The organism is Bradyrhizobium sp. UFLA05-112, assembly GCF_053572325.1.
Genome location: NZ_JBANBK010000069.1, coordinates 1 through 46,751, shown reverse-complemented (window position 1 = coordinate 46,751; position 46,751 = coordinate 1). Strand labels below are relative to the sequence as shown.

Sequence of the window (46,751 nt, the reverse complement as noted above, 5' to 3'; positions counted from 1 at the left end):
CGATGCATCCGCGACGGGTTTCATCGATAGCTCGGACAAATTTGTGACGCACAGTGGCGCCGCGAACTCCGCTACCCTCCCCCTTGCGGGCTATCGCGTTTGCGGATCGCGTTGGTTCGGCATGCCGCTGCCACAATCTCGTCATGCCCGGGCTTGTCCCGGGCATCCACGTACTTCGTGCTGCGGGAAAGGTCGTGGATGGCCGGGACAAGCCCGGCCATGACGATTTGGAAACTTCAGCGCGTAAGCGCCGACGTCATATGCGATAGCCCTGCCCTTGTGGGGGAGGGAGGGGAGGGGGTAGCCCAGGAAGGGGTGTATCCGTCGTGAGAGGACGGCACGTGCAGCGAGCGCTGGAGCCGAGTGTGGCCCCCCTCCTAGAGTAGAGGGAACGCAGCGCGCGATCTCTCCCAGCCGTCATTGCGAGGAGCGCAGCGACGAGGCAATCCAGACCGTCTCCGCGGAAAGAGTCTGGATTGCTTCGCTACGCTCGCAATGACGAAAATTGGGGAACGCTTTCGAGCGCGACGTCCAACGTCTTCGTGGCCGCCGTCCCTCAGTCTTTCAAATCATACCGATACGACTTCGACACGATCTGCCAGCCGCCGGCGAGCTTCATCGCCACGAGATAGTCGGTGAAGTAGCGAGGCGGCAGTTGGCATTTGACCTTGATGAAGGCGGTCTTGTCGTCCGAGCGGTCGATGGTGACGATGAAATCCTCGCGCGGCTTGCCTTCCGACTTTGCAGAGGCCCGCTTGCGTATCCAGGCGAGCCAGTCCGGCACCGTCAGGATCTTGAGCTCGCCCTTTTCCACCCAGCGCAGGTCGGCGGAGGGGTGGAACACCGCGCCGAGCTTGTCGGCGTCGCCTTCGTAGAGCGCGTCGAAATAGCCTTGTACCACGGCCTCGACACTCGAGCGGTCATACCCCATGCTTCTCTCCTTCCCTGGCACGTTGGCGCGACGGGAGAACGTAGGGCGGGCTTCGCGAATCCGCCAGCGATTTGGTCGCGAAAAGCTGATCGGCAGGGGCTGGCCGACCCGCTACAGTGTCACGCCGTATTCTGCGCTGGAGAAGGATCGTGACAAGCACGACAAGCCGTCGCCGCCTCGCCGGAAGATGTTACTGCGGCGCCGTGCAGTACGACGTCGCGGATGAATTCGTCTATGCGCTGAATTGTCATTGCTCGAACTGCCGCCGCACCACCGGCTCCGCCTTCAAGCCGTTCGCCGGGATCGAGCGGCACAAGTTCCGCGTGGTCACGGGCGAGGACGCGCGGCTGATCTATGGCGACGAGGCGGCAACTCACGACGCGCATTGCGCCCGCTGCGGCTCGCTGCTCTATTCCGTGGTGCGCGAGGGCCAATGGGTCCACGTCACCATGGGAACCCTGATCGACGATCCCTCGATCCGCCCGACCGCGCATATGTTCGTCGGCTCCAAGGCGCCCTGGTACGAGATCACGGACAATCTGCCGCAGCACCGCGGGCATGTCGGAGCGGGCTGAGCGACTCGCAAACGCTCCCGATCCTGCGAACCGCTACCCTTCTGGCGAGACTAACAAAAAGGTCTTTCCCCGCGAGCTGACGCACGGCCCGTCGTGATCTCCATCACAAGCTGTGACGTCCGTCACAAGCGCGCGGCGCGGATGTTGCTAGATAGGTCGGGAGGGTGTCGAATTCTCCCTTGAGCTGGAAGTTCGGTGATGCGCAGCCTGTTCAGATTTTGTCCGCTTCTCCTCGCGCTCGCGCTGCTGCTCGGCGCCGGGCCGGCCTTTGCCGCCAAGCGCGTCGCGCTGGTGCTCTCCAATTCCGCCTATCAGAATGCGCCGCAACTCGCGAACCCCGACAATGACGGGGCCGTCATCGCGAAGACGCTGAAGGAGGCCGGCTTCGATGTGGTCGACGCCCGCCACGACCTGCCGGCGCTGGAGACGCGCCGCGCGCTGCGCGAATTCGCCGATTCCGCGCGCGATGCCGATATCGCTGTCGTCTATTATGCCGGCCACGGCATCGAGGTCGACGGCGCGAACTATCTGATCCCCGTCGACGCCAAGCTCGAGCGCGATACCGACGTCTATGACGAAGCGCTGTCGCTCGATCGCGTCCTGGTCGCGATCGAGCCTGCCAAGCAGCTTCGTCTGGTGATCCTCGACGCCTGCCGCGACAATCCCTTCGGCAAGTCCATGAAACGCACGATCGCCTCGCGCGGCATCGGGCGCGGCCTCGCCCAGGTCGAGCCGACCAGCCCCAACACGCTGATTGCCTATTCGGCCAAGGCCGGCTCCACGGCGCAGGACGGCGACGGCGGCAACAGCCCGTTCACGATGGCGTTGTCGAAGCATCTGACGACGCCGGGGCTCGACGTCCGCCGCGCCTTCGGCTTCGTGCGCGACGACGTCTTGAAGACCACCAACAACAAGCAGGAGCCATTCGTCTATGGCTCGCTCGGCGGCGACGACGTACCGCTGGTGCCGGCCAAGGTCGCGGTGGTGGCGCCGGCCCAGCCCGCCGTCAATGCGCAGGCCGAGGTGCGGCGCGATTACGAGCTCGCGCTCCAGGTCGGCAACAAGGCGGCGTGGGATGCGTTCCTTGTCCAGCATCCGGACGGCTTCTATTCGAGCCTGGCAAAACTCCAGCTCGACAAGATCGCGGCCGAAGAGGTGCACGCGGCGGCAACCGCAAAGGCGAAGCAGGCGGAAGCCGAGCGCGATCGTCTTGCCGCGGCGGGCGCGCAGAAGGATGCCCAGGCCAGGGCCGAGGCCGATGCGAAAGCCGCCGAGCAGGCGCAGCTCACCGCCCAGAAGGTCAAGGAGCAGGCACAGCAGCAGGCGGCCGCCGCCGAGCAGCAGCGCGTCAATCTGGCGGCCGCGACGCCCGCTGTCTCGACCGCAAAGGCCAACAATACGCCCGGCACCAACGTTGCCGCGCTGACGCCGAGCGCACCAGCCGATCTGACCCGCTCGGTGCAGACCGAACTCGGCCGCGTCGGCTGCTTCTCAGGGCAAGCCGACGGCAACTGGAACACGGCGTCGCAGCGCTCGCTGTCGCAGTTCAACCGCTATGCCGGCACCAAGCTCGACGTGAAGGTCGCAAGCACCGATGCGCTCGACGCGGTCAAGGCCAAGCCGTCACGGGTCTGCCCGCTGGTCTGCGATCGCGGCTACAAGTCGGATGGCGACAAGTGCACCAAGATCGTCTGCGGCGACGGCTATGTGCTGAACGACGACAATGAATGCGAGAAGAAGCGCGCCAAGCAGCCCGCGAGCACTGCCAAGCGCGACGACGGCCAGCAGCAGGATCGCCCGGCAAAACCGCGTCCGCAGGCCGGCGCCGCCGCGACGGCAGCCGGAGGCCGCGCTTCCGGAGGCAGCGGTCAGATCTATTGCAACGACCTCATCTGCCGCCCGGTCAAGCGCGGCTGTCATCTCGGATATCGCGGCGGCGGCGGCTATGGCGCCGACCCCAACCCCGAGATCTGCGACTAGCGAAAGCTTGTTGCCGCAGCCTACGTCGCGATCGCGCTTGCCGCGATGTTTACCGTCAGCGCGAGCAGCGCGGTGTTGTAGATGAACGAGACGATGCCGTGCGCAGTCGCGGTGCGGCGGATGGTCTTGTCGGTGATGCCGACGTCGGAGACCTGCGCAGTCATGCCGATCACGAAGGAAAAATAGACGAAGTCCCAGTAGTCGGCGTGGTCATCCTTGTCGCCGCTCGGAAATTGCAGGCCGCCCGGCTTGGTGTGGCGGTAATAGTCATGGGCGTAGTGCAGCGCGAAGGTCGTGTGCACCGCCGCCCACGAAAGTCCGATCGTGGCAATCGCGAGCGAAAGCTCGCCGACGCCGCGATGGGTGCCGAGCTCGGCGACGATGGCAGCGATGCTCGCGAATGCGCCGACCGCCGTTACCAGCAGGATGACGAAACGACCGTCGTCCTGCATGACGGCGGCCCGGCGGATGTGGCTGTGGTCCTGGTTCAGCATCATGCTGTAGACCAGCATGAGATAGACCGTGATCAGCGCGTCCCAGCCAAGCAACAGCCGCGTCACCGGCCGGAACGAGCCCGGCAGCAGCAGAGCAACCAGAATGCCCGCGGTTAGCGCGATGAAGGTCCTCGGCCGCGCATAAACCACGCGCACCGGCCGCGACATCTTCCGGAAGCGGACGAGGACGGGATCTTCTTTGCCGCCGTCCGTCATCGTTCGATCAGTTCTTCCGCTCGGCCACGAACCGCGCGGCAGCCTGCAGCACCGCGGCGCGATCACCGAAGATCGAGACGGCGGCGTCTGCGCGCGCGAGCAGGTCACGCACGCGCTGCTTGGCGCCTTCGATGCCGAGCTGGGTGACGAAGGTGGTCTTGCCGAGCGCCGCGTCCTGGCCGGACGGCTTGCCGAGCGCTGCCGCATCGCCCTCGACGTCGAGCAAATCGTCGGCGATCTGGAACGCTTCGCCGAGCGCGCGGCCGTAATCGTCGAGCGCTTGATACTCCTTGTGTGAGGCCTGGCCGAGGATCGCGCCGGCGATGCAGCCATAGCGCAGCAGCGCGCCGGTCTTCATCTGCTGGATCCGCGCGACGTCGACCGGTTCGCGATCGCCGAAGCGTCCTTCACCGGCGAGATCGAGCATCTGCCCGCCGACCATGCCGCCGATGCCGGCGCAGCGCGCCAGCGCGCGCGTCAACAAGAGCCGGACATTGGCGTCGCGATGGATCTCGTCGCGGGTCACGACGTCGAAGGCGAGCGTCAAGAGGCCGTCGCCGGCGAGGATCGCGGTGGCGTCGTCGGTCTGCTTGTGCAGCGTCGGGCGACCGCGGCGCAGGTCGGAATTGTCCATCGACGGCAGATCGTCATGGATCAGCGAATAGCAGTGGATGCATTCGAGCGCGGCACCCACGAGCAGTGCAGCCTCGCGCGGCACGCCGAACACCGCGGCGCTCTCGACCACCAGGAACGGCCGCAAGCGCTTGCCCCCGCCGAGGCTCGAATAGCGCATGGCGTCCATCAGCCGCTTGGGGCGCGCGATCTCGTCTGGCAGGATGCCGTCCGACAACAGCTTGGCCAGCAGGGCCTCGGTATCGTCAGCGGTCTTGTCCAGGCGGTTGGCGAAATCGGACGGGGTCGTGCCGGTCATCAAGAAAGGCTCCAGAACTAAAATTCGGCCGGACAATCCTTTATGCAGGCGCTTCCGTCAATCACTTGGAACGCCTTAAAACTGCTGGAAAAGGCCCGAATTATCACAGGCTTAATCGCTGGGGCCGTTCATCACTTTCATTTTGGCGCAGGACAAGGTCGATTTTTCGCATCGTCAAAACCCTGGCTCTGGTGCTGACCGCCGTGGCGCTCCTGCCCTACGTAATCGCGCCCTTCTACCGCACCGGCCACCCGGTTTCGACATTGATGGCCTGGCGCAGTCTGCGTGGCGCACCGATGCAGCGGCAATGGATCGATCTTTCGGCGATGTCGCCCTATTTGCCGCGCGCGGTGGTCGCCGCCGAAGATGCCCATTTCTGCAAGCATCACGGCATCGACTGGGGCGCGCTGCGCGAGGCGATCGACGACGCGCAGGAGGACGGAACTCCGTTCCGCGGCGCCTCCACCATCACCCAGCAGGTGGCCAAGAACCTGTTCCTCTGGCAGGGACGGGACCCCGTCCGGAAAGTGCTGGAGTTTCCGTTGGCGCTGTGGATCGATTTCGTGCTGCCCAAGCCGCGGATTCTGGAGATTTACCTCAATATCGCCGAGCTCGGGCCGCAGGGGCAGTTCGGCGTCGAAGCAGGCAGCACCTATGCCTTCGGCAAGTCCGCCGCCAGCCTCTCGCCCCGCGAGGCAGGACTTCTGGCCTCGATTCTGCCGAACCCGGTCAAGCGCAGTGCCCGCACCCCGGGACCGGGGGTGCGGCGACTGGCGGTGACCTATATGGCGCGGGCGCAGGCCGTTTCGACATGTTGGCGGGAAAATCGCGGATTTTGAGCCCATTTCGGGCGCTTTTTCCGGCCCAAAACCCTAGCTTTACGAACAGCCTTCCTCTATAAGCCCGGCCTTGATCGGCATTCAGCTCGCCCCGTTTGCGGGTGCTGAGCCGTCCGGAAGGCTGGACGATGCCCCGAACACCAATCCCTAGAGGATATTGATAATGGCCGTTCCGAGAAGAAAAACCTCGCCGTCGCGCCGTGGCATGCGCCGCTCGGCTGACGCGCTGAAGAAGCCGACCTATGTCGAGGACAAGGATTCCGGCGAACTCCGCCGTCCGCACCATCTCGACCTCAAGACCGGCATGTACAAGGGCCGGCAGGTCCTGAAGAAGAAAGAGTCCTGAGGCCGGCGTATCGACAGGCGGGGGCGTTTCGCCTGCCTGGATTCGGCCAATCAGTGAGTTAAGACGGTGACGGCGGCGGAGCAAACGCTTCGCCGCCGCATTGTCCTGCCCGGATGTCACGATCAGGAAGGCGCACACGCGATGGTCGGTTTCCCGCTGCTTCTCATTCCGCTCGCGGTCTACAACATCATCGTTTTCCTGATGCCCACCGTGTCCTTCACGGATGTGCTGTTCAAGGTGCCGATGATCACGGGCGAGCTGTGGCCGGTCACGCTAGGCGATCTCCTGCTCGCGCTCGGAATTGTGCTGCTGCTCCTCGAGGTCGTGAAGGGTGCGCGGCCCGGCGCAAAGTTCCTGATGGACCATCTGCTGTCGCTGATCGTGTTCGGCGCGGCCGTGGCCGAATTCGTGATGTGGCCCAAATTCGGCAACTCCATCTATTTCCTGCTGGTGCTGCTCGCGATGGCCGATTTCATCGGCGGCGTCGCCCAGCGCACGCGTCGTCGCGCCTATGTCACCGAGGCCGCACCGGCACCGCGCAAGGCGCGCCGTCAGGTCGAGGAGCAGGCGGATGAACCGGTCGTCGAGCCGCGCATGACGCCTGCGCCACAGCCCGCGCCGGTCGCGCCTCCTGCACCTACACCATCCGCGCAGTCCGTCGCCGAATCCGTGCTGATGGATCACCCCGCGCCAAAAACTCCGCAAGCCGCGCCTTCGCCGGAAATCGCTTCGCCGCATCTCCAGCCGAGCAACGGCACGCCGGCCTCGCCCGATACGCCGCAGCGCTGACTGAGATTGGGTCCTCTGTAACCGCTTGGTCGGTACGCGCCTCTCCCGCTTGCGGGGAGGGCTGGGGTGGGGGTGTTTCCGCAATGAACATTCCCGATGGGGCGAGAGCCCCCACCCGGCGCTTCGCGCCGACCTCCCCCGCAAGCAGGAGAGGTGCAGCGAGTCCGGGGCTTCGATCGAGAAACTAACCGACGCTTCTCACGCCACCTGGCGCGTCCTGGCGCTTACGGTGCCCAGGGGGTGCTTAAGTCCATAGGCCATGTTCGCGTCGGCAGGGCTCGCCCGGCGCAGCCGGCTTGTCTGCGGCACGTGCTCGGCATTGGCAATGAGCTGGGTGACGAAGCTCGGGTCCGGGCGCGGCAGCACCACCACCTTGTGGGCCCATTCAAGCGTCGGGGTGAGCGGGACCAGGGCGGTCCCAGTGCCGCCTTCCGCTTCCCCTGCTCGATCCGTACTCACCATCGCAAACACCGTTGATCCGGCTCAAATCCGGCGAGACTGTCGCGTTTCGGGACGCGGGTCGCCGTGCGTGTGAGGTACTCGCAAGGTCTATGCCGGCCAGGCCGTTCCGGTTCCGGAGCAGCTTCGAAACGTGGTTTCCAAATTGTTTATGAACTTTGCCTAGGGTCAAAGCCGAATCTCGCACTATCCTCAGGTTGCGAGACCGTCTCCGCTGTCCCGAAACGAGGCACCCTTGACCGCTGCCCTGCCGCAAGCCTCCGACATCCTGGCCTCCCTCGGCGAGGCCGTCTTCATCTGGGATATCGCGAGCGATGCAATTCAGTGGGGCGAGCAGGTCGGTTCCGTCTTCCCCGGCATCCCGGCCGAGCGGCTGGCGACCGGCGCGGAATTCGCCCGCCTGATCGAGCCGTCGCAATCGCTGCGCATGGCCGCGCTGGCCCAGTTGCCGGCCGTGCACGGCTCCGACGGCACGCCATACCGGGCCGAATATGGCGTGCGCATGAGCGCCTCCGATCCCGTGGTCTGGATCGAGGAGACCGGCCGTTGGTTCGCAGGTCCCGATGGCCGGCCGGTCCGTGCGATCGGCGCCGTCCGCATCAACAATGAGCGCCACGCCCGCGACGAGGAGCTTGCAAAGCTCGCCCGGCTCGATCCCCTGACCGGCGAGCTCAACCGCACCCATCTGATCGCGGCGCTCGCGGAGGCGATCGAAGAGTCTACGCGTTTCCGCTCGGCATCGGCCTTCATGCTGGTCGGCATTGATCATCTCGCCCGTGTCAACGACGCCTTCGGCTTCGACGTTGCGGACGCCGTGATCCTCGACGTGGCAAAACGCATTCGCGCGCGGCTTCGCGGCGGCGATGTGCTCGGGCGCTTCTCGGGCAACAAGTTCGGCCTGATCCTGAAGAACTGCACCGTGGACGACATGAACGTCGCCGCCGAACGCTTCCTCGCCGGTATCCGCGACGAAGTGGTGCCGACCAAATCGGGCCCGGTCTCGGTCACCGCCTCGATCGGTGCGGTCAGCGTTCCCCGCTATGCCCGCAATACCGATGAAGCGATCAACCGCGCGCACGAGACGCTCGACGCCGCAAAACGCCGCCGCGCCGGCTCGCTCGGCACCTGGCGTCCGAATGCGGAGCGCGACGCGCAGCGCCGCGTCAACATCCGCGTCACCGACGAGATCGTCACCGCGCTGAACGATCGCCGCATCGTGCTCGCCTATGAGCCGGTGGTCTCGGCCGCGACGCGCGACGGCGCATTCTACGAATGTCTGGTGCGGATGGAGCAGGGCGACGGGCGGACGCTGCTCGCGCCCGACATCGTGCCGGTGGCCGAGCGGCTCGGCCTCATCCGCCTTGTCGACCACCGGGTGCTCGAGCTCGTCGTCGCCGAGCTTGCCGCTTGCCCCGAGGTCAGGCTCAGCCTCAATATCTCGCCGGATACCACCATGGATCCCGACTGGTGGGCGTCGATCGAATCGCTGATGCAGGCCCATCCGGGCGTTGCCGAGCGGCTGATCGTCGAAATCACTGAGACGGTGGCGATCCAGGACATCGACGACGTTCGCGCCTTCGTCGGCCGTCTCAAGCATTTCGGCAGCCGCATCGCCATCGATGATTTCGGCGCCGGCTACACCTCGTTCCGGAATCTGCGCAAGCTCGGCGTCGACATCGTCAAGATCGACGGCGCTTTCGTGCAGAACATGACCCGTTCCGCGGACGACCGCGCCTTCGTGCAGACCCTGATCGACCTCGCCCGCCGCCTCGACATCAAGACGGTCGCAGAATGGGTGCAGGACGAGGACGCAGCAAACATGCTGCGCGACTGGGGCTGCGACTACATCCAGGGCCGCCTGATCGGCCTCGCCTCAGCCGAACGGCGGTGGGGCACGCCGCAAGACAGCGTGGTGCCCGCGGCGGGGTAGGAATCGTAGGGTGGGCAAAGCGAAGCGTGCCCCCACCACTTCTGTCGCAATGGTGGAGGGATGGTGGGCACGGCGCAAGCGCGCCTTTGCCCACCCTACGATTTTTGGTGCGGGTTAGCGAAGCAGTCCAGACGGACGCCTCACGCCACTTGCCGTATCGCACTCAGCCTTTCGATCACGCGCCCGACTTCCGCGGCCGGGCATGGCTTGCCGAAATAAAATCCCTGCACGGCGGTGCAGCCGCATTCGCGGACGAAGTCGAGCTGGTCGGAGGTCTCGACGCCTTCCGCCGTGGTCTCGACGCCGAGCACCGAGCCGAGGCTGGCGATGGTGCGGACGATGGCGACGCTTTCCGGACATTCGCCGAGCGTGCCGACGAAGGAGCGGTCGATCTTGATGCGGTCGAATGGAAACTTGCGCAAATAGCTGAGCGAGGAATAGCCGACGCCGAAATCATCGAGGCTGACGCGCACGCCGAGCGAACGGAGCTGATGCAGGATCTCGATCGTGGCCTCGCTGTCGTCGAGCAGCGCCGTCTCGGTGACCTCGAGCTCGAGCCGGTGCGGCGCAAGGCCGGCCTCGGCGAGTGCGCTCGTGATCATGGCGACGAGACCGCGCGCGCGGAATTGCACCGGTGACAGGTTCACCGCGATGCTCATGTCCGGCCAGCTTGCCGCCGTCGCGCACGCCGTGCGCAAGACCCATTCGCCGATGGGAACGATCAGCCCGGTCTCCTCCGCGATCGGAATGAACTCCGCCGGCGAGACCATGCCGCGCGAAGGATGTCTCCAGCGCAGCAGCGCCTCGAAGCCGGTCAATTCGGACGTGTCGAGGCGAACCTGCGGCTGGAACGTCAGATGAAATTCGTGCCCCTCGAGCGCACCGCGCAAGTCCGCCTCCAGCGCGTGCCGCGCGCGGGCCTCTTCCTCCATCGCGGGCTCGAAGATCTGACAGGCGCCGCGCCCCTTGGCCTTCGCGCCATAGAGTGCGAGGTCGGCGCATTTCATCAGCTCGTCCGCGTCGAGCCCGTGATCGGGCGCGACTGCGATGCCGATGCTGACGCCGACATGGATAGACTGGTTTTCGAGGGGCGGGGGGCGGCCGATGATCTCGATCAGGCGGCGCGCCAGCTTTTCGGCCGCTTCCGGCTGCGGCCCGCGCTGGATCAGCGCGAATTCGTCACCGCCGAGTCGCGCCACGGTGGCGTGCTCGCCCGCCTGCTCCTTCAGCTGCGCCGCGACCCAGCGCAGCAGCCGGTCGCCGGCGGCGTGTCCCAGCCGATCGTTGACGGTCTTGAAATTGTCGAGGTCGAGGCACAGCACGGCCATCGCGCCGCCGGCGGTCGCCACCTCGCTCAGGCCCTCGCCCATCTTCTCGCGGAACAGCACGCGGTTGGGCAAGTCGGTCAGCGAATCGTGCCGCGCCATATGCGCGACGCGGGCCTGCGTCTTGTGGCGCTCGGTGACGTCCTCGTAGGTAACAACCCAGCCGCCACGCGACATCCGGGAGTGGTTGAGCTTGATGATGCGACCGTCGCTCAAATGGCGGTGCAGCGTATGGGCGCCCTCGCGCAGCCGCTCGATATAGTCGGCATAGAGTGCGGCTGCCGTCGTGTTCGGATTGATGCCGAGCGCGCAGCTATGCTCCATGATCTCGCGCATGGAGACGCCGGGCTTCACGATCTCGGGCGACAGGCCGAACATCTCGATGTAACGGGTATTGCAGACGATGACCCGCAGATGGCTGTCGAGCATGCACAGCCCCTGACTCATGTTGTTCAGCGCCGCGTCGAACCGGCGGTACTGCTCGCTGAGCTCCTCGACCGCGCGTTCGCGCTCGGTGATGTCCTCGTAGGTTGCGACGAAGCCGCCCTCGGGTAGCGCGCAGTAGCGCACCGAGACGACGGTGTCGTTGGCCATGCTCCGCCGCATCGACGAGTCGTCGCGGCTCGCGATGCGTGCGCGGGCGGCTTCCAGGATCTGCTGCGGACTGTACTCGGATGCGAAGGCACCATTCGCCATCGACCGCTCGATCAGTTCGGCGAGATGCGTGCCCGGCCTGGTCTCCTCGAGCGACAGCCGGTAGATCTCGCGGTAGCGGTTGTTGCAGACCTTGAGCCGCATGTCGCCGTCGTAGAAGGCGAGCCCGTGCGCCATGTTCTCAAGAGCCGCGTCGAGCATGAAATTCTGCTGCTTCAACGCCTCCTCGTACCGCAGCCGCTCGGTGACGTCTTCGTGCACCGTCACCCAGCCGCCGTCGGGCAGGAAGCGCGATATCGCCTGCACCATTCGACCGTCGTAGCGCATCACGAGCACGGCATCCGAGTTCTTGGCGCGCACATCGTTCATCCGCCTGTCGTGGAATTTCTCCGCGGACATGCCGGGCAGATTGCCGCGCGAGGCCCAGTGCGCGATCACGGCGCTGTGCGACACGCCGGGCTTCACGATGTCGGGGTCGAGGTTGTAGAGGCGAAGAAACTGCTCGTTGCAGACGACCACGCTGCCTTGCGCGTCGTACATGATGAGACCGTGCGACATGTTGGTGAGCGCATGCTGGCTGCGCTCGGTCTGCATGCGCAGCTCTGCCTCGAGCCGGTCGAGGCGGGTGACGTCGTCGCAGATCGTCATCCAGCCGCCCTCGGGGAGCGGCTTCAGATCGAGCGCCAGGACAAGGCCACTGGAGAGCCGCTGCTCCGTCCGGAAGCGCTTGCCGTTCGCGATCTGCGCGACGCGCTCCCGATAGAGCTTGTCGATCTCGCTCGTTGGAAAGTTGCCGCGCGAAGCACTGTGAGCCAGCACCTCGCGATAGCTCGTCCCGGGGCGCACTACCTCGGGCGACATGTCGAAGAGGTCGACATAGCGGCGGTTGAACAGCACGATCCGGTTGTCGGAATCGTAGACGCAGACACCCTGCTCCATGCGATCGAGCGCAAGCTGGCTGAGCGCGAGCAAGGCTTCAGGCCCATGCTGGACGCTCGCGCGCGGCTCTGTCTTGCTGGGCGTCGTCATCGGCAAGGGCGCTTCGTCAGTCGCGGGACAATGAACGGGCGTAATCGGCGAGGCGGAGCTTAAGCGGCCATCCGGGAAGATTGTCTTAAACGCTTTAGTTTACGGACCGTGACCGCGGATGCGGATTCTGCAACTGATCGTTGGGAAAATGACTGTGTCCGGCGAGAAGATGTATCCGCGATCTGGGATGTGAGTGGGATGAGCGGCGCGATTGCCTGCACTCTTGATGACGAGATCGAGGCACGCGCGTGCCCTACTCTCGGTGTCATCGTCCGACTTGATCGGGCGATCCAGTACTCCGAGACGTTCGTTATGAAACGATAAGCCGCGGCGTACTGGATTCCCCGCCTTCGCGGGGAATGACGGCGGTGGAAAGGGAGGCGTGGCTCGCGCACTGGCCGGGAGTATGGCTTTCGCCAGGACGACCTCGGGGCGGTGTCAGTGCAGCGGTGGACAGCGTGCTCGTTGCGCCCGGGACACGCGCGACAGAGGAGCCTACTCCTCCTTTTTCGACATCCGCTCGAGGCGCTCCTGCATGTCCTTCATCTGCTGACGCAGCTCGTCGATGTTGTCGCTCTTCGGCGCCTCGCCGTTGGCTTCGGGCTCAGGCTCCGGCGTGGCGGAGCGCTGTGGGGTCGCGAACGGCTTGAACATCGAGAAGGTCTGCTGGAACAGCTCCATGTTGCGGCGGACCTGCTCCTCCAGCGGCGCAAAGGGTGTGCCGGACAGGGTGTTGGCGAGTTGCTTGCGGAATTTCTCCTGCTCCTGGGTCAGCGTCGCGAGCGACTGCTCCAGATATTTCGGCACCACCATCTGCATGCTGTCGCCGTAGAAGCGGATCAGCTGGCGCAGGAAGGTGGTGGGCAGGAGGTTCTGGCCGGCCTTGTTCTCCTGCTCGAAGATGATCTGGGCGAGTACCGAGCGGGTGATGTCGTCGCCGGTCTTGGCGTCATAAACCAAGAAATCCTCGCCTTCCTTCACCATGGCCGCGAGGTCTTCCAGCGTCACATAGGTGCTCGTTCCGGTGTTATAGAGCCGGCGGTTAGCGTATTTTTTGATTGTGGTGGGTTGGTCTGATTTCGCCATGGGCTCTCACTTGCAAACGCTGAGAACGGGAACCCGGCGGGCTATGCCGCAGGGCGGGAAGAGTACGCAACGCAACAAAATAAGCATTTTCAAAGGGCTCACGCTACCGTTTTGTGCGCCACGGTTAATTGCAGAGCAAAAACTTGCTTGCGAAATCGACAGATGCGCTATTCTGAGTGCGCTGCGGTATGAATCTGCCCCTCGGCCGATTGACATGCCGCAACGACATTAACAGGATGCTGGGTGAGACTGGCGAGCCTTTTCTGATCGCCTGCCTGCCCCCATTTCAAAGAACCTCAAGCCCCAGGAGATGCCCATGTCAGACGATGTCGTCATCGTCAGCGCCGCCCGCACCGCGGTCGGAAGCTTCAACGGAGCCTTCGCGACCCTTCCCGCCCACGACCTCGGCGCCATTGCCATCAAGGCAGCGCTGGAGCGCGGTGGCATCGAGCCCGGCAGGGTCTCCGAGGTCATCATGGGCCAGATTCTGACCGCTGGACAGGGCCAGAACCCGGCCCGCCAGGCCTCGATCGCGGCCGGCATCCCCGTGGATAGCCCGGCCTGGGGCGTCAACCAACTCTGCGGTTCGGGTCTGCGCTCGGTCGCGCTCGGCTATCAGGCGCTGGTCAACGGCGATTCCGACATCGTGGTCGCCGGTGGGCAGGAGTCCATGAGCATGGCCCAGCACGCCCAGCACCTGCGCGGTGGCGTCAAGATGGGTGCCCTCGAATTCGTTGACACCATGATCAAGGACGGCCTGTGGGATGCCTTCAACGGCTACCACATGGGCAACACCGCCGAGAACGTGGCCAAGCAATTTCAGATCACCCGCGCCCAGCAGGACGAGTTCGCGGTCGCTTCGCAGAACAAGGCGGAGGCTGCGCAGAAGGCCGGCAAGTTCAAGGACGAAATCGTTCCGGTCACCATCAAGACCCGCAAGGGCGACGTGGTGGTCGATACCGACGAATATCCGCGCCATGGCGCAACCCTCGATGCGATGGGCAAGCTGCGGCCGGCCTTCGAGAAGGACGGCACGGTGACGGCCGGCAACGCATCCGGCATCAATGACGGCGCCGCTGCCGTCGTGCTGATGACCGCGAAGCAGGCGGCCAAGGAAGGCAAGAAGCCGATCGCCCGGATCGTCTCCTGGGCGCATGCCGGCGTCGATCCGAAGATCATGGGCACCGGCCCGATCCCGGCCTCGCGTTTGGCGCTGAAGAAGGCCGGCTGGAACGTCGGCGATCTCGATCTGATCGAGGCCAACGAAGCCTTCGCGGCGCAGGCCTGCGCCGTCAACAAGGACCTCGGCTGGGATACCTCGAAGGTCAACGTCAACGGCGGCGCGATCGCGATCGGTCACCCGATCGGTGCCTCCGGCGCACGCGTGCTGGTGACGCTGCTGCACGAGATGCAGAAGCGCGATTCGAAGAAGGGCCTCGCCACGCTGTGCATCGGCGGCGGCATGGGCATCGCGATGTGCATTGCTCGCGATTAAAATGTAACGCGTGCGTTGCACGCGACTAAAAAGGCGGCGGTTGCAACTCAAATATTCTTCGCAACCGCGTAAGCCTCGACTAAAGACATGCGCCCGGCTCACCGCCGGGCGTTTTGTTCTTGATGTCCGTCAATCCACCCGCATAATCCGTCAGTAAAAACGATCACTCAAATCTCTAGAAGCGCCCAAGGAAACGTCGAGGGAAGGAATACAATATGGCACGTGTTGCATTGGTCACGGGTGGTACGCGCGGCATCGGTGCTGCGATCAGCAAGGCGCTGAAGGCGGCCGGCTACAAGGTCGCGGCGAGCTATGCCGGCAATGACGCGGCGGCGGAGAAGTTCAAGGCCGAGACCGGGATCAACGTCTACAAATGGGACGTCAGTTCCTTCGACGGCTGCGCCGAGGGCGTGAAGAAGGTCGAAGCCGAGGTCGGCCCGGTCGACGTGCTCGTCAACAATGCCGGCATCACCAAGGACGGCGCGTTCCACAAGATGAGCGTCGAGCAATGGAACGCCGTGATCGGCACCAATCTCGGCTCGCTGTTCAACATGTCGCGCCAGGTGATCGAGGGCATGCGCGCGCGCAAGTTCGGCCGCATCATCAACATCTCCTCGATCAACGGCCAGAAGGGCCAGTTCGGCCAGGTGAACTATTCCGCCGCAAAGGCCGGCGAGATCGGCTTCACCAAGGCGCTCGCGCTGGAGAACGCCAAGGGCGGCGTCACCGTGAATGCGATCTGCCCGGGCTACATCAACACCGAGATGGTGCAGGCGGTGCCGAAGGACGTGCTGGAGAAGGCAATCCTGCCGCTGATCCCGATCGGCCGTCTTGGCGAGCCCGAGGAGATCGCCCGCGCGGTGGTGTTCCTCGCAGCCGATGAGGCCGGCGCCATCACCGGCTCGACACTGTCGGTCAATGGCGGCCAGTACATGGTGTGATGCGTAAGCATCACGCCCCATCATATCGGTGACATCGTGATGCCCGGGCTTGTCCCGGGCATCCACCCATGCACTGTCATTCCGGGTCTGGCGCTGTCGCGCCATCCCGGAATGACGAGGTATCCTCTCTGATGACTCCCCGCTCCGCGACGCTGATCGGATTGACCGCAATCCTGATGTGGTCCCTGCTCGCGGTGATGACGGTCGCGACCGGCAAGATCCCCGCGTTCCAGCTCGCAGCGATGACGTTCGCGATCGCCGGTGTCGTCGGTCTCCTGACCTGGATCGGCCGCAGTGGAGTGGCAGCGAGCCTACGCCAGCCGCCCGTCGTGTGGGCCGTCGGCGTTGGCGGCCTGTTCGGCTATCACGCGCTCTATTTTCTCGCGCTGCGATTCGCGCCGCCGGCCGAAGCGGGTCTGCTCAATTATCTCTGGCCGCTGCTGATCGTGCTGTTCTCGTCGTTCCTGCCGGGCGAGCGTCTCGCCGTGCATCACGTCGTCGGTGCCGTGCTCGGCCTCGTCGGCACCGTGCTGCTGTTCGCCGGTAACTCGTCTGGCTTTGCGCAAGGCCAGTTGCCGGGGCTGATCGCCGCCTTCATCGCGGCGTTCGTCTGGGCCAGCTATTCGGTGCTCTCGCGCCGACTGAAAGCCGTGCCGACCGATGCGGTCGCCGGCTTCTGCCTTGCCACTGCGCTGCTTGCCGCACTGATGCATGCTGCGCTCGAAACCACGCTGTGGCCCGAGACCACACTGCAATGGCTCTCGGTGTTTGCGCTCGGAATCGGTCCAGTCGGCGCCGCGTTCTACGCCTGGGACATCGGCATGAAGCGCGGCGACATCCGCGTGCTCGGCGCCGCGTCCTACGCGACGCCGCTGCTCTCGACCGCGTTCCTCATCGCGGCCGGCTTTGCGAAGGCCAGCGCCAGCATCGCCATCGCCGCGGTCCTGATCGCCGGTGGCGGCCTGATCGCGGCGAAGGACCTGCTGTTGTGGAAGCCGATCAGGCCGCGCTAGGCCGCCAGCCCTGCGGCCGGTACATCGCTTCCGGAATCTGTCCGAGCTCGGAGCGCTGCAATCGCTCAGACGTCAGGCCATAAAACTGCTGGAAGCTCATGATCAGCGGCCGCCATTTGTCGGGATCGATGCGGTTATTCTCGCCCTCCATCATGATGGAAGGATACGCATGCACGCGCGTGATGCGCACCTCGATGGCGGTCAAATGGCCGCGAAAGATCTCGTCGTCCTGCGCCATGTCGTGGACGTGCGCGAGCTTCGCCTCCATCTGCACCGGACATTCCGCGGCGCGCGGTGCGCCGACTGTCTCCGCCGCCAACGCGGTCAATCCGCTGACACCGAACTTGTCGCGCACGCAGCGGTAGCCGCGCCAGGCCTTGGCCGGCGGCACCGGATCGGAGCCGGTGGTCCGCGCCAGACGATCGACGGCGCCGACGAGATCGGCGGACGGCAGATTGAGCACGCACTCCCCGGTGCGAAGCATGTTGGTGGTGGTCTGCGATTCCCGCGCGAGCCCGAGCATGCAGCGCCAGCCCACCCACCAGGCCGAGGACATCGGCGCGAGATTGTAGGACCCGTCCGGATTGGTCGTGCCGATCAGGACGACCGGCGTTCCGAAATAGAGAATGGCCGGCTCGATGTGAATGTGCGAAGTGTCGAAAGTGCCGTGCATCGGTCGCTCCTGTTGTGAGGAGCGGCGTGATAGGGCGCGCGACCGGCAGTTCCCACCCGATTCCCGATCGCCTCTATGGCTCCCAGCCCTTCGGCGCGAGCTCGAACTTTGCGAACTCGAACGCGGGCGCCACTGTGCAGCCGACCAGAGTCCATTCGCCCGATGTCTCGGCCATCTGCCAGGCCTGCGCCGGCACGATCGCCTGCGGCCGCTCGCCGCCCAAGAGGTCCGTGCCGAGACGCACCTCGTGCTGCGTGCAGCCTTCATGTGCGATGCGCAGCGTCAACGGGCTTCCGGCATAGTAGTGCCAGGTCTCGACCGCATCGATTCGATGCCAGTGCGAGCGCTCGCCGCGTGCGAGCAGGAAATAGATCAGGGTTGAGCGCGACCGCCCGTTGGTGTCAGTGCTCTGATCGCGAAACGTCTCGCGGTAGTGTCCGCCTTCGGGATGGGGTCGCAGTTCAAGGCGCGCGATGATCTCGGCAGCGGTCGACATTACTCCCCCGTCAGGACTTGTTCTTGCGTTCGCGCAACTCGCCGAACACGATGGCGCCATCAGCGCCCTTCATGTGTAGCTTGGCTGCAACCGCGGGGTCATCGGCGCGCAGGAACACATTTGCTCGCTTCTCATCACCAAGCAGTGAGGGGATGGTGGGCTTGTTCTCGGCGCGGAGTTTTGCAACTTCCGCCGCGCGGGCCTGGAGTGCCGGATTGTCGGGCTCGATAGTGAGTGCGAACTTGACGTTGGAGGCGGTGTATTCGTGGCCGCAATAGAGCTTGAAGTCGTCGGGCAGCGCCCGCAGCTTCAGGAGCGAATCCCACATCATCGGGTAGTTGCCCTCGAACACGCGCCCGCAGCCGATCGAGAACAGCGTGTCGGCGGCGAACACCGTCTTCTCCGCGTCGAACACGTAGGAAATATGGTCGAGTGTATGACCGGGCGTTTCCAGCACGCGCGCAAGCAGGCTGCCGACCTTGATGACGTCGGCATTGACGACACGCAAATCGACATTGGCGATTTTCGTCGTCTTGTCATGCGGCGCGACGACGCGGCAATTATATTTCTGCTTCAGCTCAGCGACGCCGCCGACATGGTCGCCATGGTGATGGGTGATCAGGATGTCGGTGAGCGTCCAACCCTCGCGCTCCAGCGCCTTCAGGATCGGCCCGGCTTCCGGCGCGTCGATCGAGGCGGTTGCCTTGGTTTCCGTATCGTGGATCAGATAACCGAAATTGTCGTTTAAACAGGTGAAAGTACGAATTTCGGCGGCCATGATATCTCCATCGCGCTCAGCCCCGGCAAACAGATATGGCGTTAACGTTGCGCAGGCAATGCAATATTCCGCGCGCCCAGGCCGCCGGGCACATGTTACATTGCGCTCATGAGCATCGATGTCATTGATCTGCGTGACTTCTATTCGCGCCGCCTCGGGATCGTGGCGCGGCAATTGATCAATCGCGCGATCAGGGAACGCTGGCCGAAGGCGGAGGGGCAGCGAGTCCTCGGTATCGGCTATCCCACCCCCTATCTCGGCCTGTTCCGCGAGGACGCCGAGCGCTGCATCGCCTTCATGCCGGCGGCCCAGGGCGTCTTGAAATGGCCGACGGGGCGGCCCGCGCTGGCCTCTCTGGTCGATGAGTTCTCGCTGCCGTTGCAGGATGCCGCGGTCGACCGCATCCTGCTCGTCCATGCGCTCGAGATCTGCGACGACCCGGCGGCGCTGCTGCGCGAGGTGTGGCGGGTGCTGGCGCCATCGGGCCGCGTCATTGCGATTATCCCGAACCGGCGCGGGGTGTGGACGCGCACCGAGAACACGCCGTTCGGCCATGGTCGGCCGTATTCGCGCGCACAGATCACCGACCTGTTGCGCCAGACCTGGTTCACCCCGACCGCCTGGGGCGAGGCGTTGTTCATGCCGCCCTATGCCGGCGGCTGGCTGTTGAAGTCGGCGCTGATGTGGGAGCGCGCGGGCGCCTCGCTGTCGTTGCCGTTCGCCGGCGTGCACATCGTGGAAGCGACCAAGCAGGTCTATCGCGTGATCCCGGCGAAGCGGGAACGCGCGCGGCTGATCCCCTCGCTCAAGCCCGTGCTGGTGCCGTCCTCGACGACGGTGACGCGGAGCTGACGGCAGAACGCCCCGGCGAGCCGGGGCGTTCTTCATGTCGGATAAATCGAAGCGGGCTTTTGCGGCTTTATTCGCCGGGAGCGAGATCGTCGCTCGAGGCGGCCGGTGCTGCCTCGCGTTCGGGGCGCGGGCCATGCGGCCGGCGGCGCCGCCGCGGATAGCGCTCACCGCCACCGCCGCCGCCTTCGAAGCCGCCGCCCTGGCCGCCATTGACCTGCGGTTGTGCGCCGGTGATGAAGGAGGGCAGGCGATCGACGCTGCCGGCATCCGCAATCACCGGCTGCGGCTGGTTCTGCGGTTGCGGCTGGGGCTGATATTGCGGCTGCGGACGGTGGTCGCGCTCGCGATGCTCGCGCGGCTGCTGCTGGTCGCGCTGATAAGGCTGGCCCTCGCCACGCTGGTGATCACGCTGATGGTCGCGCTCGCGGGTATAGGGCTGCTGCTGCTGCTGGGGCTGCGGGACGAAGCCGGGCTCCTGGCCGAAATTGGAGAAGGTCTCGCCATCGTCATCGCTGTCGTCGCTGACGACGACCTCTTCACCGCCGCGCGGCTGCTGCTGGTTCTGGCGGAATTGCTCCTGAGCTGCGGCAATCAGGCGGAAATAATGTTCGGCGTGCTGATAGTAGTTCTCGGCTGCCACGGGGTCTCCAGAGGAGCGCGCGTCGCGCGCGAGCTGGAGATATTTCTCGGCGATGTGCGAGGCGGTACCGCGGATCTTGATGTCGGGTCCGTTGGACTCGTAAACCCGGGTCATCGGGTTCTGGCCGCGCCGGTTATTGTTGTTGTTATTCCGGTTGCGCATCCGCTGCTTGTTCTGACCGTTTCTCATGTCCTGCCTTTAATTCCAGCCCTTGAAAAGTTCGTACGCGTTACTGCTGTTGAGAGTGACCTAAATTGCTGCGGCGCAGGTTTGGCACGCGCGCCGCGCGCGGCTCGAATCCCTGCCCACGTCCCGACCAAGGTTCCTGCCGATGTCGTTGACCATCGCGTTCAACAAAGACGCGTTCCCACCCGCCGACGCCCATCGCCGGCGAACCCATTCATTCTGCCTGCCGAAACAAGCCCTGGTTTCTTGCGTAAATCTTCAAGCGCAATATCAGGCTTTCGTTCACTTTGCGGTCGGAAAGCAGCGCAGCTCCACGGGCCATCGCGCTTAACAGGACCTGCGGCTTGGAACCTTCAATCCAGTGCAGCTCTCGCCTTGAGAGCCCGGCTTTCGCCCGTAGGTCTACGGGGCCGGCACCGATGTTTGACCGGAACGTAGTCGTTCCCACGGGATATTCCAAGAGGTTTTTGTAGTCCAATCGGGCTTTTATGGGGGCATTTTTCGGGCCGACACGGCCCTTAAGATGCCCGCCAGATCAGCCTTGGGTGGCCTCTCCACTCCTAACGCCGCAGCTGCCATCAAGGTTTCAATGCCGCGAGCCTGACCTTGTCCGGCCTCCACCACCAGCGCTCCGCCCGGGGCCAGAAGCTGAGCGGCCTGCGGTATCAGGGCGCGGTAGGCGTCGAAGCCGTCATTGCCGCCGTCGAGCGCGAGGCGCGGATCAAAGTCGCGGACCTCGACGCTCAAATTGGCGATGTCGCCCGAGGGAACGTAGGGCGGGTTCGACACGATCAGGTCGAAGGGACCCGCGAGCGCAGCCGCGTAGTAGCAGGCGACGAAGGCGGAACGGTCGGCGAGGCCAAGTGCTGCGGCGTTACTCTTTGCGGTGCCGAGCGCGGTCAGGCTGACATCGGTGCCGACACCGAACGCATCCGGAATCTCATGCAGCAGCGCAAGCAGGATCGCGCCCGAGCCCACGCCGATATCGGCGATCCGTGGCGGCCTTCCGGATACCGGACCTTCGCGAAAAATCTCCAGCGCCAGCTCGACGACGGTCTCGGTGTCCGGCCGTGGCACCAGCGTTGCGTCCGAGAGCTGAAAGGTGAGGCCCCAAAATTCCTTGGCCCCGAGAATGCGCGCGACCGGTTCACCGACGAGGCGCCGCTGCGCGTATCGTTCGAGCTGCGAGGCCTCGGTCGCCGTGAGCGGCCGGTCTGCCTGCGTGATCAGCCCGGTCAGATCGAGGTCCAGCACAGCTCCGACGAGCAGACGCGCCTCGATCTCGGCCTCGCCGATGGCGGCCGATCTCAGCCGCGCCGCCAGGATGCGCCGCGTACTCTCGATGCTGCTTCCGGGAACGAAATCTGTCACCGCTGGACCATCCTGCCTCGCCACGTGGATAGGACGATGGCCATGCTTGCGTCAACGGAAGCGGTCGCGTTTGATCGGCGAAAATGCACGGTGACAGCCATGACGACCTATGACGTTCAGAATGTCTTCGCAAAGATTTTGCGCGACGAAATCCCCTGCCTCAAGGTCTACGAGAACGACCATGTGCTGGCCTTTCTCGACATCATGCCGCGCTCGCCCGGCCATACCCTGGTGATCCCCAAGGCGCCCGCGCGCGGCATCCTGGACATCGCCGAGGACGATCTCGCCGAGGTGGCACGTGCGGCCAAGCGGATCGCGATTGCGGCGATGAAGGCGTTCGGCGCCGAGGGCATCATCATCCAGCAATTCAGCGAGCCCGCGAGCGGGCAGGTGGTCATGCATCTGCACGTGCACGTCATGCCGGTCAGGGCAGGCGTCGAATTGCTGCCGCCGCAGACGCGACAGGAGGATGCCGCGGTGCTCGCCGAGCACGCCAGGCGGCTGATCGCCGCGCTCGGCGCTTGATCCGGCGCGGCGGATCAGACGCCGAGCCAGCGTTGCAGGAGCTGCGGCTGCGCCTTCAGCTCCTGCGCCGGGCCCTCGTGCACGATATGACCGTTGTTGATGATGTAGATGCGTTTGGCGAGCGCCAGCGTCGCCGCAAGATTCTGCTCGACCAGCACGATGGTCTGACCGGCCGCGGCGAGATCGCCGCATGCCTTGACGAGATCGCGGACGATCACGGGAGCGAGTCCTTCGAACGGTTCGTCCAGCAGGATGATCTTGGGATCGCGCACCAGCGCGCGTGCGATCGCCAGCATCTGCTGCTCGCCGCCAGAGAGCTCGTTGCCGCGATTGCCGCGCCGCTCCTTCAGCCGCGGAAACATCTCGTAGATGCGATCGAGCGGCCAGCGCTTTTCCGCGGTGAAGCCGGCAATGATGATATTCTCCTCGACGCTGAGGCTGCCGAAGATGCGGCGTTCCTCGTGGACGAGCTGCATGCCGGCCCGCGCGATCCTGTGGCTGCGGCGTCCGGCGATGTCGGTGCCGTCGAAGATCACGGTGCCGCTGCGCGGCCTCACCACGCCCATCAGGCTCTTCAACGTGGTGCTCTTGCCGGCGCCGTTGCGGCCGAGCAGCGCGACCACCTCGTGCCGCTCGACGCGCATGGCGACGTCGAACAGGATGTGGGAGTCTCCGTAATAGCTGTTCAGGCCGTTGACCTCGATCAGGCTCATGCAGCGATCTCTCCATGCACGCCGCCGAGATAGGCCTCCTGCACGGCGGCGTTGGTCCTGATTTCCTCCGGCGTGCCCTCGAGCAGCACGCGGCCCTCCTGCAGCACGGTGACCCGCTCGACCAGCTCGAACAGCGAATCCATGTCGTGGTCGATGATGATCATGGTGCGGTCGCGCGCGATCGCCTTGAGCAGACGGACGGTCTCGACCCTCTCGCGCGGGCTCATGCCCGCGAGTGGCTCGTCGAGCAGCAGCAGGCGGGGCGAGGTGGCGAGCGCCAGCCCGATCTCCAGCCGTCGCTTCTCGCCATAGGCGAGCTCGGCGACCGGAGTGTCGGCCCGCGCGGCCAGATTGACCAGCTGAAGCGTATGCTCCACCTGCTCGGTCAGCCCCCTCACGCTCGAAACCTTGCGGAACAGGTCGAGCCGGAATCTTCCGCGGAGCTTGGCAAGCGCCGCGATGGTCAGGTTCTGCCGCGCCGTCAGGCCAGCGAAGAGCTGGTTGACCTGATAGCTCTTGGTCAGCCCGAGCTGGCAGACGTCGGTGATGCGCTGTCCCGTGATGTCACGGCCCTCGAACACGATGCGGCCCGAGGTCGGCGCGATCTCGCAGGTCAGCATCTTGAAGAAGGTCGACTTGCCGGCGCCGTTAGGACCGATGATGCCGCGCAGCTCGCCGTGATTGACGCTGAAGTCGATGTCGCTGTTGGCGACGAGGCCGCCATAGCGTTTGGTCAGGCCCGTGGCTTGAAGGATTGGACCCTGGCGGTGGTCGTATCTGGCGCCTGCCGGTGCAGCAACGAGCGGCGCTCGTTCCGCCATTTCGGCCTCCGCGGCCCGCCAGTCTGCTTCGACGGGCGCTTCCTCCGCCGGAGCCGTGGCCCGCTCGCCCGTGACGAGGCCGTAGAGATCGATGAGGCCACCGACGATACCGCCGCGCAGGAAACAGACCAAAGCCACGAAGACGACGCCCAGCACGAGCTTCCAGGCGGCACCTAACCCCATCGCGGCCTGCAGGAAATCCTGGAGGAACAGCCAGACGGCGGCGCCGACCAGCGGTCCGAACAGCGTGCCGCGGCCGCCGATCGCGGTCTGCATCACGAGCTGGCCGGAGGTGTCGAACGTAAAGGCGTCAGGCGGCATGAAGGCTTGCAGCACGCCGAGCAGCCCGCCGGCAAAGCCGGCATAGGCTGCGGCAATCACGAAGGCGGTCAGCTTGTAGCCGTGGATGTTGTGGCCGACCGCGGTGGCACGCAGCGGATTGTCGCGGATCGCGCTGAAGATCGCGCCGACCGGCGAGCGCACGATCCTGAGCGCGATCACGATGCCGATGAAGTAGCAGAGGGCGATGAACTGATAGAGCGACCAGCCATTGGTGAAGTGCAGCGTGACGAAGCCGAGATCGAAGCTAGGTGTCGGCACGCCCGGCAGGCCGTTCTCGCCGCCGGTGAAGTCGGCCAGCGGATTGAACTCGACGAAGAAGAACACTTCCGCGATCGCCACCGTGATCATGGCGAAGTAGATGCCGGTGCGGCGTAGCGCAATCAATCCGATCAGGTAGCCGGTCGCAGCCGCGGCGATCATGCCGATGATCAGCGCGCCCAGCACGTTGCCGAAGCCGGCGCGTGTCAGAAGCCAGGCGGCGACGAAGCCGCCGGTGCCGTAGAAGGCGGACTGGCCGAACGACAGCAGCCCGGTGAAGCCGAACAGGATGTCGAAGCCGAGGCCGAACAGGCCCCAGACCAGGATCCGGTTCACCGTGTTCGGCGCAAAGCCAAGATGGGGCAGCACGACCGGCGCGACGATCAGGCCGACCGCCGTCAGGATCTCGATCAGATAGGGAAGCTGCCGGGACTTCGCTTGCTTGGGCATCAGAGCATTACTCATTCGCGCCCCTGCACGCCGAGCAAGCCATGCGGTCGCACCACGAGCACGAGCGTCATCGCAGCAAACAGCATCACATAGGCATAGCCGGGGTTGAACATGGAGGTGACGCTGATGATCTCGCCGGCGATCAGGCCGCCCAGAATAGCGCCCGGAAACGAGCCGACGCCGCCGATCACCACCACCACGAAGGTCTCGACCAAAATGTCGTCGCCGACGCCCGGTGTCAGCGACACCACCGGCGCGTTGATGATGCCGGCAAATCCGGCGGCCATCGCGCCGATGCCGAACACGACCATGAAGACGCGGTAGACGTCGATGCCGAGCGAATCCACCATCACGGAATCCTCGATGCCGGCGCGCACGATCATGCCGAGCCGGGTCCGGTAGAGCACCAGGAACAGCGCGCCGAGCGCGATCGCGACGATGCCGACCACGGCGAGGCGATAGGTCGGATAGAACATGAAGCCGAGATTGGTGATGCCCTGGAACAACGGTGGGGGCGGGACGATCTGCGACTGGCTGGAAAAGATCAGCCGCACGATCTCGACGAAGCAGATGCCGAGGCCAAAGGTGACGAGAAGCTGGTCTTCATGCGGTCGCTGGTAGAAATGCCGGATGATCACCCGTTCCATCGCGACCCCGAGCAGCATCACGAACAGCGAACCGGCGATGACGGCGATGACGAACGAGTGGGTGTACTCAAAGGCGACGAAGCCGGCGTAGCCGCCGATCATGAACATCGCGCCATGCGCGAGGTTCAACACGCCGAGCGTGCCGTAGATGATGGTGAGGCCTGAGCTGATCAGCGCGAGCAGCGCGCCGAGCGCGAGCCCGTTGAAGAGCTGGGAGATGAGATTGGGCCAACTGATCATGAATGCGTCTTGATTCCGTGTCATGCGGACCGACGCGCCGATCCGCAAAAGGCTGACGCCGCAGGCGTGGCAACTGCCTGCGGCGTCACAGGGGTCAACCCAGGCTCACGAGTATTCGCCGAGATGGCAGCCGAACGCGTCCGGCTTCTGCATCAGCCCGTCGCCGGGGACGATCTCGACGACGTCGTAGTAGTCCTCCTTGTTCTTCATGTCCTTTTCCATCTTGCCCTTGACGATGATGACAGGACGGACGCACTGATGGTCTTCGGCGCGGTAGTGGACGTCACCGACGAAGGAGGGGATGGTCTCGCCCTTCTCATAGGCCTTGATGACATCAGGCGGATAGAAGCTGCCAGCCTCCTCGCACATGCGGGCCCAGTGCGCGAAGCTGATATACGCATTCTCCGCGCCCCATTCCGGCTTGTAGCCGTACTTCGCCGCGAAGGCGTCGTTGAACATCTTGGCAAGCGGGAACTTGTCCTCGATCGTCCACCAATAGTCGGTCGCGGCGTAGACGCCCTGCATCAGGCCGCCAGTCTCGCGCGCAATGAACGGCACCTGGTAGGGAATCACGAGCTTCATCCTGTCGAGCACGCCGAACTGCTTGGCTTGCTGGGTCGAGAGCACGGCATCGTGCCCCCAGTTGACGTTGATGAGCACGTCGGCGCCGGAGTTCGCGACGTTGAGCAGATATGAGGAATAGTCTGGCGCGCCGAGCGGCGCGACCTGGTTCGTGGCGGTCGTCCATCCCGCGCTTGCCAGGAAATCCTGCATCGACTTGGTCACGGTGTGCCCGTAGGTGTAGTCGGGCGTGAGGTAGGCCGCCTTCTTGTTCTTGCCGAAGGCTTTGACCATCACCGGGCCGATCGCGGCGGCCGCCGTCTGGCCGAAGAAATCCTGGCGGAAGCCGTAGCGGACGCAATCCTTGCCGGTGGTGTCGTTCGAGCCGGAGATGCCGCACACGAAGATCACCTTCTCGCGCTGGGCGAGCTTGTTCAGTGCGACCGCAACCGCGCTCGACGTGCCGCCGGTGATCATGATCGCCTTGTTCTCGCTGATGAAGCGCTGTTGCGCTTGCACCGCTTCGTTCGGCTTCGCTGCGGAATCCGCGACGCCGAATTTCAGCTCCTTGCCCAGCACGCCCTTGCTGGTCTTGGGCGAGATCTTCTTGATCAGATCATGCCCGCTATTGATGTGCTCGATCGCGAGCTGGTAGCCCTTCAATTCGTCCTCGCCCTGCACCGCATAGGTGCCGGTGCGCGGCACGGAGATGCCGATGAAGACAGAGGAACCCGAGGCGCCCGCCGGATAGGTGCCGAGCGCCGGCTTGTCCTCGGCGAGTGCGGGCATCGCCGGCAGCAGCGAGCCGCCGATGATGCCGGCGCTGCCTTGCAGCAAGCGTCGGCGCGAGAGTCTGGAATGCAGGCCGCGGCTGATGAAGCTGTCCGTCATGATCAAGTTCCTCCCGAGCATGGTTTGTTTGGGGCGTGACCGTTTGCCGCGCTCATCCGGTCCGACCGGCCGAGCGCGTCGTGTCACATCCCCGTGTAGCTCTTGCCGCAAGCATTGCTTGTGATGGCCCGCTGTCAATTTCGCCTTTCGTAGGACGACGAAAATTGTCTCGCAAAAACATATCGTATAACGATATATATTAGTCTTTATGAGTACGTGCTTCTGGGTTCGGCAGGCGAGATGACGCGGCAAACGAGAACGGCGAGGGCCAGGAAGCGGCGATCCTGGCCGCGGGAGTCGGGCCGGACTGCGGCCGACGGCGAGGGCCAGCGAATGATGCCGCAGGCGCTCGACGCGCTGCGCAACCCGGAGGCGCGCAACCGACCGGACGGCTGGCGCAGCTCGCCGGCCGGTCAGTCGAACCCGGCGCCTGGTCCGATGAAGACGCTGAGCGTCCGTGCCCAGAACGTGCTCAAGGAGCTTGCGGTCGAGCTGACGGGCGAGCAGCCGCCGAAGGGCAACTGGTCGCCGTCACGCGAGCTTCTGCTCGCGCTGACCGCCGAGCGTCTTGCGACCGCGCGCAATTGCGGTCCGCACACGACACGCGAGATCATCGCCTGGGCGCAGGGCTGCGGCGTCACGATCAAGCCGACGATCCACCCCGGCGGATCACTGTCGGAGATGTGGACGCGGCTGATCGCCAACGCCGCCTCCGGCGCTCTCACCAGCACCGAGATTGCCGGCGCGTTGCAGCGGTCGATCAGGCGCCGAAGCGTGCGTATCCCGATCGCGTTCCAGATCATCCTGGTAAAGATACTGCTCTCCAACTTCTCCAACTTCGAATAGGCCGGCGGATAGCTGTGCATCCGCGGTGCAGCCCGGTTGGTCCGCACCCGGCCGCTTGCTAGCCTTGACGCATCCGCTCCTGTCGGCGGGTGGTGAGATCGAGGCGGACGGCACGGCATGGTCCAACCGAAGAAGACGACAACGTCGGCGCGGCGCGCGAGTGCGGCGATGCGCGAGGCCGACTATCAGGCGCTGGCGCAATTCCGCTACCAGGTGCGAACCTTCCTGGCCTTCAGCGAGGCTGCCGCCCAGCGCGCCGGGCTGACGCCCCAACAGCACCAGGCGCTGCTCGCGATCAAGGGCTTTACCGGACCGGACGCCGCGACCATCAGCGACGTCGCGCGGTTCCTGCTGATCCGGCATCACACCGCGGTCGAGCTGATGGACCGGATGACGAAGCTGAAGCTGATCAGCCGGGTGGCCGATCCGCAGGATGCCAGGAAGGTCCGCCTCAAGCTGACGGCCAAGGGCGAACAGAAGCTGCGGGCGCTCTCAAAAATCCATCTCGAAGAGCTGCGCGCGGCAAGTCCGGCCTTGAGCAAGATCCTGCGATCGTTCCGCACCAAGGCGCGCTGACTGGTGGCGTCTGCTCCAGAGCAGGATGAGTTTGGTTGGATCGGAGCGAGCCGCGGATTTACCTCTCCCCCGCCGAGGAGAGGTGAGCCTCGCACTCTAGGCAGCGGCACCCTGCGCCGCGAGCTGGGCGGCCTGGTGCTCCGTGGTCAGCGCATCGATCAGCTCGCCCAGCGCTTCGCCCGCGATCACCTGCGGCAGCTTGTAGAGTGTCAGATTGATGCGGTGGTCGGTGACGCGTCCTTGCGGAAAATTGTAGGTGCGGATGCGCTCGCTGCGGTCGCCGGAGCCGACCTTTTCCTTGCGGTCGGCCGAGCGTGCCGCCTCGACGCGCTGGCGCTCGGCATCGTAGATGCGCGAGCGCAGGATGTTCATCGCCGAGGCGCGATTCTTGTGCTGCGAACGGCTGTCCTGCATCATCACGACGATGCCGGTCGGAATATGGGTGATGCGGATCGCCGATTCCGTCTTGTTGACGTGCTGGCCGCCGGCGCCCTGCGCGCGCATGGTCTCGATGCGCAGATCCTCGTTCTTGACGTCGACGTCGACATCCTCGACCTCCGGCAGCACGGCGACCGTGGCCGCCGAGGTGTGGATGCGGCCTTGCGTCTCGGTGTCGGGCACGCGCTGCACGCGGTGCACGCCGGATTCGAACTTCAGCTTGGAGAATGCGCCGCGGCCCTGCACCTCGGCGATGATTTCCTTGTAGCCGCCGACGGTGCCCTCGCTCGCCGAGATGACCTCGACCTTCCAGCCCTGCAGGCCGGCAAAACGCTCATACATCCGGAACAGGTCGCCGGCGAACAGCGAGGCCTCGTCGCCGCCGGTGCCGGCGCGGATTTCCAGCATCACGTTGCGGTCGTCCATGGCGTCCTTGGGCAACAGCGCCACGCGGATCTTCTGCACGAGATCTTCGATTCTGAGCGAGAGCTCGTCGCGCTCGGTCTCCGCCATGCCGCGCATCTCGGCATCGGTCGCGGGATCGGCGATCAGCGCCTCGGTGTCGGCGAGCTCCTTTACCGCAGACCGATAGGTCTTCACCGCGTCGATCAGCGGGCTGATCTCGGCGAGCTCGCGCGTGACCTGCACATAGCGCTCGGAGGAGAGCTGGCCGAGCGTTTCGGCCTCGAGAGAGGCATGATGCGCAAGGAGGACGTCCAGTTTGGCTTCGGGGAGTGACGACATCGATCAAGTCTCAGGTGCAAAAAGGGGCGAGGCGGGACGGCTTTCGGACCGGCCCGCTACAACGACAGCCCTTCGGCCTCGGCAAATTGCGTCAGCTTCTGCCGGATCGAGACGGTGCCGGTCGGCGCGTCCAGGAGCGGATCGAGCATCGCGCCGGCCTTCTTGGCATCGAGCTCGAGGACCATCGCCTTCACCGGCCCGAGCGCGGTCGCCGACAGTGACAGCGAGCGGTAGCCCATCGCGATCAGCGCCAGCGCGCCGATCGGCTTGGATGCCATCTCGCCGCACAGCGAGACTGACTTCTCCGCAGCTTTGGACTTGCGCACGATCTCGCGCAGCACGCGCAGGATCGGTGCCGACATGGTGTCGAAGCGCTCCGAAACCTTGGCGTTGCCGCGATCGACCGCGAACAGGAACTGGAACAAGTCGTTGGAGCCGACCGAGATGAAGTCGACCTTCTTCAGAAGCTCGTCGAGCTGGTAGAGCAGCGCAGGCACCTCGACCATGGTGCCGATGTCGATGCGCTCCGGCAGCGTATGGCCGTGCTGGCGCAAATATGTCAGCTCGCGCTCGACCAGCGCCTTTGCCGAATCGAATTCGCCGACCTCCGAGATCATCGGGAACATCACGCGGATCGCGCGGCCGCCGCCTGCGCGCAAGAGCGCGCGGATCTGGCCGCGCAGCAGGCCGGGGCGATCGAGGCCAAGCCGGATCGCGCGCCAGCCGAGCGCGGGATTTTCCTCGATCACCGCCTCCATATAGGGCAGCGCCTTGTCGCCGCCGATGTCGAGGGTGCGGAAGGTGACGGGCTTGGTGCCCGCGGCATCGAGCACGGTGCGGTAGAGCGCGAGCTGGTCGCTGGTGCGCGGCAGGCTCTGGCCGACCATGAATTGCAGCTCGGTGCGGAACAGGCCGATACCGGCGCTGCCGGTGTCGTCGATATGCGGCAGGTCGATCGCAAGACCCGCGTTGATCATCAGCTCCACCGCCTCGCCATCCTTGGTCACGCAAGGACGGTCGCGCAGCGCCAGGTACTGCGCCTGGCGGCGCGCGCGGAAGCGCACGCGCTCCGCATAGGCCGCCTCGATCTCCTGCGAAGGCCGTACGTAGATCGAGCCCGAGGTGCCGTCGACGATGATGGCGTCGCCGGGATCGGCGATACCCGGCGCGTTCGGCACCTCGCCGACCGCGGGGATGCCGAGCGCGCGCGCCACGATCGAGACGTGCGAGTTGGCGGTGCCTTCCTCCAGCACGATGCCGCGCAGCCGCTTGCGGTCGTAGTCGAGCAGCGCCGCCGGTCCCATCGCGCGGGCGATGACGATGGCGTTGTCAGGCAGTTGCTCGCGGGACGGCGCGTGGTCCTGGCCGACGAGCTGGCGCATCAGGCGGTAGCCGAGATCTTCGAGATCGTGCAGGCGGTCGCGCAAATAGGGATCGGTGGAGCGCAGCATGCGCGCGCGGGTGTCCGACTGCACGCGCTCGACCGCGGCTTCCGCGGTAAGGCCGGTCGCGACCGCCTCGTGCAGCTTGTGCGACCAGCCCTGGTCGTTGGCGAACATGCGGTAGGCTTCCAGGACGTCGCGGTGCTCGCCGCCCTCGGCGACGTCGCCGCGCTCGAGCATGCGGTCGAGGTCGGAGCGCAGCTTGGCGAGCGCGGTGTCGAGCCGCTTGATTTCCTTCGGCAGGTCCTCGGCGATGTAGTCCTTGATGACGACGCGCGGCTCGTGCAGCACGACGTGTCCGAGCGCTATGCCCTCCGACAGGATCGCGCCCACCTTTTGCGCGGAATGGCGTGCGGCCGGCTCGAGGCCGGGCTGGGCGAGCGCGGACAATTCGCCCGAGGCGATCAGCTCCGCCAACACCATGGCGGTGGTCTGGAGCGCCTCCAGCTCCTCCTCGACATAATTGCGCTTGGCGCGGTTCTGCACCACCAGCACGCCGAGCGTATTGCCGGCGCGCAGGATCGGCACGCCGAGGAAGGAGTGGTAGATCTCTTCGCCGGTTTCCGGGCGGAACGAGAAGGCCGGGTGGCTCTGGGCGTCGCTGAGGTTGAGGGGGGTCGCCTCGCTGGCGACGAGGCCGACCAGGCCCTCATGGGCGCTCAGCACGGTATGGTGCACGGCCTCGCGGTTGAGGCCTTCGGTGGCGTAGAGCTCGAGGGTGTTGTCGACGCGCAGCACATAGACCGAGCACACTTCGGCCACCATGTTGGCGGCGATCAGCACCACGATCTTGTCCAGCCGCTCCTGGGCCGAGACCTGCTCCGCCATGGTTTCGCGGAGCCGTCTCAACAAGACGCGGGGACCTCCCGACGCGCTCCGCATGTGCCGTCAATCTCCTTCATCTGCCTGGCCCGGCGGGGTAGCCGGCGGCTGGCCCAAAACTCCAGAAAAACAACAAATTTGCTCGTCCGGCGGCGGCACGAGTCCAAATCCTCTTGGATTTAGCGCTTGTGCCGAATCGGCACCGCCTGAACTGGGGCACAGTCTGCGGCAGCCCACCCTGCTCGCCGTATAGCGAATTGAGGCTTGTTTTGCCAAGCAAAACGCCTGCCAAACGCGAAGGTGTGTACACCTTCGCGTTTGCTGCGGCCGCTAACAGAAAATTCGTCTAAACCTGATCGAGACCGTAGAGCGTGTGCAGGGTCCGCACCGCAAGCTCGGTATAGGCGGTGTCGATCAAAACCGAGAATTTGATCTCGGAGGTTGTGATGGCGCGGATGTTGATATTCCGCGCCGCGAGGGCCGAGAACGCCTGGGCGGCGACGCCGGCATGGCTGCGCATGCCGCTGCCGATCACGGAGATTTTGGCGACGTCGGTGGCGCTGTCGAGCCGCGCATAGCCGATCTTGGCCTTGGCGGCGGTGATCGTGTCCCTGGCGCGCGCGTAGTCGGTCGCCGGCACCGTGAAGGTGAGGTCGGTGGTCTTGCCGTCCTCGGAGACGTTCTGAACGATCATGTCGACGTTGATGTTGGCGTCCGCGAGCGGCCCGAAGATCGAGGCGGCGACACCCGGCTTGTCCTCGATCTGGCGCACCGAGATCTGGGCCTCGTCCTTGGAGAAGGCGATGCCGGTGACGACGTGGTTTTCCATGATCTCCTCCTCGCTGCAGATCAGCGTACCGGGCGGCTGGTTGGCATGCGGGTCGATGTCCTCGGGCTTGTCGAAGCTCGAGCGGACGAAGATCGGCATGTTGTGGACCATGCCGAGTTCCACCGAACGGACCTGGAGCACCTTGGCGCCCTGGGAGGCCAGTTCCAGCATGTCCTCGAACGCGATCTTGTCGAGCCGGCGTGCCTTCGGCACGATGCGCGGGTCGGTGGTGTAGACGCCATCGACGTCGGTATAGATGTCGCAGCGATCCGCCTTGACGGCGGCGGCGATCGCGACCGCCGAGGTGTCGGAGCCGCCGCGGCCGAGCGTGGTGATTCGGCCGGTCTCGGGATTGATGCCCTGGAAGCCGGCGATGACCGCGACCTCCTTGCGCTCCTTGAAACGGTTGATGATCTCGGTGCCGTCGATGTCCTCGATGCGGGCCGAGGCATGAGCGTCGCTGGTCTTGATCGGGATCTGCCAGCCCTGCCAGGAGCGCGCCTGGATGCCGAGGCTCTGGAGCGTGATGGCCAGCAGGCCCGACGTCACCTGCTCGCCGGAGGCGACCACGGCGTCGTATTCGCGCGCATCGTGCATGGGGGAAGCTTCGGTGCACCAGGCGACCAGCTCGTTGGTCTTGCCGGACATCGCGGAGACCACCACGGCAACTTCGTGCCCGGCATCGACCTCACGCTTCACATGTCGTGCGACGTTGCGGATACGTTCGATATTGGCGACGGACGTGCCGCCGAATTTCATCACGAGGCGGCTCATGACGACGCGTGCATTCCCTCTTGAGGATCAGTATGGTGGCCCGCGCTGGACGGGGTAGCTACCGACCGCGCGTATACAGAGCGGCGGGGCCGGGGGCAAGCCGGTTCCTGATGGACCCGTCTGGGCCGGGAATGGGTTAATCGAGGTTATGGCGCGTTATATCGACGAGATCCTGCAGCCCGGCGAGAAGGTGCTGTATTCGACCAATGCGCACTGGATCTTCTATTTTCCGGCGATTCTGGCCTGGATCGTGGCCCTGATCCTGCTTCTGATGTCGCGGCAGACGGTCACGGAGGGACTCGTGCTGCTGTGGCTCACAGCTTCCGGCCTGGTGGCGCTGGGCGGCCTCTATTGGACACTGAAGGGCTGGTTCCACCGCTTTACCACCGAGACCGACGTCACCAATTTCAGAGTTGTGCATAAGACCGGGTTCATCACCCGGAAGACCTTTGAAATGAGCCTCGACAAGGTTGAAAGTGTCGATGTCGACCAGAGCATTCTGGGTCGCATCTTCAACTACGGCGATGTGACGATCCGCGGCGTGGGCGAGGGGATCGAGAAGATCGAGACCATCGCGTCCCCACTTGCCTTCCGCAATTCGATCACCGTGCGGTAGGACGGCGCGTTGTCATGAGCATGCAGCAGAACAGTTCCGCCACCACGATTGTCAGCCCGGCCTCGACCGTCGACGCCGGCGAGGTCGCCAAGTTCTCAAAGCTTTCCGCCGAGTGGTGGGACCCCAGCGGCAAGATGGCCCCGCTGCACAAGATCAATCCGCTGCGGCTCGGCTATATCCGCGACTCCGCCTGTCGCAAGTTCGAGCGCAACGTGCGCAGCCTCAACTGCCTCGGAGGCCTGCGCGTGCTCGACATCGGCTGCGGTGCAGGCCTGCTCTGCGAGCCGCTCTCGCGGCTCGGGGCGCAGGTCATCGGCATCGATCCCTCGGCAAGCAACATCGCGGCCGCAAAGCTCCATGCCGACAAGGGGCATCTGTCGATCGACTACCGCTGCACTACGGTGGAGGAGGTCGACCCGCGCGAGCGCTTCGACATCGTGCTGGCGATGGAGGTGGTGGAGCACGTCACCGACGTCGGCATCTTCCTGAGCCGCTGCGCCGCCATGCTGAAGCCGAATGGGCTGATGGTGGTCTCGACCTTGAACCGCAACTGGAAGAGCTTTGCGCTCGCCATCGTCGGCGCCGAATACGTGCTGCGCTGGCTGCCGCGCGGCACCCATGAGTGGAACAAGTTCGTCACCCCCGACGAGCTCGCCAAATATCTGCTCGACAACCGCCTCGTCATCACCGAGCAGACCGGCGTCGTCTACTCGCCCTTCGCCGACAGATGGAGCCTCTCCTCCGACATGGACGTGAACTACATGGTCGTGGCGGAAGGGATGGTGTGAGGCGGGCGTTGCGTGTAGCAGCCCGGCTGTTGCAACAACAGAGGTGTCGTCCTGGCGAAAGCCAGGACCCATTACCCCAGGGAGCGGTTGTGGCGCGAGGCTTGTAACCACGAGTCTTCGCAAAACCACTCCCTGGGGTAATGGGTCCTGGATCTGCGCTCCGCTTGTCCAGGACGACAGTGGAGTTTGTGGTAGGAGCATCGCACCCATGACATCGGCGTGGTTGACCAGCGAGTCTGTTACCTTCACGCTAGCGCCTCTCTGTCCCGCCATTTCCCGCCCATGCTCACCGTCACCAGCCTCTGGATTCCCTTCACCGTCATCGCCGCGCTCGGCCAGGTCGCGCGCAATGCGATGCAGCGGTCGTTGACCAAGCCGCTCGGTACCTGGGGCGCGACCAACATCCGCTTCCTGTTCGGCTTCCCGTTCTCGGTGCTGTTCTTGGGCCTGGTGCTGGTCGTCTCCGGCGATCATCTGAGCGCGCCGCCGACCGTGTTCTGGCCGTGGCTGCTGTTAGGGGCGCTCAGCCAGATCGTCGCCACCGGATTGATGCTGCTCGCCATGAACGACCGCTCCTTCGTGGTGACTACGGCTTATCTGAAGACCGAAGCGATCCAGACCGCGATCTTCGGCTTCGTCTTCCTCGGTGATCACCTGACCTGGCTCAAGGTGCTGGCGATCGTGATCGCGACCGTCGGCGTCGTCATCACCGCGCTGCGTCCCGGCGGCGAGAAGAGCTTTGCCGAATTGAAGCCGACCATCATCGGCCTCGTCGCCGCGGCCGCGTTTGCGCTGTCAGCCGTCGGCTTCCGCGGCGCAATCATCACGGTGCCCGGCGTCTCCTTCGTGACGGCCTCGTCGTTCACGCTGGTGCTGGGCCTGTTCGTGCAGACGCTGATCCTGACGGTCTACCTGCTGTGGCGCGCACCAAAAATCTTGCAGGCGATCCTTGGATTATGGAAGCCGTCGCTGCTCGCCGGCTTCATGGGCGCCTTCGCCTCGCAATTCTGGTTCCTGTCCTTCGCGCTGACCGCCGCCGCCAATGTCCGCACGCTCGCGCTGATCGAGGTGCTGTTCGCGCAGGGCGTCGCCTACTACTCGTTCAAGCAGCCGGTCTCGCCGCGCGAGATTTTCGGCATCGTGCTGATCGTGATCGGCGTTGCGGTGCTGGTGGGGGCGTAGGAAGAGTTAGCGAAGCCCGGCAAGGATGCCGGGTGCCAGAACGCGCAACTCACCGCTCAACACCGGGTTCGCCAGATCGTGGATCGCCGCATGGATCACGTCCTCATATCCCGATTCGAACCCGATATCCTCGCGGCATTCGACGAGATTGGCCCAATCCTCGACGGCGAGGGCATCGATCTCTCCGGTTGAAAACCGCTCAAGGACTGCGACGATATCGCGTCGCGCCAGCGTGACCACCGGATCACTATCCCACGTCAACGAACCGAGTCCGGACTTCAGGTCCGGGATGGACGCATCGAAATGGATGAGCGACGAGAGTATCGTTTCGCGGCTCATGAGCGCTCGCGTCAGTTCCGGTCTTCCGGCAGCACCGGCAGCGGCGACACCTCGATGCCTTCGTCGATCAGCGCCTTGGCTTCATCGGGCGAGGCTTCGCCGTAGATCGGGCGGTGCTCCTTGTCGCCGTAATGCATGGCGCGGGCTTCGTTCGGGAAGCGTTCGCCGACATTGTCGGCATGCTTCACGATGTGGTCGCGCAATTCCTTCAGCTTGGTGCGCAGTTCGCGCTCCTGGGCCAGCATCAGCGAGGCCGGCTGCTGCTGTGTGACCTCGGTCGTTGGCGTGGGTGCCGGGGTTGGCTCGGGAGCGCGCTCGCGGCCCTTCTTGCCGACGATGCGCGGCGCCATGATCGCCTTGTCGACCTTGGCCGAGCCGCAGATCGGGCAGGTCACGAGCTTGCGCTTGACCTGCTGGTCGTAAGCCGACGAGCTCTGGAACCAGCTTTCGAACTCGTGGTCCCGCTCGCAGCGGAGTGCATAGCGGATCATGCCGATCCCCGCACCAGATGCAGATGATCAGGGCCAGCCTTCGGATCGGCGACGCCGAAGCGGCGGCCATGTTGCAGTGAGGGAATCGCCCTGCGCGCGGTCTCGACCTTGGCCGGGTCGATCTTGGCCATGATGATGCCGGGCTCGACATCGCCCTCGGCAAGGATCTCGCCCCAGGGATCGATGATCAGCGAGTGACCATAGGTTTCGCGCTTGTTCTCGTGCGTTCCGGCTTGCGCGGCAGCAAACACGAAGCACCCGGTCTCGATTGCGCGCGAGCGCAGTAGCACGTGCCAATGCGCTTCGCCGGTCTTGCGGGTGAAGGCGGAGGGCACGGTGATGAACGAAGCGCCGGCCTCCGCCAGCGCGCGATAGAGCGCGGGGAAGCGCACGTCGTAGCAGATCGTGAGCCCGACGCGGCCCCAGGGCAGGTCGGAGATCACAGCCGTCTCGCCCGGCTGGTAGTTGGCGGATTCGCGATAGCTCTCGCCATCCGGCAGCTCGATGTCGAACATGTGGATCTTGTCGTAGCTCGCCAGCAGATTGCCGTCGGGTCCGATCAGGAAGGAGCGGTTGACCGCCTTCTCCGGCGAGTAGCGGAGCGCCAGCGAGCCGACATGCAAGAAGATCTTCAATTCGGCGGCGAGCGCGCGATAGGCCTTCAGCGATTTGTCGTCCTCTTCGCTGGCGAGGTGCTCGAACAGCGCCTTGCGGTTCAGCTGCATCATGTTGCTGACTTCGGGCGTCTGCACGTAATTCGCGCCGTTTGCGGCCGCTTTTCGAATCAGCTTGCTCGCCTGCTCGAAGCTCGGTTCAGGCAGAAGGCCGGTGCGCATCTGCACCATGGCGGCAGTGAAGGTACGATCCTGCGCTTGAGCTTGATTCTGGTTCATGAGACCGCCTTGACGCTTTCGAGCAGTGCATCGAGCTTGCCTTCGCGATCGAGCGAATAGAGCTCGTCGCAACCGCCGACATGCTTCTCGCCGATCCAGATCTGCGGGAACGTCGAGCCCTCGCCGGCGCGGGCATACATCTCCTGGCGCCATGACGGATTCTTGGCGATGTCGAACTCGGTGAAGGCGGCTTTCTTGCGGGTCAACAGCGATCTGGCCGCGGAACAATAGCCGCAGCCCGGCCTCGTATAGATCTCGACAGCAGTGCTCATCTCGCCTGGCGCTCTCAATTCATGAATTGATTGAATTATATGGGACGTGACCCGGTCTCCACAACCCGGGCAAAGACCAGTGCGTCGACCTGCGCCGCTTTGGCGCGCAGCAAGGCCCGCGCGCAGGCATCCAGTGTCGCACCCGAGGTGAGGACGTCATCGATCAGGATGATGCGGCGGCCCTGCACCTCGGCCTGGTGGTCGGCAGATACCTGGAATGCGCCCTGCACATTGGTGGCGCGCTGGGCGCGCGACAGGCCGATCTGCTGCTCGGTGGCGCGGACCCGGCGCAGGACGTCGCCTTTTACCTTGACCCCGGTCTGGCGCTCGATCACGCGGGCCAGCGCGCCCGCCTGGTTGTAGCGGCGGCGCCAAGCCCGCCGCCAATGCAGGGGCACCGGGACCAGCATGTCGGCCTCGCCAAGCAGCTCGCGCCCCGCGCGCGCCATCCAGCGGCCCATGGCCGGCGCAAGATCGGTACGGTCCTGATACTTCAGCGAATGCACGAGCGTGCGCGCGACATCATCATAGCGTACCGCGGCGCGCGCCCGATGATAGGCGGGCGGGCTCGCAATCGCCTCCATCGACAGCATCTCAGGGCCGGGATCGTAGACGAAGGGGATTCCGAGCCGCGGGCAGTAGGGTGGGGCGATGAACGAGAGTTTCGCCCAGCAGGCCGCACAGACGCCCTCGCCATCGACCGGCTCGCGGCAGGACACGCACAGCGTCGGCAGCGCAATGTCGAGCGCGAGCCTTGCCGCGCGCGACAATAGGCGATGGCCGGCCGAAAGCGCCCCACGCCAATGGGCGGAGATGGAACGGGACGGGGCGGTTTCGGCTTCCATGAATGAAGGCTAGCGCTACGTTTGCGAGGGCTCAAGCCGCGGTTTTATGTCTCGTGCCCCGGACGCGGCGCAGCGCGTAGCGGTGCGCTGCTGAGCCGGGGCCCAGGAATCGTCCACGTAAACGTGGGTCCCGGCTCTACGGAGCGTCACTGCGTGCCGCACCGCGTCCGGGACACGAGAGAGGAGATTGCCAGAACCGTCGCGATCGGCGTAACCAGCGGCATGGCGCAAAACCCGCAAATCCCGCCCGCCCTGTTCGACCGCGCGCTGCTGCATGCGCGGCAGCGACGTGCGAGCGTGCAGGGGCTTGCCAGCTTCCTGCTCGACCGTGTCGACGAGGACATGGCCGACCGGCTGGCTGCGGTGATGCGCGAATTTGGCGCCGTTGCCGATCTGTGGACCCCCGGTGAGGGCCTGTCGGCGTTGCGCGCGCGCTTCGGCAATGTACAGCGGATCGAGCTCGATGCTACGGGCGAGGAGAAGCTGCCGCTGGCGATGGAAAGCCTCGATCTGGTGGCGTCCGCGCTGGCGCTGCAATTTGTCAACGATTTGCCGGGCGTGCTCGCGCAAATCCGGCGTGCGTTGAAGCCCGACGGTCTCCTGCTCGCCGCGATGATCGGCGGCGATTCACTGACCGAGTTGCGCCAGGCCTTTGCCGCGGCCGAAGCCGAATGCGAGGGCGGCGTGTCGCCGCGCGTTGCGCCGTTCGCCGATCTGCGCGACATCGGCGCGCTGTTGCAGCGGGCGGGTTTTGCGCTGCCGGTCACCGACGTCGATCGCATCGTCGTGCGCTATGCGAATGCCTTCGCGCTGATGCAGGATCTCAGGCGCATGGGCGCAGCCAACGTGCTGGTCGAGCGGCGGCGCACGCTGACGCGGCGTGCGACCATGCTGCGGATGGCGCAAATCTATGCCGAGCGCTTTGCCGATCCCGACGGCCGCATCCGCACGACATTCGAGATCATCTGGCTCTCCGGCTGGGCGCCGCATGCCAGCCAACAGCAGCCGCTCAAGCCCGGATCGGCCAAGACCAGCCTTGCCGAGGCGGTGAAGAAGGCAGGGAAGACGTGACCCTCATGGTCCTCATGGTGAGGAGGCGCGCAAGCGCCGTCTCGAACCATGCAGGCCCCGCTCTCGCCATGCGGCCCATCCTTCGAGACGCGGCGCAACCGCCGCTCCTCAGGATGAGGTCCCAATTCACATCAGCAGATCGATCAAATGCGGGATCAGCGGGATGTCCGCTGGCGGCATCGGATAGTCGCGCAGCTTGTTGGCACGGACCCAGGCCAGGGTCTGGCCTTCACGTGCCGTCACCATCCCCTCCCAGCGGCGGCAGATGTAGAGCGGCATCAACAAATGGAACGCCTCGTAGGCGTAGCTTGCGAAGGTGAGAGGCGCCAGGCACGGCTCGCTGACGGTGATGCCGAGCTCCTCGTGAAGCTCGCGGATGAGGCTCTGCTCCGGCCGTTCGCCGGGCTCGAGCTTGCCGCCGGGAAACTCCCAGAGGCCGGCAAGCGCCTTGCCCTCGGGGCGCTGCGCGATCAGGACGCGCTTGTCGGCGTCAACGAGCGCGCAGGCCACTACCAATGTCAGCTTGAGTTCGGCCATGCCTGAACTTACGATCGATAGTCGCCGTTGATCGCGACATATTCCTTGGTGAGGTCGCAGGTCATCACGCGGTCGCGGCCCTTGCCGAGGCCGAGCGAGACCTTGATCGCGATCTCCGGCGCCTTCATCGCCTCCGACACCTGTGCCTCGTCATAGGACGGATCGCGCGCGCCGCTCTTGGCGACGCGGATGCCGTTGAAGGAGATCGACAGCTTGTCGCGATCGGCGGGCTCGCCGGCCTTGCCCACAGCCATCACCACGCGGCCCCAATTGGCGTCTTCACCTGCGATCGCGGTCTTCACCAGCGGCGAGTTTGCAATCGACATCGCGATCTTGCGCGCCGACGCCTTGGTCTTGGCGCCTTCCACGGTGATCTCGACCAGCTTGCGTGCGCCTTCACCGTCGCGCGCCACCTGCTCGGCGAGATTGGCCAACACCTCGTTGAACGCCTTGACGAAGGCCTTCAGGCGCGGGTCGCTGGCGCGGCTGATTTTTGGCGCGCCGTGCTCGGCGGCAGCGCCGGTGGCAAAGGCGAGCAGAGTGTCAGAGGTCGAGGTGTCGCCGTCGATCGTCACCGCATTAAAGGTGTCCTCGACGCCGCTCTTGAGCAGCGCTTGCAGCGCGGCCGGCGCGATCGGCGCATCCGTGAAGATGAACGACAGCATGGTCGCCATGTCGGGCGCGATCATGCCGGCGCCCTTGGCCATGCCGTTGATGGTGACCTTGGCCTTGCCGAGCTTCACGGTCCTGGTTGCGACCTTCGGGAAGGTGTCGGTGGTCATGATCGCGTTCGCGGCCGCGAGATAGTCGCCGGCTTCGGCGGTCGCGGCGAGACGTCCCAGCACGCCATCGAACTTGGTCGCATCCAGCGGCTCGCCGATCACGCCGGTCGAAGCGAGGAAAATCTCGCTTTCGCTGCAGCCGACGGCCTTGGCCGCGATCTTCGCGGTCAGCGCGGTGGATGCCCGGCCGGTCTTGCCGGTGAAGGCATTGGCGTTGCCGGAATTGACCACCAGCGCGCGCGCCTTGCCGCCCTTCAGTTTCGCGCGGCACCATTCCACCGGCGCGGACGGGCATTTCGACTTGGTGAAGACGCCGGCGACCGCGGTGCCCTTGTCCAGAAGCGCGAGCAGCACGTCGGTGCGGTTCTTGTAGCGGATGCCGGCTTCCGCCGTCGCGAGACGGACGCCCGCAATGACGGGCATGTCGGGAACGTGCTTGGGGGCAAGTGGAGAGACAGTGGAGGACATCGCTTGGGCCTTGATGGGTTCAGATACGCAGATGCCCGGCACGAGGCCGGGCATCACGATACTTAAATACTCTAGGCGTCAGCGAAGTGACAGCGAATTCTTACTTCTTCGCTGGCGGCGCCATCTTGCTGTCGGAGGGCTTCGCCGCGTCGGCCGGCTTGTCAGCCGGCTTTGCCGCGTCCGCAGCAGGCTGGTCCAGCCGCTCGACCTTGGCTTCAGCGCGCAGCTTCGCGACATAGTCGGCCTGGGCCTTGCGGGTGACGTAGTTCTCGATCTGGGCTTTGACCTGGTCGAAATCCGGCGCCTTGCGGCTGCGCTTTTCCTCGACCTTGATGATGTGCCAGCCGAACTGCGACTTCACGGGGTCGGAGATCTTGCCCGGCTCCAGCGCGAAGGCGACCGCCGAGAATTCCGGCACCATCTGCTCCTTGGTGAAGAAGCCGAGGTCGCCGCCGTCGGCGGAGCCCGGATCCTTGGACTTCTTCTTGGCGAGCTCGGCGAAATCGGCGCCCTTGTCGAGCTCGGCCTTCACCGCCTTGGCCTCGTCCTCGGTCTCGACCAGGATGTGGCGGGCGTGCACCTCCTGCTCGCCGGTGATCTGCTTGGAGGCTTCCTCATAGACCTTCTTCATGGCATCGGGGGTGGTCGCGGTCTTGCCTTCCTGGGCGAGCAGGCTGTCCATCAGAAGCCGGTTGCGGGCGAAACCCAGGCGCTTCTTGAACTCCTCGTTATCGGCGATCTTCTTGTCCTCGGCGGCCTTGGCGACGATCTTCATGTCGATCAGGAAGGCCAGCACGTTCTCGTCCTTGGTCGCCGGGTCCATCTGTGCCAGCGAGGGCCCCAGTTCCTCCTCGGCGAGCGCAACGTCGCTCTTCTTGATCTCCGCGCCATTGACCTTGGCCAGGACCGGGTCGTCGGCGGCCCGGCCGGGACCTGCGATCAGCGCCAGTGCGAGGCAGCCCGCAAGGGCGGTGGCAAGGCCGAAGCGCAGGCCGGTTTTCGTTACCGGGAACGAGGTGGTCATGGAAAATCCTTATCCTGAAGGGGGTATTTGGGCGGGGCGGACACTCGCCCAATCGGGATGCCTTGGCAACGCGAAAAACCTGTCAAAATGATGAATTAGCGGAAAGCCGGCCGCCGTTGACAAGGCTCAGGGTGGGCCATATCTGTGGCCGGTCGCGTCCATGGCGATAGCGTTTATTTTGCTGCGTTTTTGGCCGTTGAACCCAGATTTGCTCAATTCCCACCCATATGGCGGATGACCCCGCAACGGGGCCTTGGCCGCGAGGCGTCACGGTGAGTTGATAGGCAAGTTGGTGACAACCTCTTGGCTGCAACGCGGTAATCGCGAACACAGGAATTTGGCAAGGAATTCGGTATGATCGGCGCGCTCGCCCGCAAGTTTTTCGGCTCCGCCAACGACCGGCGGGTGAAGGGATACCAATCCCGAGTCAACGCGATCAACGCGCTCGAGCCGGAACTTTCAAAACTCTCCGACGAAGCCCTCAAGGCCCGCACCGCCGAATTCAAGCAGCTGCTCGCATCGGGCAAGACGCTGGACGACCTGCTGGTGCCTGCCTTCGCCACGGTGCGCGAGGCGGCCAAGCGCACGCTCGGCCAGCGCCATTTCGACGTCCAGCTCATCGGCGGCATGGTGCTGCATGAGGGCGACATCGCCGAGATGAAGACCGGCGAAGGCAAGACGCTGGTCGCAACGCTTGCGGTCTATCTCAACGCGCTCGCCGGCAAGGGCGTCCACGTCGTCACCGTCAACGACTACCTCGCCCGCCGCGACTCCGGCTGGATGGGCCAGATCTACGGCTTCCTCGGCATGACCACCGGCGTGATCGTGCACGGGCTCGACGATGCCGAGCGCAAGGCGGCCTATGCCTGCGACATCACCTACGGCACCAACAACGAATACGGTTTCGACTACCTGCGCGACAACATGAAGTACCGGCTCGAGGACATGGTCCAGCGGCCGCACTACTACGCGATCGTCGACGAAGTGGACTCCATTCTCATCGATGAAGCCCGCACCCCGCTGATCATCTCCGGCCCGCTCGACGACCGTTCGGACTTCTACAACACCATCGACACCTTCATGCCGAAGCTGGAGAAGGTCACGGACTACGAGGTCGACGAGAAGCAGCGCACGGTGACCTTGACCGAAGGCGGCATGGAGAAGCTGGAGACACTGCTGCGCGACGCCGGCCAGCTCAAGGGCGAGTCGCTCTACGACGTCGAGAACGTCTCGGTCGTGCACCACGTCAACCAGGCGCTGCGCGCCCATACGCTGTTCACCCGCGACAAGGACTACATCGTTCGCGACGGCGAAGTCGTGATCATCGACGAATTCACCGGACGCATGATGCCGGGCCGGCGCTATTCGGAAGGCCTGCACCAGGCGCTCGAAGCCAAGGAGCACGTCGCGGTTCAGCCCGAGAACCAGACGCTCGCCTCGATCACCTTCCAGAACTACTTCCGCATGTACGAGAAGCTGGCGGGCATGACCGGCACGGCGGCAACCGAAGCCGACGAATTGTTCGACATCTACAAGCTCGAGGTCGTGGAGATCCCGACCAACCTGCCGGTCGCGCGTCTGGATGAGGACGACGAGGTCTACCGCACGCAGAAGGAAAAATACGTCGCCATCCTCGCCGAGATCGAGCGCGCCAATGCGCGCCTCCAGCCCGTGCTGGTCGGCACGGCATCGATCGAGAAGTCGGAAGTGCTCGCCGAATTCTTGAAGCAGAACGGCTACAAGCAGATCGATTTCGGCAAGGAAAGCGCGCTGGAGAAGCTCTACGCCGCCGCCCGCGCCGGCAAGCCCGCAAAACTGTTCGCGGTCTTGAACGCGCGCTTCCACGAGCAGGAAGCCTATATCGTTGCGGAAGCCGGCGTGCCCGGCGCGATCACGATCGCGACCAACATGGCGGGACGCGGTACCGACATCAAGCTCGGCGGCTCCCTGGACATGCGCATCCAGCAGGAGACCGCAGGGATCGAGGACGAGGCCGAGAAGGCGAAAAAAATCGAGCAGATCAAGGCCGACATCGAACATTTCCGCGACATCGTGCTGAAGGCCGAGGAGACCGTCGAGATCGAGCCGGCCAAGGGTTCAAAGCCCGCCAAGACCGTGAACAAGCCCGGCGGCCTCTACATCATCGGCTCCGAGCGTCACGAGTCCCGCCGCATCGACAACCAGCTCCGCGGTCGTTCCGGCCGTCAGGGTGACCCCGGTCGCTCAAAATTCTTCCTGTCGCTGGAAGACGATCTGATGCGCATCTTCGGCTCGGATCGCCTCGACAGCATGCTGCAGCGGCTCGGTCTGAAAGAGGGCGAGGCCATCATCCATCCCTGGATCAACAAGGCGCTCGAGAAGGCACAGCAGAAGGTCGAGGCGCGCAACTTCGACATCCGCAAGAACCTCCTCAAGTTCGACAACGTCCAGAACGACCAGCGCAAGGTGATCTTCGACCAGCGCGTCGACCTGATGAAGGACGAGAACGTCGCCGAGACCATCGCCGACATGCGCCACGCCTTCATCGAGGACCTCGTCGCCAAGCACGTGCCCGAGCATGCCTATGCCGAGCAGTGGGACGTCGCGGGTCTCAAGGAAGAGTTGAAGCGCGTGCTCGATCTCGATTTGCCGGTCGACGACTGGGCCAAGGAAGAGGGCATCGCCGACGAGGAATTGCTCACCCGCATCGAGACCCGTGCCGACGAGCACATGGCGGCCAAGGTCGCGCAGTGGGGTCCCGACGTGATGCGTTACGTCGAGAAGACGATTCTGCTGCAGACGCTCGATCATCTCTGGCGCGAGCACCTGATTATGCTCGACCATCTGCGCCAGGTCATTGGCCTGCGCGGTTACGGCCAGCGCGATCCGTTGCAGGAGTACAAGACCGAGGCCTTCAATCTCTTCCAGGAGATGAGTGCGCATCTGCGCGAGGCCGTCACCGCGCAGCTCATGCGCGTCGAGATCATTCCGCCGGAGCAGGAAGCGCCTATCCTGCCCACAATGGAAGCGCACAAGCTCAATCCTGATACCGGCGAGGACGAGATGGCCTTCGCCAACGTGACGCTGGCCCCGCAGGCCAACGCCGTGCAGCGCGATCCGAAGAACCCGGCAAGCTGGGGCAAGGTCGGCCGCAACGAAGATTGCCCCTGCGGCAGTGGGAAGAAGTTCAAGCACTGTCACGGAAGGTATGCTTGATGTGATGACGGAGTGAGTGAGGCGCGACGCTCTCGCTTCACACTCCACCGTCATTGCGAGCACAGCGAAGCAATCCTGAGTCTTTCCGCAGAGGGATTCTGGGTTGCTTCGCTGCGCTCGCAATGACGAGCGCTTGGGAGCGTCCATCGCGCATCAATCTCCGCTGTCATGCTCCGCGAAAGCGGGGCATCCAGTACGCCGCGGCCTCTCGATTCAGGCAGAACTGTCTCTGGAATACTTGTATGGGCTTGGTCAAGGATGAGTGGTTGTTAGATCATTTCAGATCATCTCCTTGTTCGA

The 46,751-nt window shown here is 64.7% G+C and carries 44 protein-coding genes; 18 read left to right on the top strand and 26 right to left on the bottom strand.

Annotation, left to right across the window (positions count from 1 at the left end):
* Positions 1-556: 556 nt before the first annotated feature.
* Positions 557-931, bottom strand: coding sequence for a nuclear transport factor 2 family protein (locus SO180_RS31265; RefSeq protein ID WP_449382676.1), 375 nt, complete (start codon positions 929-931; stop codon positions 557-559).
* 149 nt (positions 932-1,080) lie between these two features.
* Here SO180_RS31265 and SO180_RS31260 point away from each other — a divergent pair, with 149 nt between their 5' ends.
* On the top strand, positions 1,081-1,506 hold the full coding sequence (locus SO180_RS31260) for a GFA family protein (RefSeq protein WP_449382675.1): 426 nt from the start codon (positions 1,081-1,083) through the stop codon (positions 1,504-1,506).
* A 198-nt stretch (positions 1,507-1,704) separates the two neighbouring features.
* Positions 1,705-3,486 carry a caspase family protein gene (locus tag SO180_RS31255; protein ID WP_449382674.1) on the top strand — a complete coding sequence of 594 codons (1,782 nt, stop codon included), beginning with the start codon at positions 1,705-1,707 and terminating at the stop codon, positions 3,484-3,486.
* A gap of 20 nt (positions 3,487-3,506) precedes the next feature.
* Here the strand turns inward: SO180_RS31255 and SO180_RS31250 are convergent, their stop codons facing one another.
* On the bottom strand, positions 3,507-4,196 hold the full coding sequence (locus SO180_RS31250; protein WP_449382673.1) for a DUF1345 domain-containing protein: 690 nt from the start codon (positions 4,194-4,196) through the stop codon (positions 3,507-3,509).
* Positions 4,197-4,203: 7 nt separating this feature from the next.
* Positions 4,204-5,127: a polyprenyl synthetase family protein gene (locus SO180_RS31245; RefSeq protein WP_449382672.1), complete on the bottom strand. Its 924-nt coding sequence runs from the start codon at positions 5,125-5,127 to the stop codon at positions 4,204-4,206.
* A gap of 161 nt (positions 5,128-5,288) precedes the next feature.
* Here SO180_RS31245 and mtgA point away from each other — a divergent pair, with 161 nt between their 5' ends.
* From mtgA to SO180_RS31230, 3 genes are all read left to right on the top strand, one after another.
* Positions 5,289-5,966 carry a monofunctional biosynthetic peptidoglycan transglycosylase gene (mtgA, locus tag SO180_RS31240; RefSeq protein ID WP_449382679.1) on the top strand — a complete coding sequence of 226 codons (678 nt, stop codon included), beginning with the start codon at positions 5,289-5,291 and terminating at the stop codon, positions 5,964-5,966.
* Positions 5,967-6,129: 163 nt separating this feature from the next.
* Positions 6,130-6,312 (top strand): 50S ribosomal protein L32, encoded by a 183-nt coding sequence (gene rpmF / locus SO180_RS31235; RefSeq protein WP_024509484.1) that lies wholly within the window; start codon positions 6,130-6,132, stop codon positions 6,310-6,312.
* A 141-nt stretch (positions 6,313-6,453) separates the two neighbouring features.
* Positions 6,454-7,101: a hypothetical protein gene (locus SO180_RS31230; protein ID WP_449382671.1), complete on the top strand. Its 648-nt coding sequence runs from the start codon at positions 6,454-6,456 to the stop codon at positions 7,099-7,101.
* Between the two features lie 198 nt (positions 7,102-7,299).
* On the opposite strand, the gene SO180_RS31225 is transcribed toward SO180_RS31230, so the two are convergent.
* Positions 7,300-7,563: a hypothetical protein gene (locus SO180_RS31225; protein WP_449382678.1), complete on the bottom strand. Its 264-nt coding sequence runs from the start codon at positions 7,561-7,563 to the stop codon at positions 7,300-7,302.
* 232 nt (positions 7,564-7,795) lie between these two features.
* On the opposite strand from SO180_RS31225, the gene SO180_RS31220 reads away from it, so the two are divergent.
* Positions 7,796-9,490 (top strand): EAL domain-containing protein, encoded by a 1,695-nt coding sequence (locus SO180_RS31220; RefSeq protein ID WP_449382670.1) that lies wholly within the window; start codon positions 7,796-7,798, stop codon positions 9,488-9,490.
* Between the two features lie 140 nt (positions 9,491-9,630).
* Here the strand turns inward: SO180_RS31220 and SO180_RS31215 are convergent, their stop codons facing one another.
* Positions 9,631-12,498: a PAS-domain containing protein gene (locus SO180_RS31215; RefSeq protein WP_449382669.1), complete on the bottom strand. Its 2,868-nt coding sequence runs from the start codon at positions 12,496-12,498 to the stop codon at positions 9,631-9,633.
* Between the two features lie 495 nt (positions 12,499-12,993).
* Positions 12,994-13,584: a polyhydroxyalkanoate synthesis repressor PhaR gene (gene phaR, locus SO180_RS31210; RefSeq protein ID WP_027524034.1), complete on the bottom strand. Its 591-nt coding sequence runs from the start codon at positions 13,582-13,584 to the stop codon at positions 12,994-12,996.
* 316 nt (positions 13,585-13,900) lie between these two features.
* Here phaR and SO180_RS31205 point away from each other — a divergent pair, with 316 nt between their 5' ends.
* The 3 genes from SO180_RS31205 (at position 13,901) to yddG (ending at position 17,033) form a co-directional block, all read left to right on the top strand.
* A complete protein-coding gene (locus SO180_RS31205) occupies positions 13,901-15,079 on the top strand; it encodes an acetyl-CoA C-acetyltransferase (RefSeq protein ID WP_449382668.1) in 1,179 nt (392 codons plus the stop codon).
* Positions 15,080-15,294: 215 nt separating this feature from the next.
* Positions 15,295-16,020 carry an acetoacetyl-CoA reductase gene (phbB, locus tag SO180_RS31200; protein WP_027524036.1) on the top strand — a complete coding sequence of 242 codons (726 nt, stop codon included), beginning with the start codon at positions 15,295-15,297 and terminating at the stop codon, positions 16,018-16,020.
* Between the two features lie 131 nt (positions 16,021-16,151).
* Entirely contained in the window at positions 16,152-17,033 is an 882-nt protein-coding gene (yddG, locus tag SO180_RS31195; protein WP_449382667.1) for an aromatic amino acid exporter YddG, read from the top strand.
* Here the strand turns inward: yddG and SO180_RS31190 are convergent.
* From SO180_RS31190 to gloB, 3 genes are all read right to left on the bottom strand, one after another.
* Complete coding sequence (locus SO180_RS31190; RefSeq protein ID WP_449382666.1) at positions 17,020-17,706, bottom strand: flavin reductase family protein; 687 nt, start codon at positions 17,704-17,706, stop codon at positions 17,020-17,022. The two genes, yddG and SO180_RS31190, sit on opposite strands and share 14 nt — an antisense overlap.
* 73 nt (positions 17,707-17,779) lie before the next feature.
* Positions 17,780-18,202: a cupin domain-containing protein gene (locus tag SO180_RS31185; protein WP_449382665.1), complete on the bottom strand. Its 423-nt coding sequence runs from the start codon at positions 18,200-18,202 to the stop codon at positions 17,780-17,782.
* Between the two features lie 10 nt (positions 18,203-18,212).
* Entirely contained in the window at positions 18,213-18,980 is a 768-nt protein-coding gene (gene gloB / locus SO180_RS31180; protein WP_449382664.1) for a hydroxyacylglutathione hydrolase, read from the bottom strand.
* Positions 18,981-19,088: 108 nt separating this feature from the next.
* Here gloB and SO180_RS31175 point away from each other — a divergent pair, with 108 nt between their 5' ends.
* Positions 19,089-19,832, top strand: a complete 744-nt coding sequence (locus tag SO180_RS31175; RefSeq protein ID WP_449382663.1) for a class I SAM-dependent methyltransferase — start codon at positions 19,089-19,091, stop codon at positions 19,830-19,832.
* Positions 19,833-19,899: 67 nt separating this feature from the next.
* Here SO180_RS31175 and SO180_RS31170 read toward each other — a convergent pair whose 3' ends face one another.
* Together SO180_RS31170 and prmC are read right to left on the bottom strand one after the other, a co-directional pair.
* Complete coding sequence (locus SO180_RS31170) at positions 19,900-20,661, bottom strand: DUF4167 domain-containing protein (protein ID WP_449382662.1); 762 nt, start codon at positions 20,659-20,661, stop codon at positions 19,900-19,902.
* Between the two features lie 483 nt (positions 20,662-21,144).
* Positions 21,145-22,029 carry a peptide chain release factor N(5)-glutamine methyltransferase gene (gene prmC / locus SO180_RS31165; protein WP_449382661.1) on the bottom strand — a complete coding sequence of 295 codons (885 nt, stop codon included), beginning with the start codon at positions 22,027-22,029 and terminating at the stop codon, positions 21,145-21,147.
* A gap of 99 nt (positions 22,030-22,128) precedes the next feature.
* Here prmC and SO180_RS31160 point away from each other — a divergent pair, with 99 nt between their 5' ends.
* Entirely contained in the window at positions 22,129-22,554 is a 426-nt protein-coding gene (locus SO180_RS31160; RefSeq protein WP_449382660.1) for an HIT domain-containing protein, read from the top strand.
* A 14-nt stretch (positions 22,555-22,568) separates the two neighbouring features.
* On the opposite strand, the gene SO180_RS31155 is transcribed toward SO180_RS31160, so the two are convergent.
* From SO180_RS31155 to SO180_RS31140, 4 genes are all read right to left on the bottom strand, one after another.
* The gene (locus SO180_RS31155) at positions 22,569-23,267 is read right to left on the bottom strand and encodes an ABC transporter ATP-binding protein (protein WP_449382659.1); all 699 of its coding nucleotides are present in this window, start codon (positions 23,265-23,267) and stop codon (positions 22,569-22,571) included.
* On the bottom strand, positions 23,264-25,138 hold the full coding sequence (locus SO180_RS31150) for a branched-chain amino acid ABC transporter ATP-binding protein/permease (protein WP_449382658.1): 1,875 nt from the start codon (positions 25,136-25,138) through the stop codon (positions 23,264-23,266). Before SO180_RS31150 ends, SO180_RS31155 begins: the two co-directional genes overlap by 4 nt.
* An 11-nt stretch (positions 25,139-25,149) precedes the next feature.
* Complete coding sequence (locus SO180_RS31145; protein WP_449382657.1) at positions 25,150-26,025, bottom strand: branched-chain amino acid ABC transporter permease; 876 nt, start codon at positions 26,023-26,025, stop codon at positions 25,150-25,152.
* Between the two features lie 105 nt (positions 26,026-26,130).
* Positions 26,131-27,477, bottom strand: coding sequence for a substrate-binding protein (locus tag SO180_RS31140; protein ID WP_449382656.1), 1,347 nt, complete (start codon positions 27,475-27,477; stop codon positions 26,131-26,133).
* Between the two features lie 333 nt (positions 27,478-27,810).
* On the opposite strand from SO180_RS31140, the gene SO180_RS31135 reads away from it, so the two are divergent.
* Both SO180_RS31135 and SO180_RS31130 read left to right on the top strand, forming a co-directional pair.
* Positions 27,811-28,323: a hypothetical protein gene (locus tag SO180_RS31135; RefSeq protein ID WP_449382655.1), complete on the top strand. Its 513-nt coding sequence runs from the start codon at positions 27,811-27,813 to the stop codon at positions 28,321-28,323.
* A gap of 117 nt (positions 28,324-28,440) precedes the next feature.
* Positions 28,441-28,899 carry a MarR family winged helix-turn-helix transcriptional regulator gene (locus SO180_RS31130; protein WP_449382654.1) on the top strand — a complete coding sequence of 153 codons (459 nt, stop codon included), beginning with the start codon at positions 28,441-28,443 and terminating at the stop codon, positions 28,897-28,899.
* 96 nt (positions 28,900-28,995) lie between these two features.
* Here SO180_RS31130 and prfA read toward each other — a convergent pair whose 3' ends face one another.
* From prfA to SO180_RS31115, 3 genes are all read right to left on the bottom strand, one after another.
* Entirely contained in the window at positions 28,996-30,081 is a 1,086-nt protein-coding gene (gene prfA / locus SO180_RS31125) for a peptide chain release factor 1 (protein WP_449382653.1), read from the bottom strand.
* 56 nt (positions 30,082-30,137) lie between these two features.
* Positions 30,138-32,405, bottom strand: a complete 2,268-nt coding sequence (gene ptsP / locus SO180_RS31120) for a phosphoenolpyruvate--protein phosphotransferase (protein ID WP_449382652.1) — start codon at positions 32,403-32,405, stop codon at positions 30,138-30,140.
* A gap of 286 nt (positions 32,406-32,691) precedes the next feature.
* Entirely contained in the window at positions 32,692-33,948 is a 1,257-nt protein-coding gene (locus tag SO180_RS31115) for an aspartate kinase (protein WP_449382651.1), read from the bottom strand.
* A 148-nt stretch (positions 33,949-34,096) separates the two neighbouring features.
* On the opposite strand from SO180_RS31115, the gene SO180_RS31110 reads away from it, so the two are divergent.
* The 3 genes from SO180_RS31110 (at position 34,097) to SO180_RS31100 (ending at position 36,534) form a co-directional block, all read left to right on the top strand.
* Positions 34,097-34,564: a PH domain-containing protein gene (locus SO180_RS31110; protein WP_449382650.1), complete on the top strand. Its 468-nt coding sequence runs from the start codon at positions 34,097-34,099 to the stop codon at positions 34,562-34,564.
* 14 nt (positions 34,565-34,578) lie between these two features.
* Positions 34,579-35,352, top strand: coding sequence for a bifunctional 2-polyprenyl-6-hydroxyphenol methylase/3-demethylubiquinol 3-O-methyltransferase UbiG (ubiG, locus tag SO180_RS31105; protein WP_449382649.1), 774 nt, complete (start codon positions 34,579-34,581; stop codon positions 35,350-35,352).
* 282 nt (positions 35,353-35,634) lie between these two features.
* Positions 35,635-36,534 (top strand): EamA family transporter, encoded by a 900-nt coding sequence (locus SO180_RS31100; protein ID WP_449382648.1) that lies wholly within the window; start codon positions 35,635-35,637, stop codon positions 36,532-36,534.
* 6 nt (positions 36,535-36,540) lie between these two features.
* On the opposite strand, the gene SO180_RS31095 is transcribed toward SO180_RS31100, so the two are convergent.
* Genes SO180_RS31095 through SO180_RS31075 form a run of 5 tightly spaced genes read right to left on the bottom strand, consistent with a single transcriptional unit; the run spans position 36,541 to position 39,374 of the window.
* Positions 36,541-36,873, bottom strand: coding sequence for a hypothetical protein (locus SO180_RS31095; RefSeq protein ID WP_449382647.1), 333 nt, complete (start codon positions 36,871-36,873; stop codon positions 36,541-36,543).
* Between the two features lie 11 nt (positions 36,874-36,884).
* Positions 36,885-37,364 (bottom strand): DUF1178 family protein, encoded by a 480-nt coding sequence (locus tag SO180_RS31090; RefSeq protein ID WP_449382646.1) that lies wholly within the window; start codon positions 37,362-37,364, stop codon positions 36,885-36,887.
* Positions 37,361-38,257 (bottom strand): carbon-nitrogen hydrolase family protein, encoded by an 897-nt coding sequence (locus SO180_RS31085; protein WP_449382645.1) that lies wholly within the window; start codon positions 38,255-38,257, stop codon positions 37,361-37,363. Before SO180_RS31085 ends, SO180_RS31090 begins: the two co-directional genes overlap by 4 nt.
* Entirely contained in the window at positions 38,254-38,529 is a 276-nt protein-coding gene (gene grxC, locus SO180_RS31080) for a glutaredoxin 3 (protein ID WP_449382644.1), read from the bottom strand. Before grxC ends, SO180_RS31085 begins: the two co-directional genes overlap by 4 nt.
* Positions 38,530-38,564: 35 nt before the next feature.
* Positions 38,565-39,374, bottom strand: coding sequence for a ComF family protein (locus SO180_RS31075; RefSeq protein WP_449382643.1), 810 nt, complete (start codon positions 39,372-39,374; stop codon positions 38,565-38,567).
* Positions 39,375-39,596: 222 nt separating this feature from the next.
* Between SO180_RS31075 and SO180_RS31070 the strand changes: the two genes are divergently transcribed.
* On the top strand, positions 39,597-40,445 hold the full coding sequence (locus SO180_RS31070) for a methyltransferase domain-containing protein (RefSeq protein WP_449382677.1): 849 nt from the start codon (positions 39,597-39,599) through the stop codon (positions 40,443-40,445).
* Positions 40,446-40,571: 126 nt separating this feature from the next.
* Here the strand turns inward: SO180_RS31070 and SO180_RS31065 are convergent, their stop codons facing one another.
* The 3 genes from SO180_RS31065 to SO180_RS31055 all read right to left on the bottom strand — a co-directional run bounded on the left by SO180_RS31065 (position 40,572) and on the right by SO180_RS31055 (position 43,256).
* Positions 40,572-40,982: a (deoxy)nucleoside triphosphate pyrophosphohydrolase gene (locus tag SO180_RS31065; protein WP_449382642.1), complete on the bottom strand. Its 411-nt coding sequence runs from the start codon at positions 40,980-40,982 to the stop codon at positions 40,572-40,574.
* An 8-nt stretch (positions 40,983-40,990) separates the two neighbouring features.
* Positions 40,991-42,232, bottom strand: coding sequence for a bifunctional glutamate N-acetyltransferase/amino-acid acetyltransferase ArgJ (argJ, locus tag SO180_RS31060; RefSeq protein WP_449382641.1), 1,242 nt, complete (start codon positions 42,230-42,232; stop codon positions 40,991-40,993).
* Between the two features lie 100 nt (positions 42,233-42,332).
* Positions 42,333-43,256 carry a peptidylprolyl isomerase gene (locus tag SO180_RS31055; protein WP_449382640.1) on the bottom strand — a complete coding sequence of 308 codons (924 nt, stop codon included), beginning with the start codon at positions 43,254-43,256 and terminating at the stop codon, positions 42,333-42,335.
* Between the two features lie 354 nt (positions 43,257-43,610).
* Here SO180_RS31055 and secA point away from each other — a divergent pair, with 354 nt between their 5' ends.
* Positions 43,611-46,451, top strand: a complete 2,841-nt coding sequence (gene secA, locus SO180_RS31050; RefSeq protein ID WP_449382639.1) for a preprotein translocase subunit SecA — start codon at positions 43,611-43,613, stop codon at positions 46,449-46,451.
* The last annotated feature ends 300 nt before the right edge of the window (positions 46,452-46,751 follow it).

Excerpts from the sequence above, each read along its gene's own strand:
- SO180_RS31265 (WP_449382676.1), bottom strand. The coding sequence starts at position 931 with ATGGGGTATGACCGCTCGAGTGTCGAGGCCGTGGTACAAGGCTATTTC.
- SO180_RS31255 (WP_449382674.1), top strand. The coding sequence starts at position 1,705 with ATGCGCAGCCTGTTCAGATTTTGTCCGCTTCTCCTCGCGCTCGCGCTG.
- SO180_RS31250 (WP_449382673.1), bottom strand. The coding sequence starts at position 4,196 with ATGACGGACGGCGGCAAAGAAGATCCCGTCCTCGTCCGCTTCCGGAAG.
- SO180_RS31245 (WP_449382672.1), bottom strand. The coding sequence starts at position 5,127 with ATGACCGGCACGACCCCGTCCGATTTCGCCAACCGCCTGGACAAGACC.
- rpmF (WP_024509484.1), top strand. The coding sequence starts at position 6,130 with ATGGCCGTTCCGAGAAGAAAAACCTCGCCGTCGCGCCGTGGCATGCGC.
- SO180_RS31230 (WP_449382671.1), top strand. The coding sequence starts at position 6,454 with ATGGTCGGTTTCCCGCTGCTTCTCATTCCGCTCGCGGTCTACAACATC.
- SO180_RS31225 (WP_449382678.1), bottom strand. The coding sequence starts at position 7,563 with ATGGTGAGTACGGATCGAGCAGGGGAAGCGGAAGGCGGCACTGGGACC.
- SO180_RS31215 (WP_449382669.1), bottom strand. The coding sequence starts at position 12,498 with ATGACGACGCCCAGCAAGACAGAGCCGCGCGCGAGCGTCCAGCATGGG.
- phaR (WP_027524034.1), bottom strand. The coding sequence starts at position 13,584 with ATGGCGAAATCAGACCAACCCACCACAATCAAAAAATACGCTAACCGC.
- SO180_RS31205 (WP_449382668.1), top strand. The coding sequence starts at position 13,901 with ATGTCAGACGATGTCGTCATCGTCAGCGCCGCCCGCACCGCGGTCGGA.
- phbB (WP_027524036.1), top strand. The coding sequence starts at position 15,295 with ATGGCACGTGTTGCATTGGTCACGGGTGGTACGCGCGGCATCGGTGCT.
- yddG (WP_449382667.1), top strand. The coding sequence starts at position 16,152 with ATGACTCCCCGCTCCGCGACGCTGATCGGATTGACCGCAATCCTGATG.
- SO180_RS31190 (WP_449382666.1), bottom strand. The coding sequence starts at position 17,706 with ATGCACGGCACTTTCGACACTTCGCACATTCACATCGAGCCGGCCATT.
- SO180_RS31185 (WP_449382665.1), bottom strand. The coding sequence starts at position 18,202 with ATGTCGACCGCTGCCGAGATCATCGCGCGCCTTGAACTGCGACCCCAT.
- gloB (WP_449382664.1), bottom strand. The coding sequence starts at position 18,980 with ATGGCCGCCGAAATTCGTACTTTCACCTGTTTAAACGACAATTTCGGT.
- SO180_RS31175 (WP_449382663.1), top strand. The coding sequence starts at position 19,089 with ATGAGCATCGATGTCATTGATCTGCGTGACTTCTATTCGCGCCGCCTC.
- SO180_RS31170 (WP_449382662.1), bottom strand. The coding sequence starts at position 20,661 with ATGAGAAACGGTCAGAACAAGCAGCGGATGCGCAACCGGAATAACAAC.
- SO180_RS31160 (WP_449382660.1), top strand. The coding sequence starts at position 22,129 with ATGACGACCTATGACGTTCAGAATGTCTTCGCAAAGATTTTGCGCGAC.
- SO180_RS31155 (WP_449382659.1), bottom strand. The coding sequence starts at position 23,267 with ATGAGCCTGATCGAGGTCAACGGCCTGAACAGCTATTACGGAGACTCC.
- SO180_RS31150 (WP_449382658.1), bottom strand. The coding sequence starts at position 25,138 with ATGCCCAAGCAAGCGAAGTCCCGGCAGCTTCCCTATCTGATCGAGATC.
- SO180_RS31145 (WP_449382657.1), bottom strand. The coding sequence starts at position 26,025 with ATGATCAGTTGGCCCAATCTCATCTCCCAGCTCTTCAACGGGCTCGCG.
- SO180_RS31140 (WP_449382656.1), bottom strand. The coding sequence starts at position 27,477 with ATGACGGACAGCTTCATCAGCCGCGGCCTGCATTCCAGACTCTCGCGC.
- SO180_RS31135 (WP_449382655.1), top strand. The coding sequence starts at position 27,811 with ATGATGCCGCAGGCGCTCGACGCGCTGCGCAACCCGGAGGCGCGCAAC.
- SO180_RS31130 (WP_449382654.1), top strand. The coding sequence starts at position 28,441 with ATGGTCCAACCGAAGAAGACGACAACGTCGGCGCGGCGCGCGAGTGCG.
- prfA (WP_449382653.1), bottom strand. The coding sequence starts at position 30,081 with ATGTCGTCACTCCCCGAAGCCAAACTGGACGTCCTCCTTGCGCATCAT.
- ptsP (WP_449382652.1), bottom strand. The coding sequence starts at position 32,405 with ATGCGGAGCGCGTCGGGAGGTCCCCGCGTCTTGTTGAGACGGCTCCGC.
- SO180_RS31115 (WP_449382651.1), bottom strand. The coding sequence starts at position 33,948 with ATGAGCCGCCTCGTGATGAAATTCGGCGGCACGTCCGTCGCCAATATC.
- SO180_RS31110 (WP_449382650.1), top strand. The coding sequence starts at position 34,097 with ATGGCGCGTTATATCGACGAGATCCTGCAGCCCGGCGAGAAGGTGCTG.
- ubiG (WP_449382649.1), top strand. The coding sequence starts at position 34,579 with ATGAGCATGCAGCAGAACAGTTCCGCCACCACGATTGTCAGCCCGGCC.
- SO180_RS31100 (WP_449382648.1), top strand. The coding sequence starts at position 35,635 with ATGCTCACCGTCACCAGCCTCTGGATTCCCTTCACCGTCATCGCCGCG.
- SO180_RS31095 (WP_449382647.1), bottom strand. The coding sequence starts at position 36,873 with ATGAGCCGCGAAACGATACTCTCGTCGCTCATCCATTTCGATGCGTCC.
- SO180_RS31090 (WP_449382646.1), bottom strand. The coding sequence starts at position 37,364 with ATGATCCGCTATGCACTCCGCTGCGAGCGGGACCACGAGTTCGAAAGC.
- SO180_RS31085 (WP_449382645.1), bottom strand. The coding sequence starts at position 38,257 with ATGAACCAGAATCAAGCTCAAGCGCAGGATCGTACCTTCACTGCCGCC.
- grxC (WP_449382644.1), bottom strand. The coding sequence starts at position 38,529 with ATGAGCACTGCTGTCGAGATCTATACGAGGCCGGGCTGCGGCTATTGT.
- SO180_RS31075 (WP_449382643.1), bottom strand. The coding sequence starts at position 39,374 with ATGGAAGCCGAAACCGCCCCGTCCCGTTCCATCTCCGCCCATTGGCGT.
- SO180_RS31070 (WP_449382677.1), top strand. The coding sequence starts at position 39,597 with ATGGCGCAAAACCCGCAAATCCCGCCCGCCCTGTTCGACCGCGCGCTG.
- SO180_RS31065 (WP_449382642.1), bottom strand. The coding sequence starts at position 40,982 with ATGGCCGAACTCAAGCTGACATTGGTAGTGGCCTGCGCGCTCGTTGAC.
- argJ (WP_449382641.1), bottom strand. The coding sequence starts at position 42,232 with ATGTCCTCCACTGTCTCTCCACTTGCCCCCAAGCACGTTCCCGACATG.
- SO180_RS31055 (WP_449382640.1), bottom strand. The coding sequence starts at position 43,256 with ATGACCACCTCGTTCCCGGTAACGAAAACCGGCCTGCGCTTCGGCCTT.
- secA (WP_449382639.1), top strand. The coding sequence starts at position 43,611 with ATGATCGGCGCGCTCGCCCGCAAGTTTTTCGGCTCCGCCAACGACCGG.